Genomic DNA, 55,953 nt, shown 5'->3' with positions numbered 1-55,953 from the left:
GCGCACCTGCCGGGCATAATCGAAACCGTTCTCGCCCGGCATCATCACATCGAGGACAAGGGCGTCGAAGACGAAGCTCTGCGCCCGTTGCCGGGCCTCCTCGACATTGCCGGCGGAGGTGACGCGGAAGCCCTGCTCGTAGAGATAGCGCGACAGCAACTCACGCACGCGCCTGTCGTCGTCGACCACGAGGATATGGGGCGCGTGGTCGGGAAGCTCGGCGCGGACCTTCAGTTCCGGTGATGCCATGTCAGGGACGGCTCCGGGCGCGCCGCGCCATCAGGCTCGTCACCGCCGCGCGCTCTTCGGGTTCGATCATCGCCATGAGAAACCCCTGTGCCGCTGCAAATCCGCTCTTGTCCTGGGCGTCCTTCGGACCATCCCCCACCGGGTCCGCGATGGCGCGGGCGACCCGCCGTACCTGCACCCGCGTCAGCTCGGCCGTGAGGGTGGCACCCGTCTCCGAACAATAGAGCAGACGCTGCCGGCGGTCGCTCCGGCCGGTCTTCTGCACGATGTGACCCTGTTCGATCAAATCCTTGAGAACCCGGTTCAGACTCTGCTTCGTGATCCGCAGGATGTCGAGGAGTTCGGCGATGGTCAGGCCGGGATAGTGGTAGACGAAATGGAGCACCCGGTGATGCGCCCGACCGAAGCCGTATTCGGCCAGCATCCGGTCCGGGTCGCCGACGAAGTCGCGGTAGGCGAAGAACAGCAATTCGACGAGATCGTTGGTGATGCCGTGATCGGTCGCCGCCGCACCGTCGGAGGCCGGCGCGGCATCGGCCGGCTCGTGATCCTCGTCCGATAGGGAAATGGGGGCCGCGCTCTTCAGCACGGTGGATTGGCGCGTCACGTCCGGCGACATCCTCAATATACGTCAGTGTTGTTGACATATCTCAGGGGCGTTGATACCCGTCAAGCCTCCCCGGGACCGGCTCGCCGTAACGGCCGTCTTGCGGACCTCCGTCCTCGCGGATACTGCGCGGGGCATTGCCTGGCCATCGCGCCAACCCGATCGATCGACCCCGCAGGCGCGACGATGCGAGCCCGCGGATTCAAGGAATTCGTCATGTCCGTGATCCCGTTCGACGAACGCGAGGGCACCATCTGGTTCGATGGCGTGCTGGTGCCGTGGCGCGAGGCCAAGATCCACGTGCTCAGCCACGGCCTGCATTACGGCTCGGCGGTGTTCGAGGGCGAGCGCGCCTATGGCGGACGGATCTTCAAGAGCCACGAGCATGCCGAGCGCCTGCTCCGCTCGGCGCAGTACCTCGATTTCACGATTCCCTACGGCGTCGCCGAGATCGAGGCGGCCAAGGAACTTGTGCTCAAGACCAGCGGCCTCACCGACGCCTACCTGCGTCCCGTGGCCTGGCGCGGTTCGGAGATGATGGGCGTCTCGGCCCAGAACAACACCATTCACCTCGCCGTCGCCGCCTGGGAATGGCCGAGCTATTTCGATCCCGAGACCAAGATGAAGGGCATCCGCCTCGACATGGCCGATTATCGCCGGCCCGATCCGCGGACGATCCCCTCCGCCTCGAAGGCGGCCGGTCTCTACATGATCTGCACGATCTCGAAGCACCGTGCCGAGAACAAGGGCTATGCCGACGCCCTGATGCTCGATTGGGAGGATTACGTCGCCGAATGCACCGGCGCGAACATCTTCTTCATCAAGGACGGCGTGGTCCACACCCCGCTCGCCGACCGCTTCCTCAACGGCATCACCCGCCAGACCGTCATCGACCTCGCCCGTCGGCGCGGTTTCGAGGTGATCGAGCGGCGGATCAGGCCCGAGGAGATGGAGGGCTTCTCCGAGTGCTTCATCACCGGCTCGGCCGCGGAAGTGACGCCGGTCTCCGAGATCGGCCCATACCGCTTCACCCCGGCCGCCATGACCAAGACGCTCATGGACGATTACACCGCCGAGGTTCAGCCGAAGGCGGTGGCGGCGTAGTTCGGGCCGCTCTTCGCGCGGTTGCATCCACGCATCCGCCGGCGCTCGCCACATGACGGCCTCGCCGTCACTTCGTGGGAGCCTGCGAGGGCGAGGGACAAGACGCATCCACATCGCGCGCGCCCGGTAGTGACGAGGCGGGGACTTCCATCGCACGACCCCCGTCCCAATGAATGAAGGGACGGGGGCGTCTATGGCCGCTGTCGATCAGGCCGCCATCGGGCCTTGACGCCGGTGGCCCTTCACGTCGTAGCGGTCGAGCATCATCACCTTATCCCAGACGCGCACGAAATCCGCCACGAACCGGCTCTGGCCATCGCTGCCCGCATAGGCATCGGCGATGTTACGCAGCTGCGCGTTCGACCCGAAGATGAGGTCGTTGCGCGTGGCCTCGAACTTCGCCTGTCCGGTTTCACGGTCCTTGAGGGCGAAGGACGTTCCGTCCGCATCGATCTTCTCCCAGACCAGATTCGTGTCTGTCAGGGTGCGGAAGAAGTCCGTCGTCAGCACGCCCACCCGGTCGGTGAAGATGCCCCGGTTCGAGCCGTCGTGATTGGCGGCGAGCGCCCGCAGGCCGCCGGTCAGCACCACCCATTCGGGTGCGGTCAGCGTCAGCAGGTTGGCCTTGTCGAGGAACAGTTCCTCCGGCGACAGGCTCCGCGTCATTGCCCCGAACCCGTCATCGACGTAGTTGCGGAAACCGTCGACGACGGGTTTCAGCCACTGGAACATCTCGATGTCGGTCAGCTCCTGTGTGGTATCGACCCGGCCGGGCGTGAACGGCACCTGCGTCTCGAACCCGGCATCCCTGGCGGCCTTCTCCACGGCGGTACAGCCGGCGAGCACGATGAGGTCGGCCAGCGAGACCTGCTTGCCGTCGGTTCGGCCATGGTTGAACTCCGCCATGACCCCACGGAGCGCGTCGACCACGGGCGCGGCCCGGCGGTTGACGGCCCAGTCCTTCTGCGGAGCAAGGGCGAGCCGGCCGCCGTTGGCGCCACCGCGCTTGTCGCTGTCGCGGTAGGTCGAGGCCGCCGAGAAGGCGGTGAAGGCCAGATCCGAGACCGACAGGCCCGTGGCCAGGATCGCCTGTTTGAGGGTGGCGACCTCGGCCTCACCCACCGGGGCATAGGCGGCGTCGGGGATCGGATCCTGCCAGAGCAGACCGTCCTCGATCGTCACCTCCGGGCCGAGGTAGCGGTGCTTGGGCCCCATGTCGCGGTGGGTCAGTTTGTACCACGCCTTGGAGAAGGCCTGCGTGAATGCGTCGAAGTCGTTGAGGAACTTCTCGCAGACCTTGCGGTACTCCGGGTCGACCTTGAGGGCGATGTCGGAGGTCATCATCATGAGGGGATGCGACTGCCCCGCAACATGTGCGTCGGGCGTCCGCGGCGCGTTCGGGTCTTTCGGCGTCCATTGCAGGGCGCCGGCCGGACTCTTGGTCTGCTCCCAGTCGAACTTGAACAGGTTCTCCAGGTAGGCGTTGTCCCACTTGGTCGGGTCGGGGGTCCAACTGCCCTCGATGCCGTTGGTCATCGTGTCCTTGCCAGCGCCGGTGCCGTTCGGGTTGTGCCAGCCGAGCCCCATCGCCTCCATCGGCGCCATCTCGGGCGGCGGTCCGATCTCCTTGGCGGGGGTCATGCCGTGGCTCTTGCCGAAGGCGTGGCCGCCGGCAATGAGCGCCACGGTCTCCTCGTCGTTCATGGCCATGCGGGTGAACGTCACGCGGATGTCGTTGGCCGAGCCCTGCGGGTCGCCGTTGGCGTAAGGCCCCTCGGGGTTCACGTAGATCAGCGACTGGTGGGAGGCGGCGAGGGGGTTCTCCAGGTCGTAATCGGCGTCGCCATTCTTGCCGCGCCAGCGCTTGTCCCGGTTGACCATGTCGTCGAAGCTCGACACCGAGCCCATTTCGACGACCTCCGGACCCCAGTAGGTGGCGTTGTCCGCCTCCCAGGCGTCGAGGCGTCCGCCGGCGAAACCGTAGGTCGGCAGGCCCATGATCTCCAGGGCGCAATTGCCGGTGAGCACCATCAGGTCCGCCCAGGAGAGGGCGTTGCCGTATTTGTGCTTGATCGGCTGCAGGAGGCGGCGCGACTTGTCGGTGTTGCCGTTGTCCCACCAGCTCGAGATCGGCGCGAAGCGCTGCATCCCGGTGCCGGCGCCGCCCCGCCCGTCCGCGATGCGGTAGGTGCCGGCCGAGTGCCAGGCCATGCGGATCATCTGCGGGCCGTAATTACCGTAATCGGACGGCCACCACGCCACCGACGAGGTGAGGAACTGCTTGATGTCGCTCTTGAGCGCGTCGAGATCGATGGTCTCGAAGGCCTTGGCGTAGTCGAAATTCGGCCCGAGCGGATCGGCTGCGAGGCCGTTCTGGTGCAGCAGCTCGACCCTCAGGCGGTGCGGGTACCAATTCTCCAGGGCCGGGCGGCTGCCGAGGGCTCCGCCGATGCGGTCGCCTCCGAACGGGCATTGGCCCGCCATCGGGTAGGACTCGGTATTCGTCTTGTCGATCGTCGTCTCGTTCATCTACATTTCCCTGCGCGCAGAACCGGCGGCACCGGATGGATCGGACCGCCGGTCCGTCGCCGGCGTGAGGCGTGCGACACCCTGAGAGACGGCGACGCTCGCGCCATCCGGCGCCTTGAGCGAAATCTGGCGCGAGTCTCGAAAATCAAGGTGTCGTCGCCGTCCACACGGGCTCGATCGCCACCAAGGCGCCCTGAGGCATGCCGCCTCACATCTGCGCGAGTCGACGACGAGGCCTCGGATCCTCGCCCCGGGGACAGGCGCAACGGCGCGGAACTCATCGGCGAGGCCCTCGTTATGAAGAGAACAATTCATGAACGAGGTTGCGCGATGACGAAGAAGCAGGCGACGGACGAGAACGAGAACCCGAAGACGGCCGGTGGCGACGCGTCGAACCGGATCAAGGATCCGAGCGAGTGGACCACGGGCGACGAGCCGATGACCGGCGCGCAGGCCTCCTACCTCAAGACCCTGTCGGAGGAGGCGAAATCGCCCGACTCGTTCGAGCCCGATCTCGACAAGGCCGAGGCCTCCAAGCGCATCGACGCCCTTCGCAAGGAAGCGGGACGGGGCTGATCCGCCCTCATCGCGGGTTCCCGCTGCTTTTGGAGTGGAGAAGCGGGCGTTTTACGGACAACGCTTAAACGGGCAGCAACGATTTCCGGCGCAGGACTACCTGCGCCGGCTTCGTCGAGGATCGCCCCACTTCCATGATGAACCGCGAGACAATTCGGGCGACGCAACGTGATCGGGCTCGATCCCGTGTCCCGGGCCTCGCCGCCGCCTTCAAGCGGGACACGCGCGGCACGACCGCGATCGAATACACTCTGATCACCGGACTGATCTTCCTGGCGATCGTCACGGCTCTCCACCTCTATGCCGACAGCGTCGGCGCGATGTACAAATATATCGGTGACGCCATCGCCCGGAGCACGTGAGGCTTCGCGCGACGCTCAGCGCCGCGTCGGCCCGGGTTTGGCGGCGGGCTTTCCCTTCGACGGATCCATGGCCGTCATGCCGTCGCGCCACAGGCTGTCGAAAAGGCTCTGCATCGTCCGTGCATTCTCCTGCTGGGCCTCCAGCCCAGACTGGAACATCTGCTGCAACAGGTCGAACGGGTTGAGCGGGGAGCCTTGCGCCGCTTCGGTGGTCTTTGTGCCCGAGGCGGGCCCGGAGCCAGAAGCAGCTTTCGAGCTCGCGGATTGGCTGGGGTCCGGGAAGAAGCGCGCGGGCGGTAGGCTCCTCTGGGTCGGCGTGGCGCGGGAGGACGTGACGTCCTTGGGCGCAGACAGCATCGAGCCGCCCGCCGCCATGAACGCGTTCATCATCTCCGTCCAATAGGGATGGGTCGGGATGCCGAAGGGGGAGGGCGGAGGCGGGGCCGGGGCCTGCGCCGCCGGGCCCGGATTCATCATGACGTGGACGATCCCCGCCACTACCATCCCGGCCATGAGCGGCAGCATCTGCCGCAGAGCGGGCGTCGCGACGCCGCTCGCCGCCGCGGCCTGCTGCAGCACGGCCTGCCCCAGATGCTGCGACCCGAAAAGCTGGCGCATCATGGCGTCCATCTGCGGCTTGGCCTGCGTGGTGGCGGTCGCGCTCGGGTCCATGAAACTGAACATCTGGGTAAAGCCGGTGGGATCGGCGGCGGCGTTCCGCTGAAGGCCCAGCGTCAGGGCCGGCATCAGCGCTTCCATGGCCCGCCGGGTCTGGTCCGGCGACAGGCCGAATTGCTGGCCGAAACCGTTGGCGCCCATTCCGCCTTGCGCCTGCATGAGATCGAACAGGTTGAACATGGCGGCAGCCTTCTGAATCCCATCGCGGCCGGACGGAAATGCTTCAGCCCGCCGTCGAGGAGCGAACTCTGTCGCATCCCAGCGGCACTTACCAGCCCGGGATCATGCCCGTCCCGGCACTAAACCAGTGCGTTCGGCCTCTCCGGGGCCGGAATATCGCCTCCGGAGGCATCCGCATCGGCCTCCGATGCCATTTTCGGCGCGTAACCGGCCCGTTTCTCGAGTTGCGCCACCGTCCGGAAGGCCAGCGCGATCCCGATCGCCCCGAAGGCCACCGAGCCGATGCCCACCCCGGCGATGATGCCCTTCGGGCCGTAGAGATGGGCGCCGAGGAGGGCAGGCGGCACGGTCCCGATGGTCGCCCGGCCCCAGTTGAGGAACGTCGACAGGAAGGGAAAGCCGAGATTGTTGAACGAGGCGTTGGCGAGGAAGAGCAGGCCCGTGAAGAACCACACGCCCCCGCTCACGAGGCAGAAGAAGACGAAGAGCTCGGCGGCGGTGCCGGTCAGTTCGAACAGGCCTGTCAGCGGTCCGCGAAAGACGATCAGGGCGGCCCAGACCACGACGACATAGGCCGCCGTCACCAGCGCCCCGTCCCGCAGCACGCCGCGCATGCGGTCGAACCGTCCCGCTCCCCAATTCTGGCCGAGGATGGGGCCGATGGAGCCGGACATGGCGAAGAGGCCGCCGAAGGCCACCGGCGTCAGCCTGTCGATGACCACGTTGCCGGCCACCGCCACAGCGCCGAACTTGGCCAGCGCATGGGCGATGAAGGCGCTTGCCACCGAGGGGGCGAGGTTGGTGAGCACGGCGGGCAGGGCGATCCTGAACACCGTGGGCGCGTCCGCGATCACGTCCGCCAAGGTGGGGGCGGCGAGCATCCGGTGCTGGCGCACGCCCCACAGGCCGACGAGGGCGAAGGTCGCCCGCGCCACGCAGGTGGTGATCGCGGCCCCGTCGATCCCCAGCCCAGCCGTGAAGATGAGGAGGGGGTCGAGGCCGGCGGTGACGATGGCGCCGCCGAGCGTCACGTACATGGCCTGGCGCGCCGCCCCCACGGCACGCAGCAGACCCGAGAACATCATGCCCGGCCCCATCAGCAGGTTCGAGGGCAGGGCGATCCAGAGGAAGCGCTCGGCCACGGGAAGCGTCTCGGCATCGGCGCCGATCCAGGACAGGATGAAGGGCAGGAACGGCAGCATCGCCAGGACGAGGATGCCCGAGACGACGATGCCGTGGATCGAGGCCGAGGTGGCGAGCCGCCGGGCGCCGGCCTCGTCGCCGGCCCCGATCGCCCGCGAGACCAGGGCGCCGGCGGCGATCATCAGGCCGATATTGATGGCGATGGCGAAGAACTGGACTATGGTGGCGAAGCCCACCGCCGCCGTAAGGGTCGGGTCGCCGAGCTTTGAGACGTAGATCAGCGAGAGCAGGTCGACCACGAAGATCGCCATCAGGCCGATGGAGCCCGTGCCGGTCATCACCACCACGTGCCGCAGGATCGATCCCGTGACGAACCGTCCGGCCTCCTGTCGGACGACGGGATGTCCCGCCGCCTTGCGGGTGTCAGGCATCCGACGGGGTGTCCTGGGGTTGCAGCGTGCGGCTCGCCGCCTCGCGCCGCTCCATGCCGATGATGTCCCGCGTCTCGGTGCTCAGCGCCCGCGAGGGGCGCTTGGGCACGGTGAGCGGCTCCGGCTTGATCTCGGGGCTGCCGCCCATGTAGCGCGATTCCTCCGGAAGGGCGCCCGCCTGCTGCAGGACGAGACGAGCGATGTCGCGCTTGCGCACGTCCTGGGCCGTGGCGGCGGCGGCCTCGGCCGGGATGCCGAGCCCTTCCAGGGTGGCGCGGCCGAAGGCGATGGCCGATTCCACCGTCTCGCGCAGCTGGTAATCGACGTCCCGGTTCATCAGTTCCACCGAATGCATCCGGTCATAGGCGCGGACATAGGTGCGCACCGCCGTGAATTCCTCGTGCACGATGTCGACGATCTTCAGGGCGGCCTGCGGATCGTCGACGCAGATGCAGAGGAGTTCCGCCCGGCCCACTCCGGCGGCGCGCAGCACGTCGAGGCGGGTGCCGTCGCCGTAATAGATGCGAAAGCCGAATCGCGAGGCGCTGCGGATCTGCTCCACGTCCTTGTCGATCACCGTGACGCTGATCCCCTCGGCGAGCAGCACCTGGGTGAGGATCTGGCCGAAGCGGCCGAAGCCGACGACGAGGACACGGGCCTCGGTGCTCTCGATCAGGTCGGGGGCGTGCTCGGCCGCCTCCGGCCGGTGCCGGGACAGGTAGCCGTCGAGGGCCTTGGCGGCGACGGGGCCGACCAGCATGGTGAGGGCGGCCAAGGCCACCGCAAAGCGGGTGGAGGGCTGGTCGATCAGGCCGAGTTCGGCGCCCGCCGGCAGCAGCACGAAGGCGAACTCGCCGGCCGGCGCGAGGATCGCGGCCCCGCGCACCGCATCGAGCCAGGGCGAGCCGAACAGGCGGAATAGGCTGGCCACCAGCCCGACCTTGATGAGGATTGCCGCCGCCGTCGCCCCGAGCAGGGCGGGCCACGCGCTTCTGAGCAGGCCGCCGTCGATGGACATGCCCACGCTCATGAAGAACAGGCCGAGGAGCATGCCGCGGAACGGCTCGATATCGGCTTCGAGCTGGTGCCGGAAGTTGGATTCCGCCAGCAGCACGCCGGCCAGGAAGGCGCCCATAGGCATCGACAGGCCGACATGCTCCATCAGCATCGCGGTGCCGAGTACCACGAGGAGGGCCGCCGCGGTCATCACCTCGCGCGCGCCGCTGGCCGCGAGTAGGCTGAAGAACGGGTTGAGGCCGTAGCGGCCCACCAGGACCACGGCGAGGAGGGCGCCCCCCACCGTGGCGGTGGATTGCAGGGCCTGGCCGAGCCACGCGTCGTTGCCGCTGCTGCCGGTGGAGGCCAGGAGCGGCATCAGGGCGAGGATCGCCACGACGGAGATGTCCTGGAACAGGAGCACCGCGAAGGCGCGGCCGCCATAGGGCGTGCCGAGGTCTCCCCGCTCCTCAAGGAGCTGCAGCGCCACCGCCGTGGCCGACAGGGCGAGGGCGACGCCGATGACGAGGCTCGCGGCCGGGGTAAGTCCGAACAGGGCACCGGCGCCGGCAAGCACAATGGTGCAGAGCAGCAACTGCGCCGCACCGAGGCCGAAAATGTCGCGCCGCATCGAGATCAGCCGCGAAATCTCGAGCTCGAGGCCGACGATGAAGAGAAGGAGAACGACGCCGAGCTCCGCGACGCTCGCGGCGGTCTCCGGCTCGGCGATGAGCGAGAATCCGAAGGGGCCGATGACGACGCCCGCGACGAGATAGCCGAGCACGGCGCTCTGGCCGATGAGCCGGAAGATCGGCACGCCGATCACCGCCGCCGACAGGAAGGTCAGCACCGGCGGCAGGAAGCTCACATGGGTGGAAGCGCTCGCCATGTCGATCCGGTCTGTAAGGAGTGAGGTCGCCCGCGACCGATGCCGTAGGCGCGTCGCCGTGCTCTCCTCTTAGACCAGGGGCACCGCCCCCGCCACGCCTGCATGGCGTGGACGGGCGGTGTCGGATCCATCACCGGTGCGGAGCGGCACGCGGTTCAGGCGAAGCGGCGGGTGACCTGACGGACGGCGCGATGGGCCAGGATGATCTTCGTAGAGTCCGAAGGCGTATGCGCGTCGTAGGCGTCGAGGACGTCCCAGCGGGTCAGGCCGATATCGTTCAATTCCCGCTCGGACAGAGAGCCGAGCTCCACGAGGCCGCGCTCGTCGGCATCGTTGCGCGAGAAAACGGAGGCGGCCTTGGTGAGGAGGCTGCCGACGAAGCGGGTGGCCCGTCCGACCTGTTCGGCTGCTGCGTCGCCCGGGGTCCAGTTGAGGGTGCTGTTCATGATCCTAGTATCCAAGTTCTCGGCGCACGTTCACGATGGGGAAGGTGATGCACGACGAGGAAGGTGATGGGGGTGATGTGCGCCCCCTTCGCCGTGAATGACGTGCGATCGAACACTTAGCCTCAATAGACTTGCGGTGCCTGCAGGTCTGGTAGAACCGGACCACGGATAAACCTCAATCACCACCCGATTGACCAGTTTGGCGGCATGCCGAATTCGAAGTCATGCTCAATAATGCACGTTCTGCTGTTCTGATCAGATCTTAACGACTTGGGCGGCGGCGCGCCTCCCGTCTCTCGTTCCGGCGGCTCATCAGGAACTGGGAGGCATCGGCAGGGCCGGCGCCCGCATCCGTCACGTCCTGCCGGATCAGGCCGATATCCTTCAGCTCGTGATCGGTCATGACGCTGAGCTTGTGCAGGACCCGGCGATTGATGGCCTGGCGCGACAGCTCGGCGGCGGCCTTCGCCAGGAGCCGGCGAGCGAACCGCGCGAGCCGTCCGGCCCGGTCACCGGCCCCGGTGCCGGCTTGCTGCTTCAGGAGCGTGGTCATCAATCGTCCTCGTCTCGTCCGTCGTGATCGTTCGACTGTGATGCGCTGAGGGGCACTGGCGACGACAGGGACAGTCCAGTACGCTTCGCCTGAATTGTCCGGACGGTGGAGCAGTACAGATGGCGGGATCGGCGCGGACCACGCCCACCCTGGTGGACACGGTCTCCTCCGCGATCACGGAGCGGATCGCCGGCCGCCAGCTCATGCCCGGCGCGCGGCTGCCCTCGGTGCGGGCTTTCGCCGAATCCATGGGCGTGTCGAAATCCACCGTGGTGGAGGCCTATGAGCGCCTCGGCGCCGAAGGGGCCATCGTCGCGCGTCGGGGCTCGGGCTTCTACGTGGCGGGCAAGACCCGCCCGCTCTGTCTCAAGGAGATCGGGCCGCAACTCGACCGAGCCGTGGACCCGCTCTGGATCACCCGGCAATCGATGCAATCCGGGCCGGACCTGCTGAAACCCGGTTCCGGCTGGCTGCCCTCGTCATGGATGCCCGAGGAGGCGATCCGGCGTGCCCTGCGCCACATCGCCCGCGACGCCGAGTCGAACGTGATCTGCTACGACAAGCCCCTCGGCTTTCCGCCGCTGCGCAGCCAGATCGCCCGGCGTCTCGCCGACAAGGGGGTGGAGGCGGAGGCCGACCAGATCGTCCTGACGGATTCGGCGACCCAGGCGGTCGACCTGCTGTGCCGGTTCCTCCTCGACCCGGGCGATACCGTGCTGGTCGATGACCCCTGCTACTTCAACTACCATGCCCTTCTGCGGGCGAACCGCGCGAAGGTCATGGGTGTGCCCTTCACCCCCGCCGGGCCGGATGTCGCCGAGCTCGAACGAATGATCGTCGAGCACCGGCCCCGGTTCTACCTGACCAATTCCGCGCTCCAGAACCCCACCGGCGCTACCCTGGCCCCCGCCGTGGCCCACCGCGTCCTCAAGCTCGCCGAGGCGCACGACATGCTGATCGTCGAGGACGACATCTTCGGCGACCTCGAAGCCGACCCGGCCCCGCGCCTGGCGGGGTTCGACGGGCTTGACCGGGTGATCGCGGTCGGCAGCTTCTCCAAGACCCTCTCGGCCTCGATCCGCTGTGGCTACATCGCCCTGCGGCCCGACTGGGTGGAGGGGCTGATCGACCTCAAGCTCGCCCTCAGCCTCGGCAACGGCCATCTCTCCGCCGCTCTGATGCACCGCCTCATCACCGACGGGGCCTATCGCCGCCACCTCGCCGAGATCCGCGAGAAGCTTGCCCGCGCCATGGGCGAGACGGCGCGCCGGCTGGAGCGCTGCGGTCTCACGCTATGGACCGAGCCGCGCGGGGGCCTGTTCCTGTGGGCGCGCCTGCCGGACGGGCTCGATTCCGCCGACGTCGCGCGCCATGCCCTCGCCAGGGACGTGGTGCTGGCCCCCGGCGCCGCCTTCAGCGCCGGGACGGGCGGCCGCGAGTTCCTGCGCTTCAACGTGGCCCATTGCGCGGATCCGAGGACGTTCTCGGTGTTGGAGGACGCCATGGGGGCGGTCTGAACGGCGTCTGGCCGGTCCTGCCCGGAACCCACCGCCCGGCCCGAGGCTTTGAAGAGATACGGCAAAGCTCAAAAAATATGTCGGGAGGACTCATGTCGAAGCCGGAGTTGTCGAAGCCGGAGTTGAAGCAGCCGCGTCCGCCCGAACTGTTCTCGCCCTGGCGCACGGAGGCGCGCGCCAAGCTTCAGCAGGAGGCCCGCGACTTCGCCCGCGACGTGGTGATGCCGCTCGCCGATGAGCTCGACCGGCAGAAGGCCGAGATGCCGCGCTCGCTCATCGACGCCATGGCGAAGAAGGGCTGGTTCGGCATCACCATCCCGGCCGAGCATGGCGGGCTCGGCCTCGGCGTGTTCGAGTATTGCCTCGTCTCGGAGGAATTGGCCCGCGCCTGGCTCTCCGTCGGCAGCATCCTGGCGCGGGGGCAGGGCCTCGGCACCCAGACCCTCGACGAGGAGCGCCGCCGCGCTCTCCTGCAGAGATCGGCGCGCGGCGAGTGGATCGGCGGCATCGCCCTGTCCGAGCCCACCGCCGGTTCCGATCTCGCCGGCGTCCGGACCCGCGCGGTGCGCGACGGGGACGATTGGGTGCTCACCGGCACCAAGCGCTGGGCGGGCTTCGCGCTCGCCGCTGACTTCATCGAAGTCCTGGCCCGCACCCGCGAACCGGAGCCGGGCGAGCCGCGCTCGGCCGGGTTGGAGCCGTTCCTCGTGGTCAAGAAGCCGGGCACCTTCCCCGAGGGCATGACCGGGCATGTCATCGACAAGATCGGCTATCACGGCTTCCTCACCTTCGAACTCGAGCTCGACGGCGTGCGCGTGCCCGAGGGCGACCGCCTCACCGGCCTCTACGGCGATGGCGGCGCGGATGCGGATTCCGGCGGCTTCGCCTCGGTGCAGCGCGGCCTCAACATCGCCCGCGTCCACACCGCCGCCCGCGCCGTTGGCGTCGCCCGCGCGGCGGTGGAGGATTGCCAACTCTACCTGCAGGAGCGCGAGCAGTTCGGCCACCCGATCGGCGAGTTCCAGGCCCTGCGCTTCGCCCTGGCCGACATGTCGGCCGAGGTCGATCAGGCCCGCGCCTACTGGCAGCAGGTGGCCCACCTCCTCGACGAGGGCGAGGCGGCCGAGAGCGAATCGGCCAAGGTGAAGCTGCTGGCCACCGAGATGGCGGTGCGCGTCACCAACCAGGCGATGCAGCTCCACGGCGGCAACGGTTACACCACCGAACGCCGCGTGGAACGCTACTGGCGCGACGCGCGGCTCACCACGATCTTCGAGGGAACGAGCGAGATCCAGCGCAGGATCGTCAGCGACCGGATGCTGGGGCGGGGGTGAGGGACGCGTCCGATCCCGCCCCGGTGTGCCCCGTCCGCCCTGACACTGCGGCGCATTTTGCGCTATAGGAGGTTGACAGGGGCGGCCTCGCCTCGCCACATCCCGGCTATCATGAGCGATCCTCTCTCGAAGACCTTTCCCGACGGTTCGGCCAAGCCGCCCCTGGAGATCCTGCTCTGCGCACCACGGGGCTTCTGCGCCGGCGTGGTCCGTGCCATTGACGTGGTGGAGCGGGCTCTGGCGATCTATGGACCTCCGGTCTATGTGCGTCACGAGATCGTCCACAACAAATACGTGGTCGAGAGCCTGAAGCGCAAAGGCGCGGTGTTCGTGCGCGAACTCGACGAAGTGCCGGACGGCAACGCCCCCGTGATCTTCTCGGCCCACGGCGTCGCCAAGACGGTGCCGGCCAATGCCGACAATCGCGGCCTCGTCACCATTGACGCCACCTGCCCGCTGGTGACCAAGGTCCATCGCGAGGCCGAGATCCATCACAAGCGCGGCCGCCACGTGTTGCTGGTCGGCCATTCGGGTCACCCGGAAGTGGTCGGCACCATGGGCCAGCTGCCCAAGGGCTCGATCACCCTGGTGGAGGATCTGGAGCAGATCGCCGCCCTGGAGCCCGACAACCGCGACAACCTCGCCTGGGTCACGCAGACGACCCTGTCGGTGGACGATACCCGCCACATCGTCGCCGCCCTGAAGCAGAAGTTCCCGACCATCACCGGGCCGCACAAGGACGACATCTGCTACGCCACCACCAACCGCCAGGAAGCGGTGAAGCAGGTGGCCCCGCTGGTGGATGCCGTGATCGTCGTCGGCTCCTCGAACTCCTCGAACTCGCAGCGCCTGCGCGAGGTCGCCGAGCGCGTCGGCTGCCCGATTACCCGCTTGGTGCTCCGCGCCGAGGAGATCGACTGGCCGGCCTTCGAGGGCATCCGCAAGCTCGGCCTCACCGCCGGCGCCTCGGCGCCCGAGGTGCTTGTGGAGGAGATCATCGACGCCTTCGCCGCCCGTTACGACGTCACCGTCGACACGGTTTCCACGGTGGTGGAGGACATGTCCTTCCCGCTGCCGCGTGAACTGCGCAGCGAAGCTGCCGAGTAGGCCGCATCGCCCGTTATTCCTCGCTGGGGCGCCGGAGGGCGCCCCTTCTCATGTCTGCCCTCCAACGTCAGCGAAGCCCGTGGCCGTCTATACCGAGGTCTCCGACGAGGCGCTGACCGCCTTTCTCTCCCAATACGAGATCGGCACGCTGCTCTCCTACAAGGGCATCGCCGAGGGCGTCGAGAACACCAACTTCTACCTGCACACCACCGCCGGCTCCTACATCCTCACCCTCTACGAGAAGCGGGTGAATGCCGGCGATCTGCCGTTCTTCCTCAACCTGATGCAGCATCTGGCCGCGCGCGGCCTCGCCTGCCCGCAGCCCATCGCGAAGCGCGACGGCGTGGCGCTCGGCGAACTCTGCGGCCGGCCGGCGGTGATCGTGACCTTCCTCGACGGCGTCTCGGTCAAGCGCCCGACTGTCGACCATTGCCGGGCTCTCGGCGTCGCTCTCGCCGGGCTGCACCGGGCGGGCAGCGATTTCGGCATGACCCGCGCCAACAACCTCTCGGTGGAATCCTGGGAGCCGCTGTTCGAGGCTGCCGGCCCCGCCGCCGACACCGTGTCCGAGGGTCTGACCGAGCGCGTGCGCGGCGACCTCGCGGTGCTCCGGGCCGGCTGGCCGCGTGGCCTGCCCTCCGGCGTGATCCATGCCGACCTCTTCACCGACAACGTATTCTTCATCGGCGACGACCTGTCGGGCCTGATCGACTTCTACTTCGCCTGCACCGACGCCTTCGCCTACGACCTCGCCATCTGCCTCAATGCCTGGTGCTTCGAGCACGACGGCAGGTTCTTCCCCGACAAGGGCGAGGCGATGATCGCCGGCTACCAATCCGTGCGGCGGCTGCAGAACGACGAGGTCGCGGCGCTGCCGATCCTGTGCCGGGGCGCGGCCCTGCGCTTCATGCTGACCCGCCTGGTGGACTGGCTCAACGTGCCCCCCGGCGCCCTGGTCCAGCCGAAGGACCCGCTGGAATACGACCGCCGGCTGGTGTTCCACCGCGCGGCGACGCAGGCGCTGGATTACGGCTGGCGCGAATAGCGGCCACGCAGAGGTCGGGGCCAAGAAAAAGCCCCAGCCGTTTCCGGCCGGGGCAAGGTGGTCTCGTACCTTGAGGCCTAGAAGAAGCCGAGCTTCTTGGCCGAGTAGCTGACCAGCATGTTCTTGGTCTGCTGGTAATGGTCGAGCATCATCTTGTGGTTCTCACGGCCGATGCCGGACTGCTTGTAGCCGCCGAAGGCCGCGTGGGCCGGATAGGCGTGGTAGCAGTTGGTCCAGACGCGGCCGGCCTGGATCGCCCGGCCGAAGCGGTAGGCGCGGGTTCCGTCGCGGGTCCAGACGCCGGCGCCGAGGCCGTAAAGCGTGTCGTTGGCGATCGAGAGCGCGTCGGCATCGTCCTTGAAAGTGGTGACCGACAGGACGGGCCCGAAGATCTCCTCCTGGAAGATGCGCATCTTGTTGTGGCCCTGGAACACGGTGGGCTTCACGTAGAAGCCTTCCGCCAGGTCGCCTTCGAGGGTGTTGCGCTCGCCGCCGGTGAGGACCTTGGCGCCTTCCTGCTTGCCGATGTCGATGTAGCTCAGGATCTTCTCGAGCTGCTCGCCCGAGGCCTGGGCGCCGATCATCGTGTTCGGGTCGAGGGGCGAGCCCTGGACGATGGCCTCGACGCGCTTGATCGCCCGCTCCATGAAGCGGTCGTAGATCGATTCGTGCACCAGCGCGCGGCTCGGGCAGGTGCAGACCTCGCCCTGGTTGAGGGCGAACATGGTGAAGCCTTCGAGGGCCTTGTCGAAGAAGTCGTCATCCTCGTTGGCCACATCGGCGAAGAAGATGTTCGGCGACTTGCCGCCGAGCTCCAGCGTCACCGGGATGAGGTTCTGCGAGGCGTATTGCATGATGAGGCGGCCCGTCGTCGTCTCGCCGGTGAAGGCGATCTTGGCGATGCGGGGCGAGGAGGCGAGCGGCTTGCCGCATTCCAGGCCGAAGCCGTTGACGATGTTGAGGGTGCCGGCGGGCAGCAGGTCGGCGATGAGCTCGGCGACCACGAGGATCGAGGCCGGGGTCTGCTCGGCGGGCTTGAGCACCACGCAGTTGCCGGCGGCGAGCGCGGGTGCCAGCTTCCACACCGCCATCAGGATGGGGAAATTCCATGGGATGATCTGGCCGACGACGCCCAGCGGCTCGTGGAAATGGTAGGCGACGGTGTCGTGGTCGATCTCGGAGATCGAGCCTTCCTGCGCACGGACGCAGCCGGCGAAGTAGCGGAAATGGTCGATGGCCAGCGGAATGTCGGCGTTGGTCGTCTCGCGGATCGGCTTGCCGTTGTCCCAGGTCTCGGCGAGGGCGATCAGGTCGAGATTCTCCTCCATCCGGTCGGCGATGCGGTTGAGGATGAGGGCGCGCTCGCCCGGCGAGGTGCGGCCCCAGGCCTCCTTGGCGGCATGGGCCGCATCGAGGGCCTTCTCCACGTCCTGCGCGTCCGAACGGGCGACCTCGCAGATGACGCGGCCGGTGACGGGCGAAGTGTTCTCGAAATACCGGCCGGCGACGGGGGCGACCCACTGGCCGCCGATGAAGTTCTCGTAACGGGCCGAGAACGGCGCCTTGGTACCTGACGACAGGAATTCGGGCTTGTTCATGTGCGTTTCCTCCGTGTTGTTCTTGTGTGCGCCAGCAGAAGTCGGGCGGATTGCCAAATCAAGATAGACTTTTGGCCTAACCGGCTCGGATCGACGGCATCGAGCGGGTCGGCGCGTGGCCCCGCTTCTGTGGCGGGGAGCTACGCGCTGATGCAGTCTAGCCCCTCTGCGGCGGTCTGGCGATGCCGTGGGCGGGCGGTTTGGAGGGCCTCGCAAAACTCTCGACCACCGGCAGTTATCCCTTGGAGTGCGGTTCCGCAGCGGGAGTTCTGCCAAAATCGATCATCCGATCAGATCACCTCATCCTGAGGCGCCCTTTGCTTGAGCAAAGGGCCTCGAAGGAGCCCTCCAGGGATCGCGCGTCGACTGGAGGCCTCCTTCGAGGCCGCTACGCGGCACCTCAGGATGAGGTGAAGCCTTGGACGAGCAGCCCAAACAGGCTCGGCAAGGCACTCACCGTCCCGACGGCAGCCGGGTGAAGCGGCGTGCGGTGATCCGCCGAGCGATGGCCCGATCGATCCTGGGACCGGCCCGTTCGATGCCGTCGCGATGGATCATCACGCCCGTGGCGCGTCCGTCCGGTTCGATGTCGAAAGCCACGCGGATCGCGCCGTTCTCCGCCACGAAGGCCCTGTCGCTCTCGGCGACGAGGGAGATGCGGGACTCGGTCGATCCCTGACCGACCGCCTGTGCCGTGAGACGGTCGCCGTCGCGGGTGACGCCCAGGACCGAGCGCGGTCCGGTCCGGTAGAAGCCGACATAGCGGTCAAGAACGGTCGGTCCGACGCTGATTTTGGTCTGCGCTGGCTCGCCGAGATAGAGGGCCGCGAGTTGTCGCGAGAGAGCCTGGGCCGGCACGATCTCGGAATTGCCGAGCACCACGATGGTGAGGCCGAGATCGGGGTAGGAGTCCTTGATCGCGCTGAACCCGCTGATGAACCCGCCATGGGACCACAGGCGCTGCCCGTAGGCCGTGCCGATATACAAACCGAGGCCGTAGCCGTGGCCGTAATCCGTCACCATGGCCCGGCGCGACGCCTCCGACAGGACACGGCCGGAGAACAGCGCCCTGTCCCAGGCGACGAGATCGTCGAGGGTCGAGGCCAGCATGCCTGCACCCGACGGGGCGCTGGCGGCCAGCGGCAGGGCGTGGCGCCATTCGCCCGAGACGCGGCGGTAACCGCTGGCGCGCCGGGGGAGGATGGCGCCGGGATCGGCGTCCCGGGTCGAGGCCAATCCGGCCGGCGCCAGGATTGCGTCGTTGAGGTAGCGCGCGAAACTCTGGCCGGTGATCCGCTCGATCAGGCCGGCCAGGAGGATGTAGCCGGTATTGCTGTATTCGTGTCCGCTCCCCGGCGGGAACAGCAGGTCCTCGCGGTAGAGAAGGCCCACCGTCTCCATCGGCGAGCGCTCGATCCGTCCGAGTTGCGTCGCGTAGCCCGGCAGGGCGGTGACGTTGGGCAGGCCGGAACTGTGGTTGAGGAGCATCCGGACCGTCATCGCAGCCCAGGTCGGCGGCAGTTCGGGCAGGTAGCGGACGGCGGGGTCGTCGAGGGAGAGGGAACCGGCCTCGACGAGTTTCAGGATCGCCGCCGCGGTGAACTGCTTCGTGATGGAGCCGATGCGGAACATTGTGTCCGGCTTGTTGGGGATCGCCCATTCGCGGTCGGCCATGCCGTAGGCGCGGCGGAACAGGGGGATGCCGTCCCGCGCCACGATCACGGCACCCGAGAAGACACCGCCCCTGGCGTGCGAGTCCATGAGGGCCGAGGCCTCGCGCGCGAAGTCGCCGGTCCCGTCCTGCATGGGAGCGCCTGACGCCCTGTCCTGGGCAGTCGCCGCGCCGAGCAGCAGCAACAGGGCGCAAGCGCCGGAAAGGAAGCGTGAAAGCATGAGGCGCGGTGATCCGTCGGCTGCGATCCTGCCAAGGTTGCGCGGGAATGTGGCGTGGTTGCGCGGGAGTGCCACCCCCGGTCGAGATCGGCGGCATTCCCGCGAAACCGTGATCGGCCTCGGCGCCGAGATCACTGTTTCGCCCCGAAGCTCGGCAACATGGCCCGCCTTCGTGCCGACGGACGAAGCCATCCGTCACGACCGGACCCGCTCCGCCGATGACGGCCCTTCCCCAACCACGCAACAGGAAGAGACATCCATGAGCCGCACCACTCGCGCCCTGCTGGCAGCGTCCCTCGCCTTTGGTACCTCCGCCCTGGTCTCGCAGGTCAGCTTCGCCCAGGCGCCGCAGAAGGCGCCGGCACCTGCCAAAACCGCCCCCGTCGCTCCCGCCCCGGCCCCCGAGGCCGAGGAGCAGAAGGAGGTCGCTCTGACCCAGGCGCTGATCGACGGCCTCGTGGCGGCGCAGCCCGAACTGGCGAAACTCCCTGCCGGCAACGCGGACAAGCCCGATCCGAAGGTCCAGGCCCAGGCCGTGGCCATCGCGAAGAAGAACGGTTTTGCCAGCGTCGACGACCTGCAGGACGCGGCCGACAGCGTCGAGGCGGTGCTGGACGGCGTGGACCCCGAGACGAAGACCTATGTCGGCGTCGTGCCCCTGCTGAAGAAGCAGGTCGCCGCCATCGAGGCCGACACGAAGATGAAGCCCAAGGACAAGGCCGCCGCGCTGAAGGACATCAACGAGGCGATCGCCGCCGGCGAGCCCACCAAGCCCTCCGACGGCAACATCGCCCTCGTCACCAAGAACATCGACAAGCTCGGTCAGATGGCGGGCGGCGGGCAGTAGTACCCGGCCGAGACGAGCTCGGCCTCCGGGAATGGCGGTCCGCGAAGGGCTCGTGCAACCGGACGTCGGGCCGCTGACTTTCCACCACGACGTCGCCGGCACGGGAGCCGGCGACCGCAGCGAGGCTCAGGACCAGTGACTGCACCTGTGAGGCCGGTTCCGCCGAGCGGCCGGCCGGTAACGGAACGGGCTCTCCCGGAGGGCGGTCCGACGTGGAACGGCCCGGGCTTCGGCGAATTCGTCGGCATCGTCGCCCTGATGATGGCGGTGACCGCCATCTCCATCGACAATCTGCTGCCGGCCTTCCCCGCGATCCAGGCGCGGTTCTCCGTCGCCGATCCCAATGCGCTGCAGCTTCTCGTCTACGTCTACATGATCGGCTTCGGCGTCGCCCAGATCGTCTACGGGCCGGTCTCGGACGCCCTCGGGCGCCGGCGTGTTTTGCTCGGGAGTCTGGCGGTCTACGGCGCGGGTACGGGCCTCGCCATGGTCGCGCCGTCCTTCGAATGGCTCTTGGCCGCCCGCGTCATCCAGGGGATCGGGGCGGCGGGCGGGCGCGTCCTCTCCACCGCCATCGTTCGCGACCGCTATTCGGGACGCGAGATGGCCAGCGTCATGTCGCTGATCATGATGGTGTTCCTCATCGTGCCGATGATCGCGCCCGCCATCGGCGGGGCGATGCTGCTGCTCGGCTCCTGGCACTACGTCTTCGTCTCCATGCTGGCCCTGGCCGGTATCCTCACCCTCTGGTTCTCCTGGCGCATGCCGGAGACGCTGCACCCGGAATTCCGGCGTCCGCTCTCGCTGCGTTCCATTGCCCAGGCGGTCTCCCTGACCTTCCGCACCCGCGTGGCGGTCGGCTACGCTACCGCCCTTGGGCTGCTGACCGGCTGTATCATGGGATATGTCGGCTCGGCCCAGCAGCTCTTCGATACCGGGCTCTACCGGCTCGGCGCCCTGTTTCCCCTCGCCTTCGCCCTGGTGGCCGGGGCCATGGGGGCGGCCACCCTCGTCAATGCCCGCCTGGTACGACGCCTCGGGATGCGGCCGCTCTCGCATGTGGGCCTCACCCTGTTCGTGGCGGTGGCGCTGGCCCAGGTCGCAATCGGCCTCGCCTATGCCGGGCATCCGCCCTTGTGGCTGTTCCTCACGGTGCTCGCCTGCAACCAGTTCATGATCAGCTTCGCCATGCCGAACTTCAACGCGCTGGCCCTGCAGCCCCTCGGCGAGATCGCCGGCACGGCCTCGTCCTTCCTCGGATTCTACACCACCATCCTCGGTGCCTTCTGCGGCTTCATCATCGGCCACGCCTTCGACGGCACGGTGCTGCCCCTCGGCCTCGGCTATGCCGGTCTCGGCGGATCGGCGCTCCTCGTCGTTGCCTGGACCGAGCGCGGGCGCTTGTTCCGGGGTGGGGTGTCGGGGTGAGTGTCGCGCCGTTTCGACAGCGACCAAAAGTTGAACTCTGTGCCCGCTCCGCTTAATGTCGGTGGACGAGCGGGCGATCCTATGAAGCCATCCATAGTCGAGCAGACGAAGCTCCTCGCCAACGCGTTGGACCGGGCCTCGACGGCGTGCTTCACGGTCGGTATCGCCACGCCGGTCGCGGGCTTCCTGTACAATGTAGGAAATTTTCGAGCCCTGTCGGGGCCGTTCGAGATGATCGGCGGCGTGCTCGTTTGGATTCTCGGCGCCGGAGGCCTACATCTGGCCGCACGCCGTGTCCTGAAAGGGCTCGATCGATGAGCGCCTCCTACGCGATTGCCTTCGTCTTCACGCCGTTACTCGCCGTCGGCCTCGGCTGGCTCGCAGTTCTGCTGCATGAGCGCTCGCTGGCGAAGGCGGAGCGTCGCTCCCCAGGTGAATGAGCCCGGTTGACACCCCTTAACGCCGTCTTCAGCCGGTCTCGCGCATTCTCCCGATCTCGATGGGGTCAGGGACGGAGTTCGCGCGTGTTCGGTCGGAGCCAGGACGGAATCCTCCTTGCGTCGCGCCTGTTGCTGGCGGCGGCGCTGCTGCCGACCGGCATCGCGCGCGCGCTCAACGTCTCGGGTTTCGCGCTGGCGCTGGCCGGGGCCGGGATGCCGTCTCCCAATGCCGTCGCCACGGCGGCCGTGGTGGTTCAGGTCTTCGGGCCGCTGGCGCTCATCCTCGGTGTCCTGCCCCGCATCACCGGCTTCGCCCTGGCGGGGTTCGCGGTGGCGATGGCGGTGCTGCTGCACGGGTTCTGGGCTTATTCCGGCGCGGCGGCGATGACCGAGCGCACCCTGTTCCTAGCGGATCTCGGCCTGGCCGGCGGTTTCCTGATCTATGCCCTCGCCGGTCCGGGAGCGTGGAGCTGGCAGGGCTGGCGCCGCTCGACCCGGGAGGCGCCCGCTCCCGCCCGGCCGCAATCGGCCAACGCCAATGCGAAATCCGCAAAGGGACCGAAGCGTAGCCCCGCTCGGCCGTCGAGCCGTGCGGCGGCCTAAACGCCCTTCGACGCCAAGCGCTGACCCGAAACCTCCGCGCCCGCATCCGGCTTCAGCCGCAGGAAGGCGAGGAGGGAAGCGGACGAGATCAGCGCGACGGTGAGGAAGGCGGGCCAGAAATCGCCGGCCTCGATGATTGTTCGGCCATGCTGCGCCGCAGCCGTCTCCAGGGCCAGGGCTCCGATGGAGACGCCCAGGCTGAGCGACAATTGCTGCGCGACGCTCGCCAGGCTCGTCGCCGAACTCATCTCCCGCTTGTCGAGATCGGCATAGGCGATGGCGTTGACACAGGTGAATTGCAGCGACCTGACGCAGCCGCCGACGAGCAGAATGGCGACGATGATCCAATGCGGCGTCTGTGCCGTGAACAAGCCGTTCACCGCCAGGAAGCAGGAGGCCACGACGGCGTTGAACAGCATCACCCGGCGGAAACCGTAGGCGCGCAGGATGCGCGGCCCGATGATCTTGATGAGGAGCGCCCCCGCCGCCGCGGCGAAGGTGAGAAGGCCCGATTGCAGCGGATCGAGGCCGAAGCCGATCTGCAGCATCAGCGGTAGCAGGAACGGGATCGCCCCGGTGCCGATGCGGAACAGGCTGCCGCCGGTCACCGCCGCGCGGAAGGTCGGGTATCTCAGCAGATCGAGGCGGATCACCGGATGCTCGACCCGGCGCGAATGCGCGAGGTAGAGCGCGAGCAGGATCGCGCCGCCGCCGAGGCACCCCCACGAGACGTAATCTGGCAGGAGGTGGCGCCCCAGGGAGGCGAGGCCGAGCATCAGGGTGGCGAGGCCGGCTCCCGAAAGCAGGAACCCGAGGACGTCGAGGGGCGGCCGGGACGGCTCGCGGATGTTCTCGAAATAGATCGTGGACAGCACGATCCCGGCAAGGCCGATGGGGATGTTGATGAAGAAGATCCAGCGCCAGTCGAGATAGGTCGTGATCAACCCGCCGAGCGGTGGCCCCATGATCGGTCCGATCAGGGCCGGGATCGTCAGGTAGGCCAGCGCGCTGACGAGTTCGCTCTTCGGTACCGCCCGGAGGATGACGAGACGGCCGACCGGCACCATCATCGCCCCGCCAATGCCCTGGAACGCGCGCGCGGCGACGAAGGCGCCGAGCGAATCGGACGCGGCGCAGGCCAGCGACCCGGCCATGAACACCACGAGGGCGGCGCGGAAGATCGTGCGTGCGCCATAGCGGTCGGCCATCCAGCCGCTGATCGGGATGAAGATCGCGAGACTCACGAGATAGGAGGTCAGCGCCAGTTTCAGGGCGATCGGATCCTCGCCGAGGCTTCGGGCGATGGCCGGCAGCGCGGTGGCGATCACCGTGGAATCGGTGTTCTCCATGAACAGCGCGGTGGCGACGACGAGGGGAACGATCTGTGATGGGCGCATGGGGATCGCGTAGGTAGCGCGGCCGAAGCCGCCCGGTTCCGTCACGCCGTCGAGGGCGCGCAACTCGGCTCTCGAACGAACATGCACACAAATGATGGTCTCTGTGGATGACACGTGCGGTGTCGCACGTGGTGGACGACCGTGACCCACGAGCCACAGGTGCAGGCTTCAAGTCGTCAGGCCGGCATGGCCGCCTTTCGGGGGAGTCGATACGGCCTTAAGCTCAGCAACAATTCGGCTGTCTCGTATCACGTCGGTCGAGCGAGCCACCGCCGCCATTTTGCGCGAAAGATATTGAATGCCCTCGCGGTTCGAAACCTGTCGACGCTCGCCCCTCATCGGTGGGGCTCTGGGCCTGCTGCTCATGGTCGCCGGTTGCGGCACCGTCATTCTCAACGAGACGGGGTCGCTCACCCGCTACGACCGCCTCAATGGAAGCACCGAAGTGGCCACCGGGGCGAAGCTCTACGCCGATCAGCCGACCCTCGCGGCGACGCGGACGGTCCGCATCATCCCGGCGGCGTTTCCGGAATCGATCTCTGGCCCCGGTCTCAACAGCGTCGAGCGCCGGCTGATCGCCAACGCGGCCGACCGCGCCCTCTGCTACGAGCTGTCGCAGCGCTACGACGTGGTCTCCACCAAGAAGGCCGACCTCACGATCCGGTCCGCCGTCACCCGTGTCGAACTCACCAACGTCCCGGCGGCCGGCGCGACCATCGCCACCTCGGCGGGAATCACCATCGCGTCCCAGCTCGGCGTCGGCTTCGCCACCGCTGTCGGCCGCGTGCCGATCCCGCGCATCCCGATCGGTCTGGGCAGCATCACCATCGAGGCCGAAGCCCTCGATAGCCGTCACCAGCAGCGGGCGGCGATGATCTGGGGCGGCGGCGCCAACGCCTTCACCAACCAGGCGCGCTTCTCGGCGGCCGGGGACGCCTACGATCTGGCCGGCGAGTTCGGCCAGGATTTCGGCACCTTGCTCGTCACCGGTCGTGACCCGTTCAAGGAGCCGCTGGCGATTCCGAGCTGGAACCGCATCCGCGTCACCACCCTCGGCGAGGCCCCGCTCGACCCGGATTGCGAGCAGTTCGGCCGCGCGCCCGGCATCGACGGCATGGTCGGCGACTATCTCGGCCTGCCGCCGGAATGGACCGACAAGGGCCCCCGCGACACGATCAACTGAGTTTTCTATTGCGACGCCGCGATCCTGCCTTTGCGCAGGGTCCGGCCCCATGATACTGCGCCGTGCCAACGCATTCGGCGTCGACGGCTGTTACAGCCCGGCGCCTCTCACCGTTTCGGGAGTTGGCACATGGCTCGTATCACCGCGGATTCCATCATCGAGGGCCTGACCTTCGACGACGTGCTTCTCCGTCCCGCCGCATCCTCGGTGATGCCGACCGAGGTCAGCGTCGCGTCGCGACTGACCCGCACGATCCACCTCAACATGCCGATCCTGGCCTCGGCCATGGACACCGTCACGGAGGCGCCGATGGCCATCGCCATGGCCCAGAACGGTGGCATGGGCGTCATCCACCGCAATCTCGAGCCGCACGAGCAGGCCGAGCAGGTCCGCCTCGTCAAGAAATACGAGTCGGGCATGGTGCTCAACCCGATCACCATCCATCCCGACGAGACCCTGGCCGACGCGTTCTCGCTGATGAAACTGAACCGCATCTCCGGCATCCCGGTGGTGGAGCGCGGCCCCAACGGCTCGCGCGGCAAGCTCGTCGGCATCCTCACCAACCGCGACGTGCGCTTCGCCACCAACCCTTCCGAGACCGTTGCCGAGCTAATGACCCGTGACCGGCTCATCACCGTGCGTGAGGGCGTGAACCAGGAGGAGGCCAAGCGCCTGCTCCACCAGTTCCGCATCGAGAAGCTTCTCGTCGTCGACGACCATTACCGCTGCATCGGCCTCATCACGGTCAAGGACATCGAGAAGCAGGTGGCCTATCCGGGCGCGGTCAAGGACGAGCAGGGCCGCCTGCGGGTCGCTGCCGCCACCACCACGGGCGATAGCGGGTTCGAGCGGGCCGAGCGTCTCATCGATGCCGGCTGCGACGTGATCGTGGTCGACACCGCCCACGGCCACTCCATCAAGGTGCTCGATGCCGTGCGCCGGGTGAAGCAGCTCTCCAACGCTGTTCAGGTGGTGGCCGGCAACGTCGCCACCCGCGACGGGGCCCAGGCTCTGATCGATGCCGGCGCGGACGCGATCAAGGTCGGCATCGGCCCGGGCTCGATCTGCACCACCCGCATCGTGGCCGGCGTCGGCGTGCCCCAGCTCACTGCCCTGATGGAAGCGGTGGAGGCGGCCGACCGGGCCGACGTGCCGGTCATCGCCGATGGCGGCATCAAGTTCTCCGGCGATCTCGCAAAGGCGATCGCGGCGGGCGCTTCCGTGGCGATGCTGGGCTCGCTGCTCGCCGGAACCGACGAGGCGCCAGGCGAGGTGTTCCTCCACCAGGGCCGCTCCTACAAGAGCTACCGCGGCATGGGCTCGGTAGGCGCCATGGCCCGGGGCTCGGCCGACCGCTATTTCCAGGCCGAGGTCAGCGACACCCACAAGCTCGTCCCCGAGGGGATCGAGGGACAGGTGCCCTACAAGGGGCCGGTGGCGGCGGTGCTGCATCAGCTCGCCGGCGGCCTGCGTGCCGCCATGGGCTATGTCGGCGCGCCGACCATCCCCGAGTTCCAGGACAAGGCGCAGTTCGTCCGCATCACTAATGCGGGACTGCGCGAGAGCCACGTGCACGACGTGACCATCACCCGCGAGAGCCCCAACTACCCCAGCCGCGCCTGAGCCCGGTCCGATGTCCGATCCGCGCCACCTCGTGCTCTGGCCCGTACTGGCGCAGATCGGGCTCACCTTCGGCCTCTATGTCTGGCTCTCCGTGGCGCGCCTCCTGGCGGTGCGTCGCGGCGAGGTGGAGTTCGGCTGTTTCGAGTTCGGCCGCGACGAGCCGGCGCCGATCGCGCGCATCACCCGCAATCTCTCCAACCAGTTTGAACTGCCCGTCATCGTCTTCGCCTGCGTCGCCCTGCTGATTGCCCTCGACCGGGTGACCTGGGTCGATGTCGCCGCCGCCTGGCTCTTCTTCGCCGGCCGGGTGATTCACACCGCCGTCCAGACGCTCACCGACGACGTGCGCCTGAGGGGCCGGGTCTTCGTCATCAACTTCCTTGGTTGTGCGATCCTCGTCGCGCATCTCGGCCTCGTCGCCCTCGGGCGCTGACGCCGCCGCATTGGGACCCGCCATGACCGTCCAGGCCATCCTCGCCCCCGTCTTCGCGCAAGTTCTGTTGATCTTCGGGCTGATGTTCTGGCTGGGACGGGTGCGCCTCTCCGAGATCGAGGCGGGTGCGGTGAAGGCCACCGACGTCTCGATGGGGCAGCGCAACTGGCCGCCCCGCGCGCAACAGGCAGCCAACGCGTTCTCCAACCAGTTCGAGCTGCCGGCGCTGTTCTTCGCCCTGGTGCCGCTGGCGCTCTACACGAAGAAGGCCGATCTGCTCTTCGTCGTCCTCGCCTGGATCTTCGTGGCGTCGCGCGCCGTCCATGCGGGCGTCTACGTCACCTCGAACCACGTCCCCTTCCGCTTTCGCGCCTATACGCTCGGGGCGCTGGTGTTGCTGGCGATGTGGATCGTCTTCGCGGTGCGCATCTTTCTCGCGCCGATCGGACTATAAACGCACGCCTGGAAAATTGCCTCCCTCGTCCGATAAAGAGGGACGCTCAGCGAGGTTTAGGATCGTCCCATGCGCGTGCTCGTCGTCGGCGCCGGTGCCACTGGTGGATATTTCGGGGCGCGTCTCATGGAGGCCGGGCGGGACGTCACCTTCCTCGTGCGTCCGGCGCGGGCGGAGACGCTCGCCGCCTCGGGGCTTCGGGTGAAGAGCCCGGCCGGCGACATCCATATCGCGGAGCCCGCGACCCTCACCGCCGCCGATCTCGCGGCGGGCCAGGGCGGACGCTTCGATCTCGTCCTCCTCAGCTGCAAGGCCTACGACCTCGAAGGAGCCATCGCGGACGTGGCCCCGGCCATCGGCCCCGAGACACTGGTTCTGCCCGTGCTCAACGGCCTGCGCCATCTCGACGCCCTCGACGCCGCCTTCGGGCCGGAGAATGTCCTCGGCGGCTCTTGCGCCATCGTGGCGACGGTGCGGGGCGACGGTGAGATCCGCATGATGAGCCCGCTCCATTCCCTCACCTATGGCGAACGGGCAGGGGGGCGCTCGGAGCGGGTGGAGCGGATCGAGGCGCTGATGCAGGGCGTCGCGTTCCAGGCGCGCCTCAGCGAGACGATGGTGCTCGAGATGTGGGAGAAGTGGTCGTTCCTGGCTACACTCGCCGGGGCGACGTGCCTGATGCGCGCCACCATCGGTGACATCGTCGCCGCGCCGGGCGGCCTCGCCCTCATCGAGGCCCTGACCGAGGAATGCCGACGGATCGCCGAAGATGCCGGCTACGCACCGCGGGAGAAGGTGATGCAGAACACACGCACAAGTCTCACCGCGGAAGGCTCGGCCTTCACCGCCTCGATGCTGCGCGACATCGAGAACAAGGCGCGGATCGAGGCCGATCACATCATCGGCGATCTCATCGTCCGCAGCCGCGACGGGGCACACCCAATGCTCGACCGGGTCTACACCCATCTCAAGGCCTACGAGAACCGCCGCGCCCGCGAGGCCGCCTGAACGGCGGCCCCGGACTGGCGGACGCTCAGTAGCGCGGAGCCGGAGCCGGGGGCGGCGGCGGCGGATTGCCGTATTCGAGCTGCGTCTTGGCATCGTAGGGGCGCTGCGGCGGCGGCGTCAGGTCGACGGCGGGCGCGGTGGAGCAGGCGGCGACGCTGAGCAGGACGAGGCCCGCGAGAGTGAGTTGGACGATGGGGTACATGACGATTGCGAGGCTCCGGACGTTGACGCAGCGGGCTCGGGCGCAGCAAGGGCACGAGACGAGTCTGGCGCCCTGCCTGTCTGACGGCCGATCGCGCCGGAAGCTCGGCTGTATTGTGTCGGACACCCGCTGAAAGCGTGACCGTATCGCGGCGACGGCGGCGGCCGGTCACGCTTCCCTAACCCTGAGGATTTCGTCCTGACCCCTCCCGCTCGTCTCTCCGCCGCCATCGAAGTGCTCACCGACATCGCCGGTCGGCGCCGACCGGCCGCGGACGCCCTCAAGGATTGGGGCCTCGCCCACCGCTTCGCCGGCTCCGGCGACCGCGCCGCCATCGCGAGCCTCGTCTACGACGCCCTGCGCCGGCGCGCTTCCGCCGCCTGGATCATGGGGGACGAGACCCCGCGCGCCATCCTGATCGGCATGCTGCGGCTGCAGCACGGCCTCGCGGCGCCCACCATCGCCGAGCTGTTCTCGGGCGAGCGCTTCGCGCCCGATCCCCTGACCGATGCCGAACGCACGGCCATCGCCGAGGGCTCGCTCGCCGACGCACCGCCCCACGTGGCCGGCGACGTCCCGGACTGGATCCTGCCCTCCCTCGGCCACCTGTTCGGCGATACCCTGGTCGAGGAGCTGCGCGCGCTCGCCCGCCGCGCACCCCTCGACATCCGCATCAACACCCTCAAGCGCGACCGCGAGACGGCCCTGGCCGGGCTCGCGCATCTGACGCCGGTGGTGACGCCCCATGCGCCGAACGGCCTGCGCATTCCGCTGGGCGAGGACGGGCGCGGCCCCGCTTTGCACGTGGAGCCGGAATTCCTCGACGGCTGGTACGAGATCCAAGACGAGGGCTCCCAGATCGCCGGCGCCCTGAGCGGCGCGCGCGCCGGCGAGACCGTGGTCGATCTCTGCGCGGGTGGCGGCGGTAAGACCCTCGCCCTCGCGGCCATGATGCGGAACGAGGGACGGCTCATCGCCACCGACGACGATCCGCGCCGGCTCGCGCCGATCCACGACCGGCTGCGCCGCTCCGGTGCCGAGGCCGAGATCCGCACCCCGCGCGCCGGGCGCGCACGAGCCGACGTGCTCGGTGACCTCGACGGCACCGTGGACCGGGTGGTGGTCGACGCGCCCTGCACCGGTTCAGGGACATGGCGGCGCAATCCCGACGCCAAATGGCGCCTGCGCCCCGGCTCCCTCAGCGCCCGCGTCACGGACCAGGCCGAGGTGCTCGACCGGGCCGCCCGCCTGGTGCGGCCGGGAGGGCGGATCACCTACATCACCTGCTCCCTGCTGCGGGAGGAGAACGACGCGGCCATCGACGGCATCCTCGCACGGGCGAATGGCGGACTGACGGTCCTGCCGGCCGAGAAGATCGCCGCCGACCATGCGCCCGGCCTCGCCGGGGTGGTGCGGTTCACCGAGCACGGCCTTCAGATGAGCCCGGCCCACACCGGCACGGATGGCTTCTATGTCGCCACCCTGGAACGACGCGGCTGATGCGCCTGGACCGCCGGATATTGGTCGCCGCAGCCGCGGCGATGCTGTCCGGCGGTGCGCAGGCCCGCGCGGAGACGGTTCCGGCTCCGGGCACGAATCTCGACGTGATCGACCTGTGGCCCGGCCTGCCCCCCGGCGGCGGCGGTCCCATCGCGGCGGATGGGCGGTTCGACGAGAGCCGCGACGGGGTGATCAGCAACGTGGCCCGGCCCTGCCTCCTCGTCATGCGCGCACCGAAGCCCAACGGGGCGGCCCTGGTCGTCGCGGCGGGCGGGGGCTATCGCCGCATCGACATCGGCAACGAGGGCATCCCGGTGGCGCGGTGGCTCGCCACCGTGGGCATCACCGCCTTCGTGCTGATCTACCGCCTCCCCGGCGAGGGCTGGATGGCCGGCGCCGACGCGCCGCTGCAGGACGTGCAGCGGGCGCTCCGCCTCGTCCGGGCGGGGGCCGTGACCTACGGCATCGACCCCGAGCGGGTCGGCGTGCTCGGCTTTTCCGCCGGCGGGCACCTGATGGGGGAGGCGGCCATGCGTGCCTCGGCGGAGACCTATGCTGGGCTCGACGCCAGCGACGCGCTCTCGGCCCGGCCCGAACTCGCGGGGTTGATCTACCCCGTCATCACCCTGCTACCGCCCTTCGACCGGACCTCCACGAGGCGCATCCTCGCAGGCGACCCGCCCGACCCGGTGAAGGCCGCGGCCTATTCGGTGGAGACGCATGTGCGCGAGAAGGCGCCGCCGACCTTCCTCGCCCAGGCCGCCGACGACCCCATCGCCGTGGTGGACAACAGCTTGCTGATGTATTCCGCCCTGCGGGGCGCCCTGGTGCCGACGGAACTGCACCTGTTCGAGCGCGGCGGTCATGGTTTCGGCCTCGGCGTGCCGGGCTCTCCGGCGGCAGCGTGGTCGGGCTTGTTCCTCACCTGGATGCGGCGGCGCGGCTTCCTCCGCCCGTGAGCTAACGGCCTCGAACGGGCGATGGGCGCACCCGATGCATGTGGGCGGCGCGCGCCCTGCGGAACCTGCGCGTTGCACGGCGGCGGGGGCTCGTCTAACTCCGATCCATGAATACCGACCACGACAAGATCCTCATCGTCGATTTCGGCTCCCAGGTGACCCAGCTCATCGCGCGGCGGGTGCGCGAGGAGGGGGTCTATTGCGAGATCGTCCCCTTCACCAAGGCGGCGGAGGCCTTCGCCGAGTCGAAGCCCAAGGGCGTGATCCTGTCCGGCGGCCCCGAATCGGTGACGACCGAGGCCTCGCCCCGCACACCCCAGGTGGTGTTCGATTCGGGCGTGCCGGTCTTCGGCATCTGCTACGGCCAGCAGACCATGGCGGCTCAGCTCGGCGGCGAGGTCGAGGGCGGGCACCATGCCGAGTTCGGCCGCGCCGAGATCGAGATCATTTCGGACTGTCCCCTGTTCAAGGGCGTATGGCATGTGGGCGAGCATTATCCGGTCTGGATGAGCCACGGTGACCGGGTGACCAAGCTCCCCGACGGGTTCACCACCGTCGCCCTGTCGAAGAACGCGCCCTTCGCGGCGGTGGCCGACGAGTCGCGCAACTACTACGCGGTCCAGTTCCACCCGGAGGTGGCCCATACCCCGCACGGCGCCCTGCTGATCCGCAACTTCGTGCGCGACATCGCCGGCTGCACCGGCGACTGGACCATGGGCGCCTATCGCGAGGAGGCCATCGCCAAGATCCGCGCCCAGGTCGGCAAGGAGCGGGTGATCTGCGGCCTGTCGGGGGGCGTCGATTCCTCGGTGGCGGCGGTGCTGATCCACGAGGCCATCGGCGACCAGCTGACCTGCGTCTTCGTCGATCACGGCCTGCTCCGCATGGGCGAGGCCGACGAGGTCGTGCGGCTGTTCCGCGACCATTACAACATCCCCCTGGTCCATGTTCAGGCGCAGGAGCTGTTCCTCGGTGAGTTGGAGGGCGTCAGCGACCCGGAGATCAAGCGCAAGACCATCGGCCGCCTGTTCATCGACGTGTTCGACGAAGAGGCGAAGAAGATCGGCGGTGCGGCGTTCCTTGCCCAGGGGACGCTCTACCCGGACGTGATCGAGAGCGTCTCCTTTACCGGCGGCCCCTCGGTGACGATCAAGAGCCACCACAATGTCGGCGGCCTGCCCGAGCGCATGAACATGCAACTCGTGGAGCCCCTGCGCGAGCTGTTCAAGGACGAGGTCCGGGTGCTCGGCAAGGAACTCGGCCTGCCGGAGGCCTTCGTCGGCCGCCATCCGTTCCCCGGCCCCGGCCTCGCCATCCGCTGCCCCGGCACGATCACCGCCGAGAAGCTGGAGGCTTTGCGGAAAGCCGATGCGATCTATCTCGACGAGATTCGCAAGGCCGGTCTCTACGACACGATCTGGCAGGCCTTCGCAGTGATCCTGCCGGTAAAGACAGTGGGCGTGATGGGCGACGGCCGCACCTACGACCACGTCTGCGCCCTTCGCGCCGTCACCTCGGTCGACGGCATGACAGCGGATTTCTACCCCTTCGACATGGCCTTCCTCGGCCGCGTCGCCACCCGCATCATCAACGAGGTCAAGGGCATCAACCGGGTCACCTACGACATCACCTCGAAGCCGCCCGGCACGATCGAGTGGGAATGATTCAAGCACGGCAGTGGCTTGAATTCTGGGCGCCATATCGGCGGGAACGCCAGACGTGGCGGGCGATGCAAGCCTGCTTTGCGCCTCAGGCCGGTTCATGAACGCGAGCAGCTGGCATGCGCGTTTTCAATCTGCTCGAGAGCCTGAATGCTGGTCATCTCGCTGTTCCACGACACGGATTGATGACTTCAATGTCGGGTAAATCCTTTTGATGATCGGTCACGACGGTGCAACCGTGAGCCTCGGCCACGGCGGCGATGATCGTGTCGAGCGCGGTGCGCGGTCGTCCCTATTCTTTGCCGGCCGCCATGAGCCGAGCCTAGATCAGACCGGCTTTCACGTCGACGGGCAGCACGTGGCCAGTGAACAGTGCCTGAGGGCCCTCTGGACCGGCGAACCAAGCCTCAAGCTGATCGCGGCATTTGCTGGTCGGCGTCTCTAGAAGTCCTCGACGGATTTCGGCGACGGTCAGCAAGGCGATATTCCACCCTCCTTCGGCGGCTCGCCGCCGATGGTTTGAGTGATTGCCGCACGGAGCCGCTGGGCCTCTGGGCCGGCCTCCGCAAGGTGACGGGCCAAAGACCGTATAAGGTCGCGGTCCGCATCTCTGGCCGGCACTTCAAAGCGCGCCAGACCGCGCTCACTCGCACGAGACCGCTAGTTTTGAACGGCGCGTTTCTGTGAGCGGCCCATATCGGCCTCTCGGATATTTCCAGTGATACATCCGCTTTGGAAGGCCTGACCAGACTGCCCGGCACGTCCTTACGATGAAGGCAAATCCAGCCCTTCACCCACCTCGTCTTGCAAGCGTACCGATAACAATTCCACGTCGAGTGGGAGTGAGGGGCAGGCGGCGGTGATATCGTGGGTAGCGTAGCGCGCGATGGAGCTTTTCTCACCCCATCAATTGCGTCGATACGCCGAGCGGCGGACCGGCTCGAGCCAGCTGCCGGTCGAGCGTGTGCACCGTGGCGCCATGCGCGAACGCGGTCGCCAGATGCAGCGCATCACCGGCGCGAAGCCCGAGTGCATGCTGATCCACGAACGTCGCCGCCGTCCGGAAATGCGCGACCGTCACCGGGAGCACGGCGAAGCTTTCGGCCACCAGCTTGTTGAAGAGGGCGAGTGCCGCAGCGCGCTGCTCGAGTCCGATCTGCCCGGTCCTCAACTTGATCGCCAGAGCAGAGGACGTCTCCGTGATGGTCCAGTCACTGATCACGAGCAGCGCCGGATCCTGCTTCGCCAACCAAGCCTGAACGTGCGGCGTCATCGCTTCGTTGGACAGCGCCCCGACGATCACGGACGTGTCGAGATACAGCATCAGTAACGATCGCCATCCCGCATGGACCGTACCAGAGCGGCGGCGGCCTCAAGCTGCGGCGGCATGGTCGCCGTCAGGGCCTGGAGCAGGGCGGCATCGACCCTTTTGCGCTGCCTGGCCACGGAGGTGAGCCGAGCCACGGACTTGCCGCGCCGGGTGATGTCGATGGACTCGCCCGCCTCCACCCGGTCGACGAGCGCGCTCAGATGTGCCTTCGCATTTGCCAGACTCACGGCATCCATATCACGCTCCTGACTATGTAGATGGTCAGATAGCCGATCGGGTTTGGGACTTCCAGCGAATGATCCTCCTGGTGTTTTGGCGAAGAGCGGTGCTCGATGGCCCAATCATCGATCATCGATCATCGATCATCAGAGAGCTTCGATCCCCGCCGCCCCGCCGGCGGCATAGCGGGCGCCCGCCACAGCTGCCGGTGCAAAAAGGGTGTCGAGCTCCGCGATCTCCGCCGTCGATAAAGCCAGGTCCATGGCCGCCGCATTCTCCGCGAGCCGCGTCGCACGACGGGCGCCGGGGATCGGCACCACGTTGGGCGCCTTGGCCACCAGCCAGGCCAAGGCAACCTGTGCCGCGGTGACACCGCGCGTCGCGGCGAAGGCGCCGAGTGCCTCGGCGAGGCGCCGGTTCTGCGCCAGGGCCTCCCCCTGGAAGCGCGGATTGCCCTTGCGAAAATCACCCTCGCTCAGGGTCTTCGGATCGATGGCGCCCGTGAGGAAACCGCGCCCCAGGGGCGAATAGGCCACGAAGGTCACGCCAAGTTCGGCGCAGGCCGCCAGCATCCCGTCCTCCGGCGTGCGGCTCCACAGCGAATACTCGCTCTGGACCGCGGCAATGGGATGGATGGCATGGGCGGCCCGCAAGGTCGCCGGGGACACTTCCGACAGGCCGAGCGCCCGGACCTTGCCCGTCTCGACGAGCTTCGCCATGGCGCCGATGGTCTCCTCCAGCGGTGTCTCTGGATTGCGGCGGTGGCAGTAGTAGAGATCGATCGTCTCGACGCGCAAGCGCTTCAGCGAAGCGTCGCAAGCCGCCGCGATATAGGCGGGTGTGTTGTCGATCCGGCGAGACCCGGCCGCATCGCGCACGATGCCGAACTTGGTGGCGAGCGCCACCCGGTCGCGGCGCTGTTCGAGGAAGCGGCCGAGCAATTCCTCGTTGTGGCCGAGCCCGTAGGTGTCGGCGGTGTCGAGGAAGTCGTAGCCGATATCGAGCGCAGCGTTCAGTGTCTCCAGGGACTCGGCCTCATCCGCGGGGCCGTAGAATTCGGACATGCCCATGCAGCCGAGACCGGGGGCGGAGAGGGTGAGGCCTGTGCTGCCGAGAGGACGCTTCTGCATGGGACATTTCCTGTTCGAGGTCGAAGCGAAACCTGACAGGGCCGGGTTCATCCGATAAGCCGGACAATCCCGTATGAGCTGCTGAGCGAGTTTCACCAATGCAGCGCGCCGACCTGTCGGATCTCGCCGCCTTCGCGTCCGTGGCGAGCCATCGCAGCTTTCGCAAAGCCGCCACGGAGCTTGGCGTTTCGCCCTCGGCCCTGAGCCACGCTCTGCGTGGCCTCGAGGCGCGGATGGGGGTGCGCCTGCTCCATCGCACCACGCGCAGCGTCGCCGTGACGGAAGCGGGCGCGATTCTCCTGGCGCGACTGGGTCCGGCTCTCGCCGAGATCGGCGAGGCGGTGGATGCAGCGCGACTGCTCAGTGCCGAGGTCAGCGGCAGCCTCAGAATCAATGCGCCTCACGCGGCTTGCCGCCTCATTCTCATGCCGCTGGTGACGCGCCTCCTCGCGCGCCATCCGAAGATCGCCGTTGAAATCATCGGCGACAACGCCATGACCGACGTGGTGGCGGACGGTTTCGATGCGGGGATCCGGATGGGCGATCGCGTGGCGAAGGACATGATCGCCCTACCAATCGGCGGACCGCAGCGTTTCGCCGTCATCGGCTCGCCCTCCTATCTCGACGGGCGTGGGATACCGCGCCGCCCGCAGGATCTCGCCGGCCATGCCTGCATCCGTCAGCGATTTCCCGATGGCCGCCTGTTCAAATGGGAGTTTGAGCGAGACGGCTCCGCCTGCGACATCGAGGTGGAGGGACCGCTGACCTTTGGTGACCAGGAACTCATGGTCGAGGCGGCGGTCCAAGGTGTCGGCCTCGCCTTCGTCTTCGAGGGCTATGCAGCAGAGGCCCTCGCGCAGGGCCGGGTGAGGCGGCTGATGGAGGAATGGTGCCCGCCCTTTCCAGGTTTCCATCTCTACTTTTCCGGGCGTCGGCACGTGCCTTCAACCCTGCGGGCCTTCATCGCGGTGATGCGGGAGGCACCCTCGGGCGAAGCGTGAATGACGGACGCGCGCCCACGCGTTTCGCCCTTCGCCATCAGCCGCCTTATGGCGTCTTCCCCGGTGGCCTGCCGGCATGCCCGCCTTTTTCCGACGACCCTCAAGGCCGTCCATCGGACATCCGTCCGACTCGACACCGGGCGCCGGCGTGTCATCTCTTGCCGCCCCCTGAGGGCCCGCCTTCCCGAGAGTCCGTCGACGATGGCCCGGTCTGTCGGCGCCGTCATCGTGCCGGAGTGGATGATGAGAGCATTGAAGCTGGTCTGGATTCTGTTGGCGCTCACCTATGCCGCGAGCGAGAGCAGGGCCGAGCCGGTCGCAGGTCCATCGTCTCCCGGGGGTGGGACCATACCGGGCGCCGTGGCGCACGACGACATCCCCGTCTCGACCGTGCTCCTCGGCGGCTTTCCCTATTTCGCGCTGCCCGCCGGCTACCAGGCGGTGAACCCGCCCGAGACGCGCGAATTCGGGCATTTTCCGTTCTGGACGGGCACCGCGCTCCACGACGTCGATGGCAAGGTCTTCCTGTCCCTCATCGGTGCCAAGGACGGCAAGACCTACTCGTCCTATGAGTTGAAGAAGAACATCGAGGGCGTGCTGACCCAGGCCGGTGCTCGAAAGCTCACCGACAGCCAGATGCCCGCGTCAGTGATCGATACCCTGCCGGAGGAGGTCAAGATGGGCATGTATGAAGGCCTCGGCAACGTCTACTCCGAACGGACGCAAACCTGGGTGATCCGCCGCCCGGACCAGCAGATCTGGGTGCATTTCGTGCCCGGCAGCAACAGCGCCAGCTGGACCATCCTCGAGACGAAGCCGTTCGCCCAGACCGCCTCCCTGCTGCCCACCGAGCAGCTGAAGCAGGACATCGACAAGACCGGGCGGGCGGTGATCCATGTCAACTTCGCCACCGACAAGACCGAGATCCTGCCGGATTCCGCGTCGCAGATCGAAGCGGTGACGAGCCTGCTGAAGACGAATCCCGGCCTCAAATTGGCGATCAACGGCTACACCGACGAGACCGGCTCCGCCGGGCACAACCAGTCGCTCTCCGACGGCCGTGCCAAGGCGGTGATGGCCAGGCTCATCGCGTCGGGCGTCGCGAAGGAGAGGCTGAGAGCCAAGGGCTTCGGGGCCGCCAGCCCGGTCGCATCCAATGGCAGCGAGGAGGGCAGGGCGAAGAACCGGCGCGTGGAGCTGGTGAAGTTCTGACACTGAGACCTGCGATGCCGCCGGGCCGGCGGATTCGTCTCCACCGGCACCGTCTCGGTGACGAAGTCCGCCTCACGCCGGATAGGGACGTCCGTGATGACGATCCGCTTCCGCCTTACGGCCAGACCTTGAGCGCCAATGGTCTGCGGACGAGGTCGCGGTCCGAGGTCACCTGGCAGCCCTCCCGGCGCAGCGTCACGTAGGTGAGGAGGGCGGTGTCGCCCACATTGTCGAAGTTGCGGCCGGTCGCCTGCGGATCGAGAATCGACGGATAGGCGATGAGGTCGCCCTTGGCCGTGCAGGGATTGTCGTAGAGCGTGGCGCCGGCGAGCAGCAGGCGCGGTTGATCCCAGGTGAGGAGATCCCGCGACGTCGTCCAGTAGAAGCCGGATTGCGGAACCTCGGCGCCGGCCGCGGCCATGTAGACGGCGATCCAGGCCCCCGTGCCGCGGTGGCGCACCACCGCGCCCACGGGCAGGCCGAACGGCTCCAACGGCTTGCACGGTTCGGTGAGCAGGGTCGGCTTGGCGTAGGGATCGGGGAAGGCGGCGGTGAAGCCGAGCCCGGTCCAGGCCCGCCAGCGCGTCGGATCGGAGGGCGTGTCGGTACGGAACAGGCAGGCTCCGGCGGATTGCTCGCTGCCGCTGGAAGACCAGCCCGTGGTGGCGATCAGCACGTAGCGCCAGCGCCCGTCCGCCACGATGTTCGATGGATTGAAGAAGCCCCGCTGCCGGCCCTGGCCGACCTCCTGACGGAACGGCGCCCCGGCCACCACCGCAGGGAGCCTGGCGCGGGTGAAGCTGCGCCCGCCATCGCCGGAGGAGGCGGCGACGATCGTGTTGTACCAGCACTCGATATAGACCTTCGAGCGGCAGCGGCCCTCGTGCTCGTTGGCCTGGTACTCGTGGTGGAGGAGGGCCGAGACCGCCTTGCCGTCCTCCGTCCATGTGGCGGTGATCCAGGAGCGGTCGTCATAGGCCGCCGGATCGGCCTTCTCGCCGGAGTCGAGCACCACGGCGCAGTCGAGCTTCAACTGGTCGAGGCTCGGACCGCGCAGGGCCCGGTTGCGGTAATGCATTCCGAACAGGGCGACGCTGCCCGATGCGTCGCGGAAGGCGCGGGCGGAGGCGTCCGGCACATCCGCCCCGTCGCAGGCATCGCGCCCGGCCTTGAAGACCGTCGTCGGCGGACCGACGAGGGTGAGGGCGGAAAGCGGCGGTTCGGACCGCGCCGCGACGCCGTGCGGGAGCAGGACGAGCAGGAGGAGGGCGAGGAGCCGCGTCATCGGGTGAGCCTGGACATCCGCGCCGGTTTAGGTTTTGAACCATTACAGTCTGCTTCACCCGGCCTGGCGCGGCTCCCGCGATCCACAGGCGCGATTCGAAGGCATCCCATGCTCATCCTCATCCTCGGCCTCGTGCTGTTTCTCGGCACGCATGCCTTCTCCATGTTGAGGACGAAGCGCGCGGGCGTCATCGACGAGGTGGGCGAGAGCCGGTTCAAGCTCGGCTATACCGTGCTGTCGATCGTCGGCATCGTGCTCATCGCCTATGGTTTCGGGCAATACCGCGCGAGCGGCTATATCGAGGTGTGGAGCCCGCCGACATGGACACGCCATCTCGCGCTGCTACTGACGCTCCTCGCCTTCATCGCCCTGGCCTCGGCCTACCTGCCCGGCCATATCCGGGCGCGGGCCAAGCACCCGATGCTGCTGGCGGTGAAGATCTGGGCGACGGCCCATCTCCTCGCCAATGGCGACCTCGGCTCGATCCTGCTGTTCGGCAGCTTCCTCGCCTGGGCGGTGATCGCCCGGATCAGCGCCAAGCGCCGCGCCCTGTCGGCTGGCGCGGTGGCCGCCCAGCACGGCGCCGTCGCGGCTCCGGCCGGTTGGCGCAACGACGCGATCGCGGTCGTGGTCGGCTTCGTCGTCTGGTTCGTCTTCGCCAAATACCTGCATCAATGGGTGATCGGCGTCTCGGCCTGGCCGGTCGCGGCCTGAGGCATCGCCGAACGGCCAGTCGCCAAGCCGGCCGGGCTGTGCTAGGCGCCGGGCTTGGATTTTCCTCAAGGCCGTCGATCGTATCGCGGTCGGCGTGAGACGACATGGCCGAGAACAACGAGTTTATCCGCGAGGTCAACGAAGACTATCGCCGCGATCAGGTCGCACAGATCTGGAAGCGCTATAGCGGTCTCATCGTCGCCGTGGCGATTCTCGTCGTGGCCGGCGTCGGCGGCTATCGCTATTGGCAGCACGACCAGCGGGTCCGCGCGGAAGCCGCGTCCGAGAAGTTCGAGGCCGCCAACCGCCTCGCCAAGGACGGCAAGGGCGCCGAGGCCGACAAGGCCTTCGAGACGCTGGAAGCCGAGGCTCCCGGCGGCTATCGCATGCTGGCCCGCTTCCGCTCCGCCACCGAGACCGCCAAGCGCGATGCCGCCGCCGGTGCTGCCGAATACGATGCGCTGGCAGCCGACACCAAGCTCGGCGACGGCCTGCGCGACTTGGCGCGCCTCCGCGCTGCCCTGATCCGCCTCGATCAGCCGAACCCCGACCCGGCCCTCGCCAGCCTTCAAGGGCTCGCCGCCCCGGCCGGCGCGTTCCGCCACACCGCCCGCGAAATGCTCGGACTCGTGGCGCTGAAGCGCGGCGAATACGATGCCGCCGGGCGCTGGTTCGACCAGATCATTTCCGATCCTCAGACGCCGGCCAATCTCCGCCAGCGCATCGAGGTCTATGCCGCCCTCGTGGCCGGCGGCCCGGTCACCGTGACCGCGGCCCCTGCGCCTGAGCCGGCCGCACCCCCGCCCGTGACGCGCTGAGCCGGTTCCGGCACGCCGCCTGCACGACGAATTTCTTCTGTACGACGACTGAATCGAGACCACCATGGACATGCCGACCGTCGCTATCGTCGGACGGCCGAATGTCGGCAAGTCGACCCTCTTCAACCGGCTGGTGGGCAAGAAGCTCGCCCTCGTGGACGATCGCCCCGGCGTGACCCGCGACCGGCGCGAGGGCGATGTCAACTTCGGCGGATTGGTGTTTCGCGTCATCGACACGGCGGGGCTCGAACAGGCCGATGCCGATTCGCTGCTCGGCCGCATGCGCGCGCAGACCGAGGCCGCGATCCTCGAAGCCGACGTCGTGCTGTTCGTGATCGATGCCCGCGCCGGCATCCTGCCGGCCGACCAGCCCTTCGCCGAACTGGTGCGACGCGCCGGCTGCCCGGTGGTGCTCGTCGCCAACAAGGCCGAGGGCGGCACCGGCCTGTCCGGCGCCTACGAAGCGTTCTCCCTCGGCCTCGGCGACCCGATCCCGTTCTCGGCCGAGCACGGCGAGGGTATCGGCGAGTTGCACGACGCGCTGACCGAGGCCCTGCCCAAGCTCGACGACGAGGACGAGGAATACGACGACGACCCGTCGAACCGTTCGCTCAAGGTCGCCATCGTCGGCCGCCCCAACGCCGGCAAGTCGACCCTGATCAACCGGATGCTCGGCGAAGAGCGCCTGCTCGTCGGCCCCGAGGCGGGCATCACCCGTGATTCGATCTCCCTCGACTGGGAATGGCGCGGCCGCCGCATCAAGCTCCACGACACCGCCGGCATGCGCCGCAAGGCCCGTATCGACGACAAGCTCGAAAAGCTCGCGGTGTCGGACGGCCTGCGCGCCGTGCGCTTCGCCGAGGTGGTGGTTGTGCTCCTCGACGCGACGATCCCGTTCGAGAAGCAGGACCTGACCATCATCGATCTCATTGAGAGCGAGGGCAGGGCCGTGGTCATCGGCCTCAACAAATGGGATCTCGTGGCGGACCAGCCCGGCCTGCTGAAGAAGCTGCGGGAGGATTGCACCCGCCTGCTGCCGCAGGTGCGCGGTGTCTCCGTGGTTCCGTTGTCGGGGTTGGCCGGCGACGGCATCGACGCGCTGATGAAGGCCGTGACCGATACGTTCGAGGTCTGGAACCGCCGCGTCTCCACGTCCAAGATCAATGATTGGCTCAGCGCGGCCACCCAGCGCAACCCGCCGCCGGCGGTGGCCGGCCGCCGCATCAAGATCCGCTACGCCACCCAGGTGAAGAGCCGTCCGCCGCACTTCGCCCTGTTCGGCAATCAGCTCGACGGCCTACCGAAATCCTACACCCGCTACCTCGTCAACAACCTGCGCGAAGCCTTCGACCTGCCCGGCGTGCCGATCCGGCTGTCCCTGCGCACCTCGAAGAACCCGTTCGACAAGGACAACAAGGGCTGAGCCTCACGACCCGCAGGTCGTTTCGCTCAGCCAGTCCACGACGTCGTCCAGTCCCTGACGGTTGGTGCGGCCCGTCTCGCGCGCGGCTTCGAACACCGCGATCTGCCGGTCGGCGCTGGTGCCCTGCGCCACGATGGTTCTCGCCCGTTCCACCTCTGCGCCGCAGCCGAGCGCGTCGGCATCCGCGTCGATGAGGGTCAGAACCTTGTCGAGGGCGGCGGCGAAGGGGAGGGCGTCTTCGCTGGCCTCGTCGATAATCTCGGCCTCTGTGCCGCTGCGCTGGGCGCGCCACAAGTTCTCTTCAGCCAGAGCGCGGGAGACGCCGTCGAGATCGGCGTTGAGGTCGGGCCGGCGCACGACGCAGCGCACGAGGCAGCGGAAGAGTGCCGCCACCGTGAGCGCGTCCTCCAGCCGTGTGCAGGAATCCGCCACCCGCAATTCGAGGGTCGGGAACTTGATCGACGGGCGCAGGGACCACCACAGGAAGCTCGCATCCTGGATCGAGCCGGCTCGCGTCATGATACGGACGTAGCGCTCATAGGCGTCGGGGTCCGAGAAAAGCTGCGGCAGGCCGGTGCGCGGCAGCTCGCCGAAAGCGCTGAGCCGGTAGGCGGTGAGACCCGTCGGCTTGCCCTGCCAGAAGGGGGACGAGGCCGAGAGCGCGAATAGCAGCGGCTGGAACGGCAGCAGCCGGTTCATCAGGTCCACCCGCGCCTGCGGGTCGGGCACCTCCACATGCACATGCATGCCGCAGATCAGGCTCCGCCGTCCCGCCATCCCCACATCCCGCAGGATGCCGCGATAGCGCTCGCCCTTCGTCGGCAATTGCCGCGCCCAATCGGATACCGGATGGGTGCCGGCGGCGAAGAGCAGAAGCTCGTGCTCCTTCGCCAGACGACCGAGGGCGTCGCGCCGGCGTCCCAGGATCTCACGCGCCTCGCTGAACTCCGTGGAGGGCGGGGTGCAGACCTCCACCTGACACTGAAGCATCTCCCGCCCGATTTCGGGCAGACGCTCGCTCGCTTCCGCATGGAACGGTTTCACCGACCGCCGCGGCGTCCCTCGCGTCTCGGCATCGGCCAGGAAATATTCCTCCTCGATGCCGAAACAGTAGCTGTGCGCGGTCATGGAGGTTTCCTGCGGTGGATTAGCATCAACTCGCAGGAGGCGTCGTCGTTGCCGTCAGGTCCGCAGCGCCCCGCCCACCAACCACGCCGGGTCGAACCAGCGGTCGGCCTCGCCGTCATAGGGCAGGCGGGTGATGTCCCAGTTCTGGATGTACTTGGCGTAGACGTTCCAGACCGTGATGCCGCCACCGACGAAGATGCGCCGGCCCGGATAGCGCTTGAGCACCTCTTCCGGGTCCTCGTGGCTGCGGATGACGTCGATGGTGCGGTCCTTGAAGGCGAATTCCGGAACGGAGGCCACGGTCTTCGGCCCGGCGATCAGCACGTGCCCCATGGTCAGCGCGAAGAAGCGCGTCACGTCCTCGACGAAGAGCGGATCGGTGTTGCCCTCCCAGGGCAGGTGCCCGTTGAGGCCCAACTGGCCGCGCAGGCCGATGGCGCAGATGCAGCGAACGTCGATCATGATCGGAGGCCCTCAGAAACTCGACACGATTCCACCCCGCGACCTCATCCTGAGGTGCCGGAGCGAAGCGCAGGCCTCGAAGGAGGGCTCCAGAACTCACAGAGCGATCTGGAGCCCTCCTTCGAGGCCGCTTCGCGGCACCTCAGGATGAGGTAGGCCGGGTGGGACTCATTAAACCGCTCTAAGCCGCCATCTGCGGCGTCAGCACCCGGTCGCTGGGGAAATCGTAGATCTTGCCCGATTGATCCCAGACCGGGCTCGCGAGCCGCACGAAATGCGGAGCGAGGTCGTCCGGAGTCTTCAGTGTGGTCTCGTCCTCGCCCGGCATCGCCGCCTTGCGCATGGAGGTGCGCAGCGGGCCGGGGTTGAGGAGCATCGCCTTGATTGGCGTGGTCTCGGTCTCCGCCGCATAGGTGCGCACCAGGGCGTCGAGAGCGGCCTTCGAGACAGAATACGGTCCCCAATAGGCCTTGCATTTCTGCGACGCGCCGGAGGTGACGAAGATGGCACGGCCCGCATCCGACATTCGCAGCAGCGGGTCGACGGAGCGCAGCAAGCGCCAGTTGGCGGTGACGTTGATGTCCATCACCTGCGCCCAGGTCTTGGGCGTCACGTGGCCGAGGGGCGTGAGATTGCCGAGGATGCCGGCATTGCCCACGACCACGTCGAGCTTCCGCCAGCGCTCGTGGATGCTGAGACCCAGCCGGTCGATCGCGTCGAAATCGGTGAGGTCGAGAGGCACGAGCGTCGCGCTCGATCCCGCCTGTCGGATCGCGTCGTCGAGCTCCTCTAGTGCCCCTTGCGTCCTGGCGACGGCCACGATGTGCGCGCCCGCCTCGGCGAGGGCCAGGGCCGCCGCCCGGCCGATGCCGCGCGAGCAGCCGGTGACGAGGGCGATGCGGCCGTCGAGGGGCTTCGTCATGGGTCGGATCAATCCGCTTCGGCGAGCATCGCGAGACGCTTCGGCCCGGCGATGGCGAGGTCGGTCAGGCCGGTCGGGTAGTCGCCCGTGAAGCAGTGATCGGTGTATTGCGGGCAGGATTCATTGCGACTCTCCTCGCCCATGGCCTTGTACAGCCCCTCGATGGAGAGGAAGGCCAGGGAATCCGCTCCAATATAGCGGCGCATGCCTTCGAGGTCGTGGGTGGCGGCCAGCAGCTTCTCGCGCTCGGGCGTGTCGATCCCGTAGAAATCCGGATAGGTGATCGGCGGCGAGGCGATGCGGAAATGTACCTCGCGCGCGCCGGCCTCGCGCATCATCCGCACGATCTTCACCGAGGTGGTGCCGCGCACGAGACTGTCGTCCACGAGGACGATGCGCTTGCCTTCCACCACAGCGCGGTTGGCCGAATGCTTCATCCGCACGCCGAGTTCGCGCACGGACTGCGTGGGCTGGATGAAGGTGCGCCCGACATAGTGGTTGCGGATGATGCCCATCTCGAAGGGCAGGCCGGTCTCCTGCGCGAAGCCAAGCGCCGCCGGCACGCCGGAATCCGGCACCGGGATCACCACGTCGGCGGCGGTGGCGGATTCGCGGGCCAGTTCGTGGCCGATATTCTTGCGGACGGAATAGACGCTCTTGCCGTTCACCACGGAATCCGGCCGGGCGAAGTAGATGTATTCGAAGATACAGGGGCGCATGGGCTGCGCTGGCGCGAACCGGATCGATTCGATGCCCTCCTCCGAGATAACGACGATCTCGCCGTTCTCCACGTCGCGGATGAACTTCGCGCCGATGATGTCCAGTGCACAGGTCTCGGAGGCGAGGATGTAGCGCCCGTCGAGTTCGCCGATGACCAGGGGGCGGATGCCGAGGGGATCGCGAGCGCCGATGAGCTTCTTGTTGGTGAGCGCCACGATGGCGTAGGCACCCTGGACCTGGCGCAGTGCCTCGGTGAAGCGCTCGACGATGAGGGGCGCGCGGCTGCGGGCGGCGAGGTGCAGGATCACTTCCGTGTCGGAGGTCGACTGCGTAATCGCGCCGTCACGGACGAGGTCGCGACGGATGGAGAGGGCGTTGGTGAGGTTGCCGTTATGGGCCACCGCGAGACCGCCGCTGGCGAGTTCGGCGAAGAGCGGCTGGACGTTGCGGAGGATCGTGCCGCCGGTCGTCGAGTAGCGCACGTGGCCGATGGCGGCCCAGCCTTCGAGATGCTCGATGGTGGAGCGGTCGGAGAACGAATCACCGACGAGGCCGGGCCGGCGTTCGGAATGGAAGATGTGCCCGTCGAAGGAGACGATGCCCGCTGCCTCCTGGCCCCGGTGTTGGAGGGCGTGGAGGCCCAGTGCCACGATGGCCGAGGCGTCCGGATGGCCGAAGATGCCGAAGACGCCGCACTCCTCGCGCAGCGTATCCCCGTCCCGGTCCAGCCCATCCACCACGTCGACCGAATGGCGGGCGCTCGCGCTGCGTGCTGACATCTGGTTCTGCGATCCTAAGGTGGCCCGCCGCTGCCGAGTTCGGCACCGTCCACGGACCGGCTTGCATCCTGCGACCGTTTTATGACGACGGCCGCTTCCTGCAAGAAGCCGTCATTTAGTCGGCCTTCGCCCAGCAACCAAGCGGCATGCCACGCAGATCAGACGCGCTGCGTGAGAAGGTCAGCGCCGGGCCGGCGACTCGGTGCGGCGTTGGGCAGGTGCCGCATCGCCGTCGGCCGCCGGTTCGGCGGGATCCGCCGCATCGCCCTTCGACTTCTTGAACTGCTTTAGGAAGCCTTCCGGATTCTCGGGCAACTGCGCCACAAGGGCGTCCCCCGATTTCTCGAGCATCGGACGGCTGCGGGCCTGCGCCGCCCAATCGGGCATCTTGCCCTGGACCAGCCAGGCCAGGAACACCCAGCCGATCACACAGATCAGAAAGCCGCGTCCCGCGCCGAAGACGAGGCCGAGGGACCGGTCGATCGCGCCGATGCGCGAATCGAGGATCATGTCGGAGACCTTCACCGTGATGATCGAGACGATGATGAGCGTCGCGAGGAAGATCGTCGCGATGGAGGCGACCAGCGCCACGGTGGCGTTGGAGACATGCTGGCTCACGGTGGGCAACAGCAGGGGATAGAGCTTCCAGGCGACCGCCGCGGCGGCGACCCAGGCGACGATGGCCAGCACCTCGCGTGTCGCCCCGCGCACTGCGGCCAGCAGGGCCGAGATGACGACGATGCCGAGAACGGCCAGATCGAGAACGGAAAACGGCATTGAATGGTATGGTCGCACGGGGCAGAGGGGCTGACGATGGCCTGCTCGTGCGGCTCCCCCTCGCCGCCGCGCCTGTATATCGTGCGGAAACTCGGCCGTCACCCTCCGCCACGTCCTCCCTTTGCCGGCCTCACTCGTCGTCCTCGTATTCGTACCGCGCCGGGTTGCGCTCGGGCCGGCCGCGCTTGGGCGCGCCGCTGGCGATGCCAGCTACCAAGTCGGCGATGTGGCGCAGGGCTTCGGTGGGCAGGGCGCCGTCGCCGGTCTCGTTGCGGCCCTGCGGGGTGACGGCCTTGGCGAAGCCGAGCTTCAACGCTTCCTTCAGCCGCGACGGCGCCTGGGCCACGGGGCGGATGGCGCCCGACAGTCCGATCTCGCCGAAATAGACGGTCTCGCCCGGCAGGGCCGCGCCCGACAGCGACGAGACCAGGGCGGCCGCCACCGCAAGGTCCGCCGCCGGTTCGGTGATGCGCAGGCCTCCTGCGACGTTGAGATAGACGTCGTGGGTGCCGAGCCGGATGCCGCCATGGGCCTCCAGCACCGCGAGCACCATGGACAGGCGGTTGGGATCCCATCCCACCACGGCGCGGCGGGGCGTGCCGAGGGAGGAGGGCGCCACCAGGGCCTGGATTTCCACCAGCAGGGGCCGCGTGCCCTCCATGCCGGCGAAGACCGCCGTGCCCGGCGCCGCGTGGTCGCGTCCCGCGAGGAAGAGCGCCGAGGGGTTCGGCACCTCGGCGAGGCCGCGATCGGTCATCTCGAACACGCCGATCTCGTCGGTGGGGCCGAAGCGGTTCTTCACTGCGCGCAGGATGCGGAAATGGTGGCCCTGGTCGCCCTCGAACGAGGCCACCGCATCGACCATGTGCTCCACCACGCGGGGGCCTGCGATCTGACCGTCCTTCGTCACGTGGCCGACGAGGATCACTGCCGTGCCCGTGGTCTTGGCGAAGCGGATCAGCGATTGGGCGGAGGACCGGACCTGGGTCACCGTGCCGGGGGCCGATTCCACCGTCTCCGTCCACATGGTCTGGATCGAGTCGATGATGGCGAGCGCGGGCGGCCGGCCCTGGCTCAGGGTCTCGACGATGTCCTCGACATTGGTCTCAGCGGCGAGGTCCACCGCCGCGCTCGACAGGCCGAGACGCTCGGCCCGCAGGCGCACCTGCGCCACCGCCTCCTCGCCGGAGATGTAGACCACGCGCTCGCCGGTGCGCGCCATGGCGGCGGTGGCCTGCATCAGCAGGGTCGACTTGCCGATTCCGGGATCGCCGCCGAGCAGGATCACCGAGCCGCGCACGAAGCCGCCGCCGGTCACCCGGTCGAGTTCGCCGATGCCGGAGGGAATGCGCGGAGCCTCGCGGGCCTCGCCGGTGAGCCCTTCCAGAGGAAACACCCGCCCCCGCGCCCGGCTCGGCCGCGTCTTGACCGGACCGGCCTGCGGGCCGCTCGCCCCCGTCTCCTCGACGATCGTGTTCCAGCCGTTGCAGGCCTCGCAGCGGCCGCGCCAGCGATTGTAAACGGCGCCGCAGGATTGGCAGACGAAGGTCTGGTGGATCTTGGCCATGATCGCCTTTTGAGGAAGCAGGACGGCAGGCTACGGCCATCCAACCCGCCGCCTCATCCTGAGGTGCCCGCGCCAGCGGGCCTCGAAGGAGGCGTCCAAGGCCCGCGGCGCTATCTGGAGCCCTCCTTCGAGGCCGACGCTTTGCGTCGGCACCTCAGGATGAGGCGGGGGATTTGGAATCACCGGATCCGTCGATGCACCCTACATAGCGACGAACATATCGTGAACCAAGGCCGGTCAGGATTTCGTAGCCGATGGTGCCGGCGGCGTGGCCGACACTGTCCACGTCGAGGGAATCGCCGATGAGGGTCGCGGGTTCGCCGCGGCGGGCGGCGGGCGCGTCGGTGACGTCGAGGATGATGAGGTCCATTGAGATCAGGCCGACGATGGGGCAGGGCACCCCGCCGACGAGGGCATGGCCTCGCCCGCTCGCCGAGCGGGGATAGCCGTCGGCATACCCCACCGACAGGGTGGCGAGCCGGCGCGGGCCGGGGGCGATCCAGCGCGCATTGTAGCCCGCGCCGTCTCCGGCAGCGATCTCGCGGACCTGAGCGATCGACGCTTCGAGGCGGACGACCGGCTGCATCGGGTTCGGCCGTCCCGGGGTCGGGTTGCCGCCGAAGAGGGCGTAGCCCGGACGGAGCAGGTCGTTGGCGACGCCCTCGCCGAGGTAACAGCCGGAGGAATTGGCGAGCGAACCCGGAATGCCGGGATAGGCGCGCAGGACGTCCCCGAACGCCTCGCATTGGCGCCGGTTGATCGCCTCGTCCGGCCGTTCGGCGCTGACGAGATGGCTCATCAGCAGGTCGATCCCGGCGGCTGGGACGATCGGGTCGCCGGCGAGCGCCAGGGCTTCGGGGACGGTGAGGCCGAGGCGGTTCATGCCTGTATCGACGTGAAGGGCCGCCGGAAGCGGCCGGCCCATCTCCGCCCCCAGAGCCGCCCATTCGTCGAGTTCCTCGCGCGATCCGAGGACCGGGCGCAGGGCGTGCGCGGCGAGGACGGGGCTGCTGCCGGGCGTAAGGCCGTTGAGGACATAGATCGCCGCTTCCGGTAGGAGCGACCGCGCTGTGACCGCCTCGCTCGCATGGGCGACGAAGAACGTCCGGCAGCCGGCCCGCCACAGGACCGGGGCGACCGCGGCCAGACCGCAGCCATAGGCATCGGCCTTCACCACTGCGGCACAGGGGATATGCGGGGCCTGCGCGCCGAGCCGGCGCCAGTTCTCGGCGATGGCCGCGAGGTCGATGGTGAGGCGGGCACCGTGAATGGCGGCCTCCGGATGAGCGATCGACATGGCGGGATCTCGTTCGAGCGCGGTGATCGGGCAGTCTCCGCTGCCTGCAAATCTCATGTGAGGAGTGCGAGTCTACCGTCTCTCGCAGGGTGAGCCATAGAGACGACGCTCTTTGTAGCGCCCCTCCCACCCCCTTGCGGGGCTCACGGATTCTCAACCGCTCTTTCAAGCAGGCCGCGTCCCTCTTCCTTGCGGGGAGAGGTTAGGAGTGGGGGGCCCCTCGATCGGCTGAGGCTTGCGGAACCACCCCCACCTCCAACTCCTCCCCACAAGGGGGAGGAGGGCCCCCCTCACTCGGCGGGGATGGTCCGATCACATGCGCTCCGGCATCCGGTCTTCGCTGGCCAGATCCGAGAACCGCGTGATGTTGGCGTCGAACTGCAGCTCCACCGTGCCGGTGGGGCCGTGGCGCTGCTTGCCGAGGATGACTTCGGCCTTGCCGTGGACGCGGTTCATCTCGGCTTCCCAGGCGAAGAATTCCTCGGTGCCTTCGCGGGGCTTCTTGTTGTTGACGTAGTATTCCTCGCGGAACACGAACATCACCACGTCGGCGTCCTGCTCAATGGAGCCCGATTCACGAAGGTCAGAGAGCTGCGGGCGCTTGTCGTCGCGGTTCTCCACCTGACGCGAGAGCTGCGACAGACCGATGATTGGCACCGCCAGTTCCTTGGCCAGCGCCTTCATGCCGGTGGTGATCTCGGTCATCTCCTGCACGCGGTTGTCGCTGCGCTTACCCGAACCAGAGAGCAGCTGCAGGTAGTCGATGATGAGGAGGTCGAGGCCCTTCTGGCGCTTCAGGCGGCGGGCGCGGGCGGCGAGCTGCGCGATGGAGATGCCGCCGGTCTGGTCGATATAGAACGGGATCGTCTGCATGTCCCGGGCGGCATCGGTGATCTTGTAGAAGTCCTCCGGTCGGATGTCGCCGCGGCGGATCTTGTAGGACGGCACGCCGGATTGCTCGGCGATGATACGGGTGGCCAGCTGCTCGGCCGACATTTCGAGGGAGAAGAACCCGACGATGCCGCCGTTCTTGGTCTCGATCCGCCCGTCGGGCTGTTTCTCGCCCCGGTAGGCCTTGGCGACGTTGAAGGCGATGTTGGTCACCAGCGAGGTCTTGCCCATGGCGGGGCGGCCGGCGAGGATGATCAAGTCGGAGGATTGCAGGCCACCCATCTTGGCGTCGAGGTCCGACAGGCCGGTGGCGATGCCAGAGAGCTTACCGTCGCGCTGGTAGGCCTTGGCGGCCATGTCCACGGCGGCAGTCAGCGCATCGGAAAATTTCTGGAAGCCGCCATCGTACTTGCCCGATTCGGCGAGCTCGTAGAGCCGTCGCTCCGTGCCTTCGATCTGGTCGCGGGGCGAGGATTCCACCGGCGCCTCATAAGCGCCGTTGACGAGATCCTCGCCGATGGTGATCAGCCGGCGGCGAATGGCGAGATCATAAATGGTGCGGCCGTAATCGCCCGCGTTGATGACCGTGGTGGCCTCGGCCGCGAGGCGGGCGAGATACTGCATCACCGTCTGGCCGCCGAGATCGGCGTCACCGAGATAGGTCTTGAGCGTGATCGGGGTCGCGAGCTTGCCGACCTTGATCAGCGAGGCGGCGACCTCGAAGATCTTGCGGTGAACATCCTCCATGAAATGCTCGGGCAGGAGGAAGTCCGAGATCCGATAATAGGCGTCGTTGTTGACCAGGATGGCGCCGAGCAGCGCCTGTTCCGCGTCGATGTTGTGGGGCGCGACGCGGAACTCCTGCGTGACGCTCTGGAGGTTTGCCGTCAGGGCGTTGGGCAGGGCCATGGGCTGACTCGAGGCTCCGACTTCTTCGACACCGCGCGGCGATTCCATCACCACGCCATTCCGCTACCGCACGACCATGGCCCAGGCATGGTTAGCCGAACCTTAGCCGATTCGCGCGACGCGCCTTTCGCGCCACCCTCTCATCTCATCCTGAGGTGGCCGGGTGGGATGGAGAGTGCCCTCACGGCAACACGAAAAACGCCTGCCACCCCTTTCGGAATGACAGGCGCTATGCTGGAACAAATCGGGAACCAGTCAACCCCTTCGGGCGATGATCCCCGTTCTCCACCGGTTGTGGACGAGGCTTACTCGCGGTCGTCGCCGGCCTCGGCGAGAGCGGCGCCGACTTCGAGGCCGAGGTCGTCGAGGTTAAACGCCTCACGCTCGGTGGTCGATTCGCCGCGGGCCTGACGCTCGGCCTCTTCCGGCGAGCGGGCGACGTTGACGGTGACGGTCACCTCGACCTCGGGGTGCAGCACCACCGGCACATTGTGCAGGCCGAGCGTCTTGATCGGCTGGTTGAGGGCGAACTGGTCGCGGCCGACGGTGAAGCCCTCGGCAGTGACGACTTCGGCGAGATCGCGGGTGGAGACCGAACCGTAGAGCACGCCGGTCTCGCCCGACTGGCGGATCAACACGAAGCTCTTGCCCTCGAGGGTCTCGGCGACGGACTGCGCCTCGGTCTTGCGCTCCAGGTTGCGGGCTTCGAGCTGCGCGCGCTGGGTCTCGAAGTGCTTCTTGTTGCCGGCGGTGGCGCGCAGGGCCTTGCCGCGGGCGAGGAGGAAGTTGCGGGCGTAGCCCGGCTTCACGTTCACGGTCTCGCCCATCTGGCCGAGCTTGGCGACGCGCTCGAGGAGGATGACTTCCATGGTTTTGGTCCTTGCTGGGGTGGGGTGTCTGGAGAGAGATCCGGCCGCGTGATGCGGGAGACGGGCCTCAGGTTCGTCCGGCGTCCTCCTTGGGACGGCGCCGGTTGAAGGCGGTGTCGGCGAGGCCGAACAGCGTCAGGGCGAACAGCGCGACGCCGTTGGTGGCCAAGAGGACGAAGTAAAGTCCGAATAGGAGTGCTGGCCGAGCTGGCAGAAACCGACTTCTATCATGGAAGGCCGCAAGCCCTTGAAGTTGGAAAGCAGCAGCTAAAGCACCGAGCAATGCGATGCCAAGGGCTCCAATGGAGCCTGATGCACTTGCCAATATAATCCCTGCTGCAAGCAAGCCAAGAATTGTGCGGGGCATTTTCGTTGAGGGGATATCTGGCCAAGGTCGTGGCAACCTCCCAGAAACCCGAACAATGCGTGCGGATACCCAAAGATAGAGGGTAAGCAGTGTCGTCAGCGCATGGGTAGCAAAAGCAGGAGCTATCGCGACGAATGATTCAACAAGTTTTACTTGAAGCTCTGAAGGCGATTCGACGTTTGAGCTTTGGTCTTTCGGAAGCTTTTCCGCGACTGTATCACTTGCCGAAGGCAATTGGCTTTGGCTCTCTTTGGAAGGTGTCTGCGGAACAATCCGATCTTGAGACTGAAGCTTGACGGCCTCAAGGACGGTAGCCCTTAATCTAATCTGTAGTTCGCTATAGTTCGGCGCTGCAATGACGGTCACCGCCACGAAAGCCGTGCCGGCGGTCCAGGCGAGAAGACGCCCGGTCGGGTACCATTCCATGGTGCCGTCGGCATTCGGACGACCGAGAAGGGCGAGATAGGCCAGCCACCAGGCCGGCAGCGCCAGATAGGCGAGGAAGCCGAGGCCGAGGAAGGGTTGTAGGAAGGCAAGCGCGACGGCGCCTGTGATCGCAGCGACGAGGGCGGCCTTGTGGCTCCAGCCGAGGCCCACGATCAGGATCGGGAGCGGGGCGAGCAGGTAGAGAACGATGGACAGCAGCGTGCCCTTCAGCAGGACGCCGAAGAGGAGTGCGGAGACGAGGCCCGCGCCGATGCCGATACCGAGAAACTGTGTCATCGATCCCGCTGTCCCGCTGTCCCGAAAGGGGCAGGGTTAGAGGCGTTTCATTTCGCCCCAACGACGTCCGGCAGCGTGCTTGCGGCCGGCGTAGACTTCCCTCCCCCTTGTGGGGAGGGATCGAGGGTGGGGGCGGCGCCGCCAGCCTTCACAGGCCGAGGGCCGCCCCCACCCCCAACTCCTCCCCACGAGGGGGAGGAGGGGACCTCGTGGAGAGGTCGAGGCTTACTTGATCACGTAGGGGAGGAAGCCGAGGAAGCGGGCGCGCTTGATCGCCTGGGCGAGCTCACGCTGCTTCTTGGCCGACACCGCCGTGATGCGCGACGGCACGATCTTGCCGCGCTCGGAGACGTAGCGCGACAGGAGCTTGACGTCCTTGTAGTCGATCTTGGGAGCGTTCGCGCCCGAGAACGGGCAGGTCTTGCGACGACGGAAGAAGGGACGACGTCCGCCGCCCGCACCACCACCACCAGCGGCAGGAGCCGCACCAGGTCCAGCACCGAAACCCATGGCTTAGTTCTCCCCGCCGAAGCTGCGCTCGGGACGGTCGCCGCGATCACCGCGGTCGCCACGATCCCGGTCGCCACCGAATCCACCACCACCGAAGCCTTCGTCGTCACGACGACGGCCGCGCTCGCGATCCTTGCGGTCGTCGCGGTCGCGCTTCTGCATCATCGCCGACGGCTCGGACTCGAGCTCTTCGACGCGGACGGTCATGAAGCGCAGGACGTCCTCGGAGATCTGCATCTGGCGCTCCATCTCGGCCAGAGCCGCCGGGGGGGCGTCGACGTTGAGGAGCGTGAAATGCGCCTTGCGGTTCTTCTTGATGCGGTAGGCGAGGGACTTCACGCCCCACATCTCGATCTTCTCGACCTTGCCGCCATTGGCTTCGATGACGCCCTTGTAGGTCTCGACCATGGTCTCGACCTGCTGGGCCGTCACGTCCTGGCGCGCCAGGAAGACGTGTTCATAAAGAGGCATAACGGGCCCTTCATAGCAAAAGGGGCCCGACGGCACGGATGTGCGGGTGTCGATCGTCGGGCCGGTTCAACGCGTTTCGCCCGGCGCCAAGCCCTTCGAGCCGTTTGAAGGCCCGAGCGGTTGATCGAAGGCGGAGACACGGGACGATGGAGCGAACTCCGCATGCCGGACAAGCCGACACCGTCCGTTCAGCCCCCAGCCGGAGCGAACACGAGTTGCGGCGCATAGACGAGTTCGTGCGGGATGGCAAGGATGACGGTACACATGATCGCCCCGATCCCAGCGGCAAGGAAGCCCGCGAATCGATCCGCATCCGGTGATAGAGGAGCGTCGGGAACGCGCACGCCGCGTTGGAGGATCGCCGATGCAGGGCCGAAACCGAGCCGCCGCCCTTCTGTTCTGTCTCTCCACATTCGGCCCGGCCATCGCCGACGAGCCCGTGCTGCAGACGGTCGATTACGCCAACACGCGCTATTCGAAGCTCGACCAGATCAACGCCGGCAACGTGAAGCAGCTGCAGGTGGCCTGGACGTTCTCGACCGGCGTTCTGCGCGGTCACGAGGGTTCGCCCCTCGTCATCGGCAACATGATGTACGTCCACACCCCCTTCCCGAACATCGTCTACGCCCTGGACCTCGACAAGGACGGCGTGATCGTCTGGAAGTACGAGCCCAGGCAGGATCCGAGCGTCATCCCGGTGATGTGCTGTGACACGGTCAACCGTGGCCTGGCCTATGCCGACGGCGCCATCATCCTGCACCAGGCCGACACCACCCTGGTTTCCCTCGATGCCAGGACCGGCCGGGTAAACTGGTCCGTGAAGAACGGCGATCCGGCGGTCGGCGAGACCAACACCGCCACCGTGATGCCGGTGAAGGACAAGATCATCGTCGGCATCTCTGGCGCCGAGTACGGCGCGCGCGGCCATATCACCGCCTAAGATGCCAAGACCGGGACACGGCTCTGGCGCGGTTACTCGACGGGGCCGGACTCGGACATGATCGTCGATCCGCAGAAGACCACATCCCTCGGCCGGCCCATCGGGGAGAATTCGTCCCTCGCGAGTTGGGAGGGCGACCAGTGGAAGACCGGCGGAGGGGCGACCTGGGGCTGGTACTCCTACGACCCCGACCTCGACCTCATCTATTACGGCACCCCCAACCCCTCGACCTGGAATCCGACGCAGCGTCCCGGCGACAACAAGTGGACGACGGCGATCGTCGCTCGCAACCCGGATACCGGCATGATGCGATGGGTCTACCAGATGACGCCCCACGACGAGTGGGACTACGACGGCGTCAACGAGATGATTCTTACGGATCAAACGATCGACGGCCGGACGCGTCCGCTTCTCACCGAGGCTGTGTGAGAACGCTTTTGCGGATTTGACGGACCTGACAGCGCAAGGCCCAAAGGGACCGGGCTTTCAGCCTCGGATGGCGGCGATGAGCGGG

Annotated in this window: 53 protein-coding genes and 2 pseudogenes (1 of these 55 only partly in view); 26 read left to right on the top strand and 29 right to left on the bottom strand. The window is 67.6% G+C overall.

What is annotated here, in order from left to right; all coding sequences use genetic code 11:
- A protein-coding gene (locus ASF26_RS12030) for a response regulator (protein ID WP_056254031.1) crosses the window boundary here: on the bottom strand, positions 1-249 show its 5' end (the start). It extends 477 nt beyond the left edge of the window; 249 of the gene's 726 nt are visible here — the first part of the coding sequence; it begins with the start codon at positions 247-249; its stop codon lies off the left edge, out of view.
- A gap of 1 nt (position 250) precedes the next feature.
- Positions 251-868, bottom strand: coding sequence for a helix-turn-helix domain-containing protein (locus tag ASF26_RS12025; protein WP_082477607.1), 618 nt, complete (start codon positions 866-868; stop codon positions 251-253).
- A 204-nt stretch (positions 869-1,072) separates the two neighbouring features.
- On the opposite strand from ASF26_RS12025, the gene ASF26_RS12020 reads away from it, so the two are divergent.
- Positions 1,073-1,960, top strand: a complete 888-nt coding sequence (locus ASF26_RS12020) for a branched-chain amino acid aminotransferase (protein WP_056254819.1) — start codon at positions 1,073-1,075, stop codon at positions 1,958-1,960.
- 207 nt (positions 1,961-2,167) lie between these two features.
- On the opposite strand, the gene katG is transcribed toward ASF26_RS12020, so the two are convergent.
- Positions 2,168-4,489, bottom strand: a complete 2,322-nt coding sequence (gene katG, locus ASF26_RS12015) for a catalase/peroxidase HPI (protein WP_056254027.1) — start codon at positions 4,487-4,489, stop codon at positions 2,168-2,170.
- A gap of 330 nt (positions 4,490-4,819) precedes the next feature.
- Here katG and ASF26_RS12010 point away from each other — a divergent pair, with 330 nt between their 5' ends.
- Both ASF26_RS12010 and ASF26_RS12005 read left to right on the top strand, forming a co-directional pair.
- Positions 4,820-5,065, top strand: coding sequence for a DUF3072 domain-containing protein (locus tag ASF26_RS12010; RefSeq protein ID WP_056140406.1), 246 nt, complete (start codon positions 4,820-4,822; stop codon positions 5,063-5,065).
- 134 nt (positions 5,066-5,199) lie between these two features.
- Complete coding sequence (locus tag ASF26_RS12005; protein WP_056254026.1) at positions 5,200-5,427, top strand: Flp family type IVb pilin; 228 nt, start codon at positions 5,200-5,202, stop codon at positions 5,425-5,427.
- Positions 5,428-5,442: 15 nt separating this feature from the next.
- On the opposite strand, the gene ASF26_RS12000 is transcribed toward ASF26_RS12005, so the two are convergent.
- The 5 genes from ASF26_RS12000 to ASF26_RS11980 form a co-directional block, all read right to left on the bottom strand.
- Positions 5,443-6,285 (bottom strand): DUF937 domain-containing protein, encoded by an 843-nt coding sequence (locus ASF26_RS12000; RefSeq protein WP_056254023.1) that lies wholly within the window; start codon positions 6,283-6,285, stop codon positions 5,443-5,445.
- Between the two features lie 119 nt (positions 6,286-6,404).
- Positions 6,405-7,859 (bottom strand): MATE family efflux transporter, encoded by a 1,455-nt coding sequence (locus ASF26_RS11995; protein WP_056254019.1) that lies wholly within the window; start codon positions 7,857-7,859, stop codon positions 6,405-6,407.
- Positions 7,852-9,744 (bottom strand): monovalent cation:proton antiporter-2 (CPA2) family protein, encoded by a 1,893-nt coding sequence (locus tag ASF26_RS11990; protein ID WP_056254015.1) that lies wholly within the window; start codon positions 9,742-9,744, stop codon positions 7,852-7,854. The genes ASF26_RS11995 and ASF26_RS11990 overlap by 8 nt, the downstream gene beginning before the upstream one ends.
- Positions 9,745-9,899: 155 nt before the next feature.
- Positions 9,900-10,190, bottom strand: a complete 291-nt coding sequence (locus tag ASF26_RS11985; RefSeq protein ID WP_056254012.1) for a DUF1127 domain-containing protein — start codon at positions 10,188-10,190, stop codon at positions 9,900-9,902.
- 262 nt (positions 10,191-10,452) lie between these two features.
- A complete protein-coding gene (locus ASF26_RS11980; protein WP_056254007.1) occupies positions 10,453-10,743 on the bottom strand; it encodes a DUF1127 domain-containing protein in 291 nt (96 codons plus the stop codon).
- 119 nt (positions 10,744-10,862) lie between these two features.
- Here ASF26_RS11980 and ASF26_RS11975 point away from each other — a divergent pair, with 119 nt between their 5' ends.
- The 4 genes from ASF26_RS11975 to thrB all read left to right on the top strand — a co-directional run bounded on the left by ASF26_RS11975 (position 10,863) and on the right by thrB (position 15,746).
- Entirely contained in the window at positions 10,863-12,260 is a 1,398-nt protein-coding gene (locus tag ASF26_RS11975) for a PLP-dependent aminotransferase family protein (RefSeq protein WP_056254004.1), read from the top strand.
- 92 nt (positions 12,261-12,352) lie between these two features.
- Positions 12,353-13,594: an acyl-CoA dehydrogenase family protein gene (locus ASF26_RS11970; RefSeq protein ID WP_200925919.1), complete on the top strand. Its 1,242-nt coding sequence runs from the start codon at positions 12,353-12,355 to the stop codon at positions 13,592-13,594.
- Between the two features lie 111 nt (positions 13,595-13,705).
- Positions 13,706-14,701: a 4-hydroxy-3-methylbut-2-enyl diphosphate reductase gene (gene ispH, locus ASF26_RS11965; protein ID WP_018045088.1), complete on the top strand. Its 996-nt coding sequence runs from the start codon at positions 13,706-13,708 to the stop codon at positions 14,699-14,701.
- A 79-nt stretch (positions 14,702-14,780) separates the two neighbouring features.
- Entirely contained in the window at positions 14,781-15,746 is a 966-nt protein-coding gene (thrB, locus tag ASF26_RS11960) for a homoserine kinase (protein ID WP_056254001.1), read from the top strand.
- A 77-nt stretch (positions 15,747-15,823) separates the two neighbouring features.
- Here the strand turns inward: thrB and adh are convergent, their stop codons facing one another.
- Both adh and ASF26_RS11950 read right to left on the bottom strand, forming a co-directional pair.
- Complete coding sequence (gene adh, locus ASF26_RS11955; protein WP_056253998.1) at positions 15,824-17,344, bottom strand: aldehyde dehydrogenase; 1,521 nt, start codon at positions 17,342-17,344, stop codon at positions 15,824-15,826.
- Between the two features lie 453 nt (positions 17,345-17,797).
- Entirely contained in the window at positions 17,798-19,237 is a 1,440-nt protein-coding gene (locus tag ASF26_RS11950) for a serine hydrolase (RefSeq protein ID WP_244475911.1), read from the bottom strand.
- A gap of 259 nt (positions 19,238-19,496) precedes the next feature.
- Between ASF26_RS11950 and ASF26_RS11945 the strand changes: the two genes are divergently transcribed.
- From ASF26_RS11945 to ASF26_RS11930, 5 genes are all read left to right on the top strand, one after another.
- Positions 19,497-20,084, top strand: a complete 588-nt coding sequence (locus tag ASF26_RS11945) for a hypothetical protein (protein WP_056254813.1) — start codon at positions 19,497-19,499, stop codon at positions 20,082-20,084.
- Positions 20,085-20,342: 258 nt separating this feature from the next.
- Positions 20,343-21,512: a multidrug effflux MFS transporter gene (locus ASF26_RS11940; protein ID WP_244475928.1), complete on the top strand. Its 1,170-nt coding sequence runs from the start codon at positions 20,343-20,345 to the stop codon at positions 21,510-21,512.
- 81 nt (positions 21,513-21,593) lie between these two features.
- Positions 21,594-21,830, top strand: coding sequence for a hypothetical protein (locus ASF26_RS11935; RefSeq protein WP_056253991.1), 237 nt, complete (start codon positions 21,594-21,596; stop codon positions 21,828-21,830).
- A complete protein-coding gene (locus ASF26_RS23670) occupies positions 21,827-21,952 on the top strand; it encodes a hypothetical protein (protein WP_274533758.1) in 126 nt (41 codons plus the stop codon). The genes ASF26_RS11935 and ASF26_RS23670 overlap by 4 nt, the downstream gene beginning before the upstream one ends.
- Before the next feature lie 84 nt (positions 21,953-22,036).
- On the top strand, positions 22,037-22,555 hold the full coding sequence (locus tag ASF26_RS11930; protein ID WP_056253988.1) for a DoxX family protein: 519 nt from the start codon (positions 22,037-22,039) through the stop codon (positions 22,553-22,555).
- Here ASF26_RS11930 and ASF26_RS11925 read toward each other — a convergent pair.
- Positions 22,552-23,952: a DHA2 family efflux MFS transporter permease subunit gene (locus tag ASF26_RS11925; protein WP_056254803.1), complete on the bottom strand. Its 1,401-nt coding sequence runs from the start codon at positions 23,950-23,952 to the stop codon at positions 22,552-22,554. The genes ASF26_RS11930 and ASF26_RS11925 overlap by 4 nt on opposite strands.
- Before the next feature lie 298 nt (positions 23,953-24,250).
- On the opposite strand from ASF26_RS11925, the gene ASF26_RS11920 reads away from it, so the two are divergent.
- The 5 genes from ASF26_RS11920 to panE all read left to right on the top strand — a co-directional run bounded on the left by ASF26_RS11920 (position 24,251) and on the right by panE (position 28,653).
- The gene (locus ASF26_RS11920) at positions 24,251-25,135 is read left to right on the top strand and encodes a DUF3313 domain-containing protein (RefSeq protein WP_056253984.1); all 885 of its coding nucleotides are present in this window, start codon (positions 24,251-24,253) and stop codon (positions 25,133-25,135) included.
- Between the two features lie 129 nt (positions 25,136-25,264).
- Positions 25,265-26,758, top strand: coding sequence for an IMP dehydrogenase (gene guaB, locus ASF26_RS11915; RefSeq protein ID WP_027172125.1), 1,494 nt, complete (start codon positions 25,265-25,267; stop codon positions 26,756-26,758).
- Between the two features lie 10 nt (positions 26,759-26,768).
- Positions 26,769-27,191 (top strand): MAPEG family protein, encoded by a 423-nt coding sequence (locus ASF26_RS11910; RefSeq protein ID WP_056253981.1) that lies wholly within the window; start codon positions 26,769-26,771, stop codon positions 27,189-27,191.
- Between the two features lie 22 nt (positions 27,192-27,213).
- A complete protein-coding gene (locus tag ASF26_RS11905) occupies positions 27,214-27,645 on the top strand; it encodes an MAPEG family protein (RefSeq protein WP_056253977.1) in 432 nt (143 codons plus the stop codon).
- A gap of 69 nt (positions 27,646-27,714) precedes the next feature.
- A complete protein-coding gene (gene panE / locus ASF26_RS11900) occupies positions 27,715-28,653 on the top strand; it encodes a 2-dehydropantoate 2-reductase (RefSeq protein ID WP_056253973.1) in 939 nt (312 codons plus the stop codon).
- Between the two features lie 25 nt (positions 28,654-28,678).
- On the opposite strand, the gene ASF26_RS23140 is transcribed toward panE, so the two are convergent.
- Positions 28,679-28,855 (bottom strand): hypothetical protein, encoded by a 177-nt coding sequence (locus ASF26_RS23140; RefSeq protein ID WP_200925918.1) that lies wholly within the window; start codon positions 28,853-28,855, stop codon positions 28,679-28,681.
- 198 nt (positions 28,856-29,053) lie between these two features.
- On the opposite strand from ASF26_RS23140, the gene ASF26_RS11895 reads away from it, so the two are divergent.
- From ASF26_RS11895 to guaA, 3 genes are all read left to right on the top strand, one after another.
- Positions 29,054-30,355, top strand: a complete 1,302-nt coding sequence (locus tag ASF26_RS11895) for an RsmB/NOP family class I SAM-dependent RNA methyltransferase (RefSeq protein WP_056253970.1) — start codon at positions 29,054-29,056, stop codon at positions 30,353-30,355.
- Complete coding sequence (locus ASF26_RS11890; protein WP_056253968.1) at positions 30,355-31,314, top strand: alpha/beta hydrolase; 960 nt, start codon at positions 30,355-30,357, stop codon at positions 31,312-31,314. The genes ASF26_RS11895 and ASF26_RS11890 overlap by 1 nt, the downstream gene beginning before the upstream one ends.
- A gap of 107 nt (positions 31,315-31,421) precedes the next feature.
- A complete protein-coding gene (gene guaA, locus ASF26_RS11885) occupies positions 31,422-32,978 on the top strand; it encodes a glutamine-hydrolyzing GMP synthase (RefSeq protein ID WP_056253965.1) in 1,557 nt (518 codons plus the stop codon).
- Between the two features lie 154 nt (positions 32,979-33,132).
- Here the strand turns inward: guaA and ASF26_RS23435 are convergent.
- The 4 genes and pseudogenes from ASF26_RS23435 to ASF26_RS11865 form a co-directional block, all read right to left on the bottom strand.
- Positions 33,133-33,459 (bottom strand): annotated as a pseudogene (locus tag ASF26_RS23435) (PIN domain-containing protein); the annotation flags it as partial.
- 414 nt (positions 33,460-33,873) lie between these two features.
- A complete protein-coding gene (locus ASF26_RS11875; protein ID WP_056253955.1) occupies positions 33,874-34,299 on the bottom strand; it encodes a type II toxin-antitoxin system VapC family toxin in 426 nt (141 codons plus the stop codon).
- Complete coding sequence (locus tag ASF26_RS11870; protein WP_056253952.1) at positions 34,299-34,541, bottom strand: type II toxin-antitoxin system prevent-host-death family antitoxin; 243 nt, start codon at positions 34,539-34,541, stop codon at positions 34,299-34,301. Before ASF26_RS11870 ends, ASF26_RS11875 begins: the two co-directional genes overlap by 1 nt.
- Positions 34,542-34,670: 129 nt before the next feature.
- Positions 34,671-35,654, bottom strand: a complete 984-nt coding sequence (locus ASF26_RS11865) for an aldo/keto reductase (protein WP_056253950.1) — start codon at positions 35,652-35,654, stop codon at positions 34,671-34,673.
- A gap of 98 nt (positions 35,655-35,752) precedes the next feature.
- Between ASF26_RS11865 and ASF26_RS11860 the strand changes: the two genes are divergently transcribed.
- Positions 35,753-36,655 carry a LysR family transcriptional regulator gene (locus ASF26_RS11860; protein ID WP_056253947.1) on the top strand — a complete coding sequence of 301 codons (903 nt, stop codon included), beginning with the start codon at positions 35,753-35,755 and terminating at the stop codon, positions 36,653-36,655.
- Between the two features lie 201 nt (positions 36,656-36,856).
- Positions 36,857-37,867 (top strand): OmpA family protein, encoded by a 1,011-nt coding sequence (locus tag ASF26_RS11855; protein ID WP_244475910.1) that lies wholly within the window; start codon positions 36,857-36,859, stop codon positions 37,865-37,867.
- Between the two features lie 115 nt (positions 37,868-37,982).
- Here ASF26_RS11855 and ASF26_RS11850 read toward each other — a convergent pair whose 3' ends face one another.
- The gene (locus tag ASF26_RS11850; protein ID WP_056253944.1) at positions 37,983-39,152 is read right to left on the bottom strand and encodes a hypothetical protein; all 1,170 of its coding nucleotides are present in this window, start codon (positions 39,150-39,152) and stop codon (positions 37,983-37,985) included.
- Between the two features lie 108 nt (positions 39,153-39,260).
- Here ASF26_RS11850 and ASF26_RS11845 point away from each other — a divergent pair, with 108 nt between their 5' ends.
- From ASF26_RS11845 to der, 3 genes are all read left to right on the top strand, one after another.
- On the top strand, positions 39,261-39,866 hold the full coding sequence (locus tag ASF26_RS11845) for an NnrU family protein (RefSeq protein WP_056253940.1): 606 nt from the start codon (positions 39,261-39,263) through the stop codon (positions 39,864-39,866).
- Between the two features lie 104 nt (positions 39,867-39,970).
- Complete coding sequence (locus ASF26_RS11840) at positions 39,971-40,684, top strand: tetratricopeptide repeat protein (RefSeq protein ID WP_056253937.1); 714 nt, start codon at positions 39,971-39,973, stop codon at positions 40,682-40,684.
- Positions 40,685-40,748: 64 nt separating this feature from the next.
- Positions 40,749-42,107 carry a ribosome biogenesis GTPase Der gene (der, locus tag ASF26_RS11835; RefSeq protein ID WP_056253932.1) on the top strand — a complete coding sequence of 453 codons (1,359 nt, stop codon included), beginning with the start codon at positions 40,749-40,751 and terminating at the stop codon, positions 42,105-42,107.
- A 3-nt stretch (positions 42,108-42,110) separates the two neighbouring features.
- Here the strand turns inward: der and ASF26_RS11830 are convergent, their stop codons facing one another.
- The 12 genes from ASF26_RS11830 to rpsF all read right to left on the bottom strand — a co-directional run bounded on the left by ASF26_RS11830 (position 42,111) and on the right by rpsF (position 54,499).
- On the bottom strand, positions 42,111-43,235 hold the full coding sequence (locus tag ASF26_RS11830; protein WP_056253927.1) for a carboxylate-amine ligase: 1,125 nt from the start codon (positions 43,233-43,235) through the stop codon (positions 42,111-42,113).
- Between the two features lie 54 nt (positions 43,236-43,289).
- A complete protein-coding gene (locus ASF26_RS11825) occupies positions 43,290-43,697 on the bottom strand; it encodes a dihydrofolate reductase (protein ID WP_056253924.1) in 408 nt (135 codons plus the stop codon).
- Between the two features lie 181 nt (positions 43,698-43,878).
- On the bottom strand, positions 43,879-44,619 hold the full coding sequence (locus ASF26_RS11820; RefSeq protein WP_056253920.1) for an SDR family NAD(P)-dependent oxidoreductase: 741 nt from the start codon (positions 44,617-44,619) through the stop codon (positions 43,879-43,881).
- 8 nt (positions 44,620-44,627) lie between these two features.
- The gene (gene purF / locus ASF26_RS11815) at positions 44,628-46,118 is read right to left on the bottom strand and encodes an amidophosphoribosyltransferase (RefSeq protein WP_056253915.1); all 1,491 of its coding nucleotides are present in this window, start codon (positions 46,116-46,118) and stop codon (positions 44,628-44,630) included.
- A 180-nt stretch (positions 46,119-46,298) separates the two neighbouring features.
- Complete coding sequence (locus ASF26_RS11810) at positions 46,299-46,895, bottom strand: CvpA family protein (protein ID WP_056253911.1); 597 nt, start codon at positions 46,893-46,895, stop codon at positions 46,299-46,301.
- Positions 46,896-47,025: 130 nt separating this feature from the next.
- Positions 47,026-48,462: a DNA repair protein RadA gene (gene radA / locus ASF26_RS11805; RefSeq protein ID WP_056253908.1), complete on the bottom strand. Its 1,437-nt coding sequence runs from the start codon at positions 48,460-48,462 to the stop codon at positions 47,026-47,028.
- A 154-nt stretch (positions 48,463-48,616) separates the two neighbouring features.
- On the bottom strand, positions 48,617-49,759 hold the full coding sequence (gene alr, locus ASF26_RS11800) for an alanine racemase (protein ID WP_156462978.1): 1,143 nt from the start codon (positions 49,757-49,759) through the stop codon (positions 48,617-48,619).
- Between the two features lie 312 nt (positions 49,760-50,071).
- Positions 50,072-51,559, bottom strand: coding sequence for a replicative DNA helicase (locus ASF26_RS11795; protein ID WP_056254796.1), 1,488 nt, complete (start codon positions 51,557-51,559; stop codon positions 50,072-50,074).
- Between the two features lie 305 nt (positions 51,560-51,864).
- Positions 51,865-52,428 (bottom strand): 50S ribosomal protein L9, encoded by a 564-nt coding sequence (gene rplI / locus ASF26_RS11790; RefSeq protein WP_056140488.1) that lies wholly within the window; start codon positions 52,426-52,428, stop codon positions 51,865-51,867.
- Between the two features lie 67 nt (positions 52,429-52,495).
- On the bottom strand, positions 52,496-53,518 hold the full coding sequence (locus tag ASF26_RS11785) for a DUF2232 domain-containing protein (RefSeq protein ID WP_056253903.1): 1,023 nt from the start codon (positions 53,516-53,518) through the stop codon (positions 52,496-52,498).
- Positions 53,519-53,743: 225 nt separating this feature from the next.
- Positions 53,744-54,028 carry a 30S ribosomal protein S18 gene (gene rpsR / locus ASF26_RS11780; RefSeq protein WP_056253899.1) on the bottom strand — a complete coding sequence of 95 codons (285 nt, stop codon included), beginning with the start codon at positions 54,026-54,028 and terminating at the stop codon, positions 53,744-53,746.
- A 3-nt stretch (positions 54,029-54,031) separates the two neighbouring features.
- Complete coding sequence (gene rpsF / locus ASF26_RS11775) at positions 54,032-54,499, bottom strand: 30S ribosomal protein S6 (RefSeq protein ID WP_018045048.1); 468 nt, start codon at positions 54,497-54,499, stop codon at positions 54,032-54,034.
- Between the two features lie 364 nt (positions 54,500-54,863).
- Between rpsF and ASF26_RS11770 the strand changes: the two are divergent.
- A pseudogene (locus ASF26_RS11770) lies at positions 54,864-55,856 on the top strand (PQQ-binding-like beta-propeller repeat protein); the annotation flags it as partial.
- Positions 55,857-55,953 lie beyond the last annotated feature (97 nt).

It is taken from the genome of Methylobacterium sp. Leaf93, assembly GCF_001422345.1.
Lineage (GTDB): Bacteria > Pseudomonadota > Alphaproteobacteria > Rhizobiales > Beijerinckiaceae > Methylobacterium > Methylobacterium bullatum.
The sequence above is the reverse complement of the archived record's forward strand: the minus strand, read 5'-3'. Positions and strand labels throughout refer to the sequence as shown.

Bases quoted from the DNA above. Each gene is read 5' to 3' on its own strand.
- ASF26_RS12025 (WP_082477607.1), bottom strand. From the start codon at position 868: ATGTCGCCGGACGTGACGCGCCAATCCACCGTGCTGAAGAGCGCGGCC.
- ASF26_RS12020 (WP_056254819.1), top strand. From the start codon at position 1,073: ATGTCCGTGATCCCGTTCGACGAACGCGAGGGCACCATCTGGTTCGAT.
- katG (WP_056254027.1), bottom strand. From the start codon at position 4,489: ATGAACGAGACGACGATCGACAAGACGAATACCGAGTCCTACCCGATG.
- ASF26_RS12010 (WP_056140406.1), top strand. From the start codon at position 4,820: ATGACGAAGAAGCAGGCGACGGACGAGAACGAGAACCCGAAGACGGCC.
- ASF26_RS12005 (WP_056254026.1), top strand. From the start codon at position 5,200: ATGATGAACCGCGAGACAATTCGGGCGACGCAACGTGATCGGGCTCGA.
- ASF26_RS12000 (WP_056254023.1), bottom strand. From the start codon at position 6,285: ATGTTCAACCTGTTCGATCTCATGCAGGCGCAAGGCGGAATGGGCGCC.
- ASF26_RS11995 (WP_056254019.1), bottom strand. From the start codon at position 7,859: ATGCCTGACACCCGCAAGGCGGCGGGACATCCCGTCGTCCGACAGGAG.
- ASF26_RS11990 (WP_056254015.1), bottom strand. From the start codon at position 9,744: ATGGCGAGCGCTTCCACCCATGTGAGCTTCCTGCCGCCGGTGCTGACC.
- ASF26_RS11985 (WP_056254012.1), bottom strand. From the start codon at position 10,190: ATGAACAGCACCCTCAACTGGACCCCGGGCGACGCAGCAGCCGAACAG.
- ASF26_RS11980 (WP_056254007.1), bottom strand. From the start codon at position 10,743: ATGACCACGCTCCTGAAGCAGCAAGCCGGCACCGGGGCCGGTGACCGG.
- ASF26_RS11975 (WP_056254004.1), top strand. From the start codon at position 10,863: ATGGCGGGATCGGCGCGGACCACGCCCACCCTGGTGGACACGGTCTCC.
- ASF26_RS11970 (WP_200925919.1), top strand. From the start codon at position 12,353: ATGTCGAAGCCGGAGTTGTCGAAGCCGGAGTTGAAGCAGCCGCGTCCG.
- ispH (WP_018045088.1), top strand. From the start codon at position 13,706: ATGAGCGATCCTCTCTCGAAGACCTTTCCCGACGGTTCGGCCAAGCCG.
- adh (WP_056253998.1), bottom strand. From the start codon at position 17,344: ATGAACAAGCCCGAATTCCTGTCGTCAGGTACCAAGGCGCCGTTCTCG.
- ASF26_RS11950 (WP_244475911.1), bottom strand. From the start codon at position 19,237: ATGCTTTCACGCTTCCTTTCCGGCGCTTGCGCCCTGTTGCTGCTGCTC.
- ASF26_RS11945 (WP_056254813.1), top strand. From the start codon at position 19,497: ATGAGCCGCACCACTCGCGCCCTGCTGGCAGCGTCCCTCGCCTTTGGT.
- ASF26_RS11940 (WP_244475928.1), top strand. From the start codon at position 20,343: ATGATGGCGGTGACCGCCATCTCCATCGACAATCTGCTGCCGGCCTTC.
- ASF26_RS11935 (WP_056253991.1), top strand. From the start codon at position 21,594: ATGAAGCCATCCATAGTCGAGCAGACGAAGCTCCTCGCCAACGCGTTG.
- ASF26_RS23670 (WP_274533758.1), top strand. From the start codon at position 21,827: ATGAGCGCCTCCTACGCGATTGCCTTCGTCTTCACGCCGTTACTCGCC.
- ASF26_RS11925 (WP_056254803.1), bottom strand. From the start codon at position 23,952: ATGCGCCCATCACAGATCGTTCCCCTCGTCGTCGCCACCGCGCTGTTC.
- ASF26_RS11920 (WP_056253984.1), top strand. From the start codon at position 24,251: ATGCCCTCGCGGTTCGAAACCTGTCGACGCTCGCCCCTCATCGGTGGG.
- guaB (WP_027172125.1), top strand. From the start codon at position 25,265: ATGGCTCGTATCACCGCGGATTCCATCATCGAGGGCCTGACCTTCGAC.
- ASF26_RS11910 (WP_056253981.1), top strand. From the start codon at position 26,769: ATGTCCGATCCGCGCCACCTCGTGCTCTGGCCCGTACTGGCGCAGATC.
- ASF26_RS11905 (WP_056253977.1), top strand. From the start codon at position 27,214: ATGACCGTCCAGGCCATCCTCGCCCCCGTCTTCGCGCAAGTTCTGTTG.
- panE (WP_056253973.1), top strand. From the start codon at position 27,715: ATGCGCGTGCTCGTCGTCGGCGCCGGTGCCACTGGTGGATATTTCGGG.
- ASF26_RS23140 (WP_200925918.1), bottom strand. From the start codon at position 28,855: ATGTACCCCATCGTCCAACTCACTCTCGCGGGCCTCGTCCTGCTCAGC.
- ASF26_RS11890 (WP_056253968.1), top strand. From the start codon at position 30,355: ATGCGCCTGGACCGCCGGATATTGGTCGCCGCAGCCGCGGCGATGCTG.
- guaA (WP_056253965.1), top strand. From the start codon at position 31,422: ATGAATACCGACCACGACAAGATCCTCATCGTCGATTTCGGCTCCCAG.
- ASF26_RS11875 (WP_056253955.1), bottom strand. From the start codon at position 34,299: ATGCTGTATCTCGACACGTCCGTGATCGTCGGGGCGCTGTCCAACGAA.
- ASF26_RS11870 (WP_056253952.1), bottom strand. From the start codon at position 34,541: ATGGATGCCGTGAGTCTGGCAAATGCGAAGGCACATCTGAGCGCGCTC.
- ASF26_RS11865 (WP_056253950.1), bottom strand. From the start codon at position 35,654: ATGCAGAAGCGTCCTCTCGGCAGCACAGGCCTCACCCTCTCCGCCCCC.
- ASF26_RS11860 (WP_056253947.1), top strand. From the start codon at position 35,753: ATGCAGCGCGCCGACCTGTCGGATCTCGCCGCCTTCGCGTCCGTGGCG.
- ASF26_RS11855 (WP_244475910.1), top strand. From the start codon at position 36,857: ATGGCCCGGTCTGTCGGCGCCGTCATCGTGCCGGAGTGGATGATGAGA.
- ASF26_RS11850 (WP_056253944.1), bottom strand. From the start codon at position 39,152: ATGACGCGGCTCCTCGCCCTCCTCCTGCTCGTCCTGCTCCCGCACGGC.
- ASF26_RS11845 (WP_056253940.1), top strand. From the start codon at position 39,261: ATGCTCATCCTCATCCTCGGCCTCGTGCTGTTTCTCGGCACGCATGCC.
- ASF26_RS11840 (WP_056253937.1), top strand. From the start codon at position 39,971: ATGGCCGAGAACAACGAGTTTATCCGCGAGGTCAACGAAGACTATCGC.
- der (WP_056253932.1), top strand. From the start codon at position 40,749: ATGGACATGCCGACCGTCGCTATCGTCGGACGGCCGAATGTCGGCAAG.
- ASF26_RS11830 (WP_056253927.1), bottom strand. From the start codon at position 43,235: ATGACCGCGCACAGCTACTGTTTCGGCATCGAGGAGGAATATTTCCTG.
- ASF26_RS11825 (WP_056253924.1), bottom strand. From the start codon at position 43,697: ATGATCGACGTTCGCTGCATCTGCGCCATCGGCCTGCGCGGCCAGTTG.
- ASF26_RS11820 (WP_056253920.1), bottom strand. From the start codon at position 44,619: ATGACGAAGCCCCTCGACGGCCGCATCGCCCTCGTCACCGGCTGCTCG.
- purF (WP_056253915.1), bottom strand. From the start codon at position 46,118: ATGTCAGCACGCAGCGCGAGCGCCCGCCATTCGGTCGACGTGGTGGAT.
- ASF26_RS11810 (WP_056253911.1), bottom strand. From the start codon at position 46,895: ATGCCGTTTTCCGTTCTCGATCTGGCCGTTCTCGGCATCGTCGTCATC.
- radA (WP_056253908.1), bottom strand. From the start codon at position 48,462: ATGGCCAAGATCCACCAGACCTTCGTCTGCCAATCCTGCGGCGCCGTT.
- alr (WP_156462978.1), bottom strand. From the start codon at position 49,759: ATGTCGATCGCTCATCCGGAGGCCGCCATTCACGGTGCCCGCCTCACC.
- ASF26_RS11795 (WP_056254796.1), bottom strand. From the start codon at position 51,559: ATGGCCCTGCCCAACGCCCTGACGGCAAACCTCCAGAGCGTCACGCAG.
- rplI (WP_056140488.1), bottom strand. From the start codon at position 52,428: ATGGAAGTCATCCTCCTCGAGCGCGTCGCCAAGCTCGGCCAGATGGGC.
- ASF26_RS11785 (WP_056253903.1), bottom strand. From the start codon at position 53,518: ATGACACAGTTTCTCGGTATCGGCATCGGCGCGGGCCTCGTCTCCGCA.
- rpsR (WP_056253899.1), bottom strand. From the start codon at position 54,028: ATGGGTTTCGGTGCTGGACCTGGTGCGGCTCCTGCCGCTGGTGGTGGT.
- rpsF (WP_018045048.1), bottom strand. From the start codon at position 54,499: ATGCCTCTTTATGAACACGTCTTCCTGGCGCGCCAGGACGTGACGGCC.